Source organism: Marinomonas algarum (assembly GCF_020532605.1).
Lineage (GTDB): Bacteria > Pseudomonadota > Gammaproteobacteria > Pseudomonadales > Marinomonadaceae > Marinomonas > Marinomonas algarum.
This window is the reverse complement of sequence record NZ_JAJATW010000016.1, coordinates 1-57,671: the sequence shown is the minus strand read 5'-3', so window position 1 is coordinate 57,671 and position 57,671 is coordinate 1. Positions and strand designations below refer to the sequence as shown.

The window sequence follows — 57,671 nt, the reverse complement described above, 5'->3', positions numbered from 1 at the left end:
TTAGTTCGGGGGCAATAGGCAAATTTTGACTGAAGCCTTTTATATGTAACTCGTATAGGGCGCGACTGGTGGGGGAAACCTTGGCACGCTCAGGTCGAGGATTGGGCGCGGTGATTGTTCGCACGATGGATTTGGGCACGTAGGGGGCAGAGTCAACCAAGTTAGCGTGACCGTCTTGGGTAACCGCCGCTTGGTCTGGGTGCCAGACTAACTTTTCGCTGAGCGCTCGGGCATAGGGGTCGATAAGCAATTTTTTTACATTAAAAACCTGCTGATGTTGAGGTTGAAACGGCCCATCAGCGCGCAGGCCATACTGTTGCCCTTCGCTGACACCAAGCACTTCCATGTGCCAGATGCCTCGGTGTTTATGAGGAAAAGCAATGCGAGCGTGTTCGTGTCCGTTGTCATCAAACAAACACAGAAACAACTGACTGGCGTCCTCTGATACTACGGCAAAATTGACACCTTGTTGGGTGACCGTGGCACCCAGTGGAAAGGGAGTACCGACCGCAATGGTGTCTTCTTGAATAGCCATTAAATGGCGTCTCCTATCCAACGCAACAGAAGTCCGGCCAGTGGCGGCACCTGCAGCTCAATACTGTGCGTACGACCGTGACTGCCTATTGCTTGTGTTTCATAGGTTGTCTGTGTCGCAAAACCACTGCCAGTGTATTGGCTGGCGTCTGTGTCCATGACAACTTGGTAACGACCCGCGTTCGGCACGCCAATGCGATATTGCCCGTGGGGCATAGGGGTAAAGTTAATCACCGCAAGACTGTGTGCATCGCGACTTTTGCTGTAGCGAGCAAAGGCTAAAATGCTGTTGGCGCTGTCATCATGGCTAATCCATTCGAAGCTCTGTGGGGCGTGATCCAGATGCAGACTGGCCTCATTTTGGTAAAGATGGTTAAGGTCTTTAGACAGGGCATGTTGCGCTTTATGAAAATCTATTTCTAACAGGTGCCAGTCGAGAGAGCGTTCATGGCTCCACTCTTGGCCTTGGGCGAATTCATTGCCCATAAAGTTGAGTTTTTTCCCGGGATGAAAATACATATACGCTGAGAAAGCCCGCAAATTCGCAAATTTTTGCCAAGTATCCCCCGGCATTTTGGTGATCATTGAGCCTTTACCGTGTACTACTTCGTCGTGGGAAATGGGCAGTACAAATTGCTCGTCAAACGCGTAAACCATGCTAAAGCTTAGGTCGCCTTGGTGGTGTTGACGATACAAGGGGTCTTTTTGCATATAAGCCAATGAATCGTTCATCCAGCCCATGTTCCATTTAAAACCAAAACCTAAACCATTCATGTAAGTAGGCTTTGAGACACCTGGAAAAGCAGTGGATTCCTCGGCGACGGTGAAGCAGCGCGGGTGGTTGAGGTATACGGTTTCGTTAAGACGACGGAGAAAATCGATGGCTTCGTAGTTGTGATTGCCACCGTCTTTATTGGGAATCCATTCGCCATCTTCGCGGGAATAATCCAGATACAACATGGAGGCGACAGCGTCGACACGCAAGCCATCAATGTGAAACTCTTCGAGCCAGTAGACGGCATTGCTGATCAAATAGTTGACCACATGCTCTTTGCCAAAATCGTAAATTAACGAATTCCATTCAGGGTGCCAGCCTTTTTTAGGGTCTGGGTATTCGTATTGTTTGGAGCCATCAAAATTGGCAAGACCATGACTGTCCGCTGGAAAGTGCGCTGGCACCCAATCCATTATAACGCCGATGTTAGCGCGGTGGAGTGCATCGACCAGTGCTTTAAAATCTTCCGGTGTGCCAAAGCGCGAGGTCACGGCGTACAGTCCGACGGGTTGATATCCCCAAGAACCATCAAATGGGTATTCTGTGATGGGCAGCAGTTCGACGTGTGTGTAGCCCATTTCTTTGACATAGGGCACCAGCTCATCAATCAGTTCAAGGTAGCTTAAAGGCTGATTGTCTTCTTTACGTCGCCACGACCCGAGGTGTAACTCGTAAATACTCATAGGGTGTTCGTACAGGTCAACGATAGGGCGCGTTACCCAGTCATTGTCTTGCCATTGGTGTTTATGGTCAAAACAGGTCACGCTGGCAAACGATGGGTATTGTTCAATACGTTGAGCATAAGGGTCGGTACGATGAGGCAAAACGTCCCCAGAACGGGCACGAATTTCAAATTTATAACGGGTGCCGTGTTGAACGTCAGGCACAAACAGACGCCAAATGCCGTCACCATTGCTCGACATGGGGTGAGTTCGTCCATCCCAACCATTAAAGTCACCGACCACCGAGACAGAGCGAGCAGCGGGGGCATAGACAGCAAAGCGAGTCCCTTGAATAGATAAGGTTTCATTGACGACCGCGTCCGTTTTAATCGCCCCTTGACTTTTATAAAGACTGGCTTGATGGTGTTCAGGGTCCGTAAAGGTGGCGTCTGAAAACTGATAAGGGTCGACCAAGGTGTGAGTGTTGCCATCGGAGTAGGTGATGGCTAAGCGATAATGAAAAGGGGTGTGGCAATCTGGCCATTCCGCGGTAAAAAGTCCCTTATTTGGGGAGGCGGTCATGGTCGCCAGAACCTTATCAGACGCTATGGCCAAGACAGTAATGGATGCAGCAGCAGGCTGCCAAACGCTGAGTTGCAACCCCTTTTTATCCGCGGACACTTGCAGTCCTAAGCAGCCAAAAGGGTCGGAACAATGTGTATGGATAACATCGTTAATGAGAGCATTTTTTATTGTGGGCATTCACTTCTCCAGCAAGCGTGAGCTTGTTAACTCGATATGTGTTGGTGCTGACGACTGTGAAACTTGCTCACGGCCCAACGCAAATATTGATTGACCTTGTTCGGTGTAATCTGAGCGAATTCATCCAGTACCGCTTCCACCGGTGTGTCCTTGTCATGTTCTGTTTGGTATTGATTGGCATGATCCAGTGCGGCTTGAGAGACCAGTACGGGCAAATTAATGGCTTGGGTAAACTTGCAATGTTTATGCTGTTGGCAAAATTGTATGAACGCATACAGGCCTTCAAAAATCAGGCTTTTGTACCAACTTGGATGAATGTCCGAGGTTAATGATTCAATCAGTAAGGCAAAGGTATCTTCCCCCGGTGTCATTGAGCTAAGGGCGCGTTTGCAATCGAGTGACGTATTGCTTTGTGCATCGCCAAACACAATATGAGTGCCATGGCTTAAGCTGTCCCAGAGTTGCAGCAACATGGACTCAGGCAACTTGGTGATCATGCCTTGCTCTGCTCGCCAGTCAAACCAATCCACGTCTTTGATGGTACTTTGCGCTTCTGTGGTGTGATGGTAGCGCAGGTTACTGGCGACATGGGCGTATTCACTGTGCTTTTGTTGCAGGACTGTTTTCAGCATTTCATACAGTGTGTTCGGTGCTACTTTGGCTAAGGTTTCAAAGACGCTTTCGGTGCTGTCCGGATCGAGTTGTCGCGCGCACAGTACCGCCAAGTTATGAATACGTATGGTACGAACCCCTGCAAAAAAGTCTGAATTGACTTTAATCAGCGTGCCTGCAATGGCAATGAGTTCATGGCAAAGAACCAACGCCAAGGGGTAAGACGAGGCCTGACGCAGTACGTCAAGAATCACGTCTTGATGCAAAGGCGAACGTATATCGGTTTCTGTTTCAGGCGTTTCACCAATCACTAACAGGCGTTGACGTACGGTGATGTCAGCAATGTAGGTAGCCAGATCCGTCGACGGTTTTAATATCAACGAATACAGCAATCGAGCAGAGCGCCATTCTTCTTTGAGCAAGGCTTGTAAGTACACCTTATGCAACACCTTGGTCACCGTGGTGGTTGATGATGGTTCGGCGTTGGCCGCTAAGTTTGGCAGGGTATGGTTTAAAGCGCGACGGGCGCCCAGTTCCATTAAACATTCTACCGCTTCATTTAATTCTGGTTGTTGGCTTAAGCGAGCCAGTAACACCTCTGTGGCGTCTGTTTTGAGTGTGGCTGAATCGTAAGGCTTAGGCTTATCAGATAAAGGCCAAGGAGTATGTTGAGAAAGCAAAGTGTGGCTTAAAGGTTGCTGTTGGAATGTGTTGATATCAATCGAACGTCGGTTGCCAGACTTAAAGGCATTCTTCGCCGATTGAGGGATGACACGAAACGCCTCATGCTCGCGTTTTTGCAGCAAACGGATGAATTCAAACAGCGCCTCGCTCCCTTTCATCTCACTCATGGCATCGTCGATGAGTAGGGTAAACACTGCATTGGCTTGATAATACCAATGGTCTGCAATGATTTTGAGTTCATTGCGAATATGCGCTTGAAACAAGGTGGGATCTATTTTTCGATAATCTTTGCCGCCATTTTGAATCCAAGACAAACACAAATAGCTTTCGTCATTGATGCTGAACGCTTGTGACGTCGCCAAGCTATTAAGAGCACGGTTGGGACGACCCGACAGCCCCAGTGTTTCTGACGCGCCAAGATGACGGTAGGTGTCGACGAGTTGATCCGCACTGATGGCTTTTATTGGGGCGATTTCATCGAGCGTCTGACAAAGGCAACCAGCATGGATGAGTTTCTGTTTGACCTTATCGTTTTGCGCCAAGATCACCATAGAGGTGGTGACTTTGTTTGGGCGATATTGGATACGATGCAAGCCAAGAGGGTCAAGGTCCGTCGTGGTGATCAATTCTTCATCCAGCATTTTGCCGACAAGAAACAGACTTTGTGCCCACACTAGGGGGAGGTTGTCGTTTGGAAGCCGTTTTTGTGAGCCAGGGTTTTCTTTTTCCGCCAGAATGTTTTCTTGGGGAACGTAATACAGCTCGGGTAATAGCATTTGTCCGTCTTTTTCAACCATCAGAGATTCGAGCTTATGACGATAAAAGTTGGCGCTTTCCCAATCTCGGGCAAAAAGACGATCAATGTATAAGTAGGTAAAGAATAATGGCCATTCAGACTCGATGTGTTCAAAATTAATCAGTTCGCTGTACTCGTAATAAATACGGCTTTGGTCTTCTAATTCGGATTGATGGCCATCCAGTAAAAAGCGTTTACAGCCGTATTCGCCGCCCAGTTTGCTGAGAATTTCTTTGCGGGTACGGCGTGCAAGGTGCTCATCGTTCACAGCAAAAGCGGGAAAACCAATGATGCTCAAGATAGCGCTGTCGACTTCTTTGGAGCGGGATTCTTTGGGCAGCAAGGATTGCAGTACCGAGCCTGCGCGGGCAACGGCGTCAGCAAAGGAATGTACCACGGCCCATTCTGGCCCGTTGTTGCCGAATAGGTTTAGTCCATCCATGGCTTCCATGGCGGCTTTTGCCATGCCAACGGAACTGGCGTTGATCTCAGCCTTACCATTATTCACCTTGTTGCCACGCTCCCAAATTCCATAATCAGGAGTTCGGTAGGTGCGTGATATGTAGTAGATTAGGTTTTGCACAAAATTAAACTCTTCCCGTGAGAAGATGATTTTGCTCCCGGCCTTGGTCATTTGTGCCAGCATCAGTAAATAAAAGCTGGTGGCGTCAATTTGTAAGTGCCCCCAGGCATCATCGGCGACGGCTTCTAGCCCAGTCTTCGTATCGTATTTGGCATGTAACGCGTCTTTGGGGTCTAGGCTATGTTTGAATTTTTCGACTTTATGAGACTGACGCATCATGGCGAACAGCAAACCGCGCATCATTTTCACACAGGCAAATTCAAGTTCATGGGCGCGCTTTTGTGGATTAGAGGCGCGTTTGTAGGCGAGGTAAAGTGCCCAAACGGCTTGAATGCTGTAGACGTTATCGCGTACCCAAGCATCGGTGTAGTTGCCGTGATTATTGATGCTGGTGCTGGCTGGGAAAAGCCCTGTGACCGGATGTTGGCGTGATAAAATCACCGCTTGGATATGTTGATAAAGAGAATCTAGCTTATCTTGGGTATCAGACGCCATGTTCGATCCTTTATAAAACGCTACTGTGTGGGCCGTGATGTTTCACTGCACGGTAAATGAAGTTACAAGTCACTATACCCAAACAGGGGTGCGGTCTCCAAGCAGTTCAGGAGAAAAGATGGCTTTTCTTGTTATCCACTCTAAAAGAGGTTTTATTGTGCCCGATGCTTGTGCGTTAAGTGCTGAATGAGTGCACTAATTGGCGTAACTGGCTGGCGCAAGTCTGTAAATTATCCACCGATGTTTTTATGTCAGTAGAGTTGTGGTTGTTTTCTTCGCAAATTCTTGCGATGTCTGCCAGCGTGTTATTAACGGTTTTAGAAGACGTAAATTGATGCTCAGCGGCTCCACGAATGTCGCCGTTGAGGTGAGAGATCGATTGCACCCCACTGGCTATCTCGGAAAAAGCGTGTCCGGCTTGCTTGGTTTGCTCAGCGCCTTGTTGAGCGGTATGGCGAGCAGACTCCATGACATTCACCGTCGTGAGTGTTTGCTGAGTCAGTTGATCGATTAATCCGCCAATTTCTGTGGCAGCCAGTTGTGAACGTTGTGCCAACTGTCTCACTTCATCGGCCACGACGGCAAAGCCACGGCCTTGCTCACCGGCTCTTGCGGCTTCTATAGCAGCGTTTAGGGCGAGCAGATTCGTTTGATCTGCCACTTCACTGATGATGCCTAAGCGTTCGTTGATATGACTGACATCGTGACGCAACGCTTGAATTTGTTGTTCAGCATGGACAACGTCAACGGAGAGCTGATGGCTTTCTTGGTTGGCTTGATTCATCATATCCAAACCGTCTTTAGAGTATTGCGCCAGTCCTAACGTCGTAGAGTTAGCTTGATCTGCTACAGATAACGTATTCTCCACAGAGTCCATGACTTGTTGCATTAAAGCGGTCGCTTGGGTGGCGTTGGTCAGTTGTTCTTCAACACCCACCACGGTTTTGTGAGTGGATTGATTAGTCTGATGAACAATGTGATCGAGTTGCTCACTGGTTTCGCCAACCTTGCTTACAATAGTACGAAAGTCGTCCATCATGCCGTTAAAAGCCTGCGCCATTTCGCCCATTTCATCATGACCTCTGAAATCAACCCGCTGAGTGAGGTCACCCGAGTCTTTTACTGAGGTCATGGTTTGGCAAAGGGAAGTGACGCGGCTGGTGACAAGGTGAATAATGAAAAGCGCCGTTCCCCCCACGAATAGAGTCAATAGACCGACCAACACTGCGTAATCCACTAAAGCGCTCAAAAAGAACTGCATGACCGCATCCATGGAGGCCGTAGCGACAATAGTAACTTGCCAGGGTGCAAACGTAGACACACTGGCAATCATGCGACGAGATGGGTTGGCTTCTTCTTGAGGATTGCTGCTCACGTACTCAAAAGTAATGGCGGTGTAAGAGGAGGTTGTGGCGGTTTTATTTGCATGTAAAGCGTCGCTAAGAGACGAAGGAGGGCGTTGTCCAGAGTATGAGTCAGGGGCGCTGAGTAGCGTACTGTTTTGCTGATCTATTAGCCAAAGGCTTTGGCGGTTGCCATAATCAAAAGAAGACAGCAGAGAGATTGCCTGTTGTTTTGCTTGCGCCTTACTGAGTACACCGGATTGTTGTTGTTCGTAAATGGGGGCAATAACCGATTGTGCGATGTTTAAGATGTCTTGAGTGCGATCTTTTCGTGCCTCAATATGACTGAAGAAGAGAGAGCTTAACGACACCAAGATAAGGGCGGCTGTGCCCATGGACATGAGACCAATGATCGCCCATAGTTTGTAGCGAATTTTTATGTTGTTGATGCGGTTAAGCATACCTGCTCCGTATAATGGTATTTGGCGGTACTGACATCTTGTCTCGACAAATTGGTTAAAATGAGGAGGGGCGATATTTTACGATTTTTTGGACAATTTTTTAGGATAGGTGTTTTTTGCCAGTCTGCCTAGTCAACATCTTTGCGTTAGGTCATGGTTTTGCTGGTTAGTTGTATGGATTATTTTTTTGTTTTTGTTGTGTCCTTTCTGTCAGCGACCATTTTGCCTTTCGGCTCTGAAGGGCTGTTGTTGTATTACGCCCACAACGAGGCCGCTTCACTTATTTGGCTATGGGGTCTGGCGAGCGTTGGCAATACCCTTGGTGGTATGACAAATTGGTTGTTAGGCGGGTATTTGCTGCATTATCAGGACAAGAAGTGGTTTCCTGTCACCCCCGTCATGCGAGAGAAAATAGCGGTGTATTTTAATCGCTACGGCGTGTGGAGCCTGCTATTTACTTGGCTTCCGGTGGTAGGAGATGGTATTGCTCTGGTGTCTGGCGTGCTGCGAAGCCCAATGTGGCAAGTTTTGCCGTTGATTTTTATTGGTAAAGCGGCGCGTTATGCCTTAGTTTTATGGGGGCAACATTGGTTGTTGGCATCCTGATCTTATTTAAGGTGCGGTAAATGAAATGAATACAATTTGATGAAATGCTTGGGGAATACAAAATGAAAGTGTCAAAAAGCCTAGTTGTGATGATGGCGGGGTTGTCTTTGGGAGCTTGTTCATTGACGGACGAAAAAAACACCTTTATGACCTACGGGGATTTACAAGATAAGGTACGCGCCCATGATCAGCAGTGGGAAACGGTTCAGTCCCAGCTTGAGCGTATTGATGAGTTAGAAGCGGAAGTGGCTGCTCTGAAACAAAATCAGCCTTTGAGTGCGCCACGTGATGTTGCAGACGACAGTGTTACCCCTTTGGCAGTGGCACCTGCCGTGATGGCGGCGCCTGAAGCCCCTGTGGCTACCACGCCTCCTGTCTATGAAGCGCCTCCAGTGATTGCGACGCCATCGCCCGAGTATGGTCAAGAGGCATCGCAACCCTCCACGCCAGCGCGGCAATACGGTGTTCAGTTAGCTTCTTATATTAATCGAGATGAAGCGGCTCGTGGCTGGCGTATTGTGCAATCGGACTATCCAACTTCTTTTGATGGCTTGCAGCCACGAGTGAATCAGAAGCAGGTGAACGGTCGAACCATGTATCAACTTAAAGTGGGTCCTTTTGTCAGTAAATCTTACGGTAATGATTTCTGTCAAATGCTAAAAAACAAAGGCAAAGATTGTTTAGTGACAAATTACAATGGCGATGATCTGTAATGTCCGTGGTACATTCCTATAGTTACTTGTTACAAACGACGATGTTTTAAACCAACATTTAGATACATGCTTGGTTAAAGTGATTCGATAATGCTTGCCATTGCGCTTCAGATTGCGCGGCGAGCATTTCGCCATCTAGCTTGTATGGCGCGTATTCACTGCCATCCAATAAACGACAGATGCCGCCAGCTTCAGTGTGAACCAAGACGCCAGCCGCATGATCCCAAGGGAGCATTTTGTAGGTTAGGCTGAAGTGAAAATGGCCTTGAGCAATTTGACGATAAGCAGGGCAAGACGGCAAATTGTTAACTCGTACAAACGAGGTGGCTTTTAATGCAAAATCTTGTTTTCTTTGTCCTTTGTAAGAGCTTACCGACATAATTGCCATCAGCTTGGTCAGATCGCATTCAGCGTTGTCTGGCATTTTTAGCGGTAATGGAGCATGGCGAGGTGCTTGCATTTTACCTTTTTCGTCCATGGCTGTGCGTTGGAAAAAACTCCCTTCGCCCTTGTTGGCATAAACCCAATCGTCGTTGACCGGATCATATAATAGCCCAAAACAGGTAACGCCTTTTTTGACAACAGCCAGAATAATGCCGAATTCAGACAAACCGTGGGCATAATTCCAAGTGCCGTCGATGGGATCAATAATCACACAGGTATCGGCGGTGGCTATGCTGTCGGTGGTACTTGGGTCATCCGCAACGGCTTCTTCCCCCACCACGTCCCAGTCCGGAAACGCCGCTAAGATAGCTTGGGTAATATAAGCCTCGCTGGCTTTATCGGCCACAGTGACTAAATCGGTTAAGCTGCTTTTCGTTTCCACATCACAAGCACTCAACTGGCGAAACTGTGGCATGACAATGGTTTGACCCGCAGTACGAACGATATGGATTAAGGTGTCTTGTGAGGGTTTATCGAGAGTGAAAATATCTGTTGTAGAGTCGAGATTAACGCTATCAAAATTCATGATCGGCTCCAAATGGCTAATAAAGATGGGGCTATCATACCGTAGTTACATGACAAATTGTGGAGTGTGACCAGATGTCGTCATAGCAGAGGTACTCCTAATTTACATCAAGCCAATCGTCTCGATTGGCTTTCTTTAGTACGATAATGCAGTAAGTTATCTACGGTGGTTGCCGCGATGTGGCTCAGTGCTTCGTGGGTAAAATAGCCTTGGTGACCCGTGACAACCACGTTGGGGAAGGTCAGCATCAATTGAAACACGCTGTCTTGGATGATATGAGACGACATGTCTTCAAAGAATATTTCGTTTTCTTGTTCATAGACATCCAGCCCTAGAAAGCCAATTTTACCTGTGTACAAGGCATCTATAGCTTCTTGCGCGTGAACCAACGCACCACGACTGGTGTTGATGATCATCACGCCGTCTTTCATTTTGGCGAGAGTCTGTTGGTTAATAAGGTGATGGGTAGATTGGTTCAATGGACAATGCAGGCTGATAATGTCGCTTTTCTCATACAGGTCTTCCAGGGAAACGTACTCACAGCCTAGCTCTATTAAGGCTTCCGACGGGTAGAGGTCGTAACAATAAACATGGCAACCAAAGCCTTTCATGATGCGACAAAATGCGGCACCAATGCGTCCTGTACCAACACAGCCAACCGTTTTTCCTTCTAAATTAAAGCCCATTAAACCTTCTAACGCAAAGTTGCCTTCTTTGACTCTGTGGTAGGCTCGATGGGTTTTGCGATTTAACGTCATGATCAACGCCACGGCGTGCTCTGCCACTGATGTTGGACTGTAGTCAGGCACATGAAACACCTGAACGTCTTGATCCTTTGCGGCTTGTAAATCGACGTTGTTAAACCCGGTGCAACGTAAGGCGATGACATGCACGCCCTGTTGCTTCAGGGAAGCGATCACATCGGCATTGATGTCATCGTTCACAAAGCAAGAGACGGCATCAAAATCTTGTACTAGTTTGACCGTCTCCATACTGAGGCGACTTTCAAAAAACGACAGGCTAAGAGAGGTCCCGTGTGCGCAGTCTGACAGTGTTCTTTTGTCGTAAGGTTTGCAAGAAAATACGGCAACTCTCATAAAAATACATCCTATTTTTGTAACATGATGCCCTAGTTATAAACCATAAAGACAGACTTTGCTCGTCTCATGGCAATAATTTTGATGTGGTTTAACAGAAACTGTTGAGAGATAAAAAAGTCTCGTACTTTATTTGTTCACAGCACACTTTTTTACATTCAAGTAAATAGAATCCGTGTATTCTAGAGCACTATTTTAGTGCCAGGAGGCAAGATTGGACGGGAAACACACTCAATATATCGTAACGCCTTGGGTGATATGTACCCTAATCGTTGGGATAGCCTTATCGTTATATGTGTCTTATCGAGTTCAATCTGACAATGCCTTAAGAATTGAACAATCGGTGAAGGCCGCATCCGATCGCATTATGGATGATGTGGTGTCGCGAATTCGTTTATACCAATATGGCCTGCGAGGTGCGCGAGGTGCTGTTATCACCGCAGGGCAAGCCGAGGTGAGTCGTGACGCTTTTAGACGGTACAGTCTAACGCGAGACATTGATGAAGAGTTTCCTGGCGCCCGGGGTTTTGGTTTTATTCGTCGTGTGCCGTTCGATCAAGAGACGCGCTTTACGGCCGTAGCCCGACAAGAAGGGCGGACTAATTTTGAAGTCAAAACGCTCTTTTCCGATTTTAGCGAGCGCTATATTATTCAATATATAGAGCCAGAATTAACGAACCAAGAAGCGATTGGATTTGATATCGCCACGGAGAAAAACCGTCGCGAAGCGGCAACGGCCTCCTTGTACAGCGGAGAAGTGCGGTTAACGGGTCCTATCACGTTGGTTCAAGCATCGGGCAAACCACAACAGTCTTTTCTAATACTGATGCCCATTTATTCAGGCGGAAGCACACCCACCTCCCAAGCAGAACGTATTAAGACGGGGTTCGGCTGGAGTTTTGCCCCTTTACTAATGGAAGATGTGTTAAAGGGATTAGCCATTGACCCAGAAAAAGTGCGTTTTTCTCTGCTGGATATTACCAATCGAAACGAGCAGGTTTTATTTTATGACAGTGGCACTTTCATTGAATCTCAGTACGATTATAAGCAATCGACTTGGATTTTCGGCCGTCAATGGCAGAGTACATTCAGCGTTTCTCCCACTTTTATTACAGAACTGCACCTTCCAGACCCCATTCTCTTTCTTGTTCAAGGGTTGATTCTCAGTATGATGGCGACGTTACTGGTCGTCGCTGTGCACATTGGCATGGCAAGAAAGCGTGAAGTTGTTGCTTATCAATCTAAAATTGCCGCCATTGTGGAAGGTTCAGCAGACGGTATTTTCAGTAAAAACCTGAAGGGGGAAATTACCAGTTGGAACAAGGGGGCTGAAACAATCTTTGGCTATACGGAACAAGAAGTAATTGGCAAAACGGTACTGGACCTGCTGGTGCCAGACAGTTTGAAGACAGAAAACGAGTCCTCCATTGCACAAGTAAAACAAAGCAAGCAGGCGTTGTCTTTAGAAACTCGCCGTACAACAAAGTTTGGTACTCAAGTTCCTGTTTCTGTGATGTTTTCGCCAATTTTTGGTGCCAACAATAAAGTGACCGGTATTTCGCAAAGTGTGCGCGATATTTCGCAACAGAAAAAAACAGAAGCGCAAATCCAGCAGTTGAATACTAATTTGGAAAACCAAGTTAAAGAACGAACCGTTGAGTTAGAAGAATTAAATTTACTGTTAAACGAAGTGCTTTATGCCTCATCAGAAGTATCCATTATTGCGACGGACACTAAGGGTAATATCAAGCTGTTTAATCGTGGTGCAGAAAAAATGCTGCAATACTCTGCGAAAGACGTGATTGGTAAAGTGAGTCCAGCGTCTTTTCATTGTGAGGCTGAAATAGAACAGCACCGAAAACGTATCTACGAAGAAACGGGCAAGGTGATTTCCTCTTCTATTAATGTGTTGGCATTCAACGCATTACGCCATGATTACGATTGCCAAGAGTGGCGCTATGTTGATAAACACGGCCACTCACGTCCTGTTTCCTTGGTTATTACGCCAATGAAAAATGCAGATCAAGACGTGATCGGTTTTTTAGGCATTGCCATGGACATTAGTGAACAGAAAAACAACCAACATGCACTGACTTATGCGCGCGATCAGCTGCTCATGGCCGCTGATGTGGCGCGTCTGGGCATCTGGAGCTATGACATAGAAACCCGTTGTCTGGAATGGAACGATTTAATGTTCGATCTTTACCAGTATCCCAAAGAAAAGAGGGAAACGGGGCTGGTATACGATGACTGGATTGATCGAGTGCATCCAGAAGATAAAGAGATTGCCGCCGCCGCATTGAAAAACGCCCTAGCGGGTGAAGCCTGCTTTGATATTGTATTCCGTCTTGTTTTGCCAGACGGTGGCGTTCGGTTTATTTTGGCAAGTGCGTTTTTACGCAAGAGCATAGAGGGTAAGCTCACTAAGGTCATGGGGATCAACCGTGACATTACTCAAGAGCGTGAGCTAGAAAGCTGGTTGCGCAAAGCAAAAGAGGAAGCGGATGCCGCCAGTGCGGCTAAGTCGAGCTTCTTAGCCAACATGAGCCATGAGATTCGTACGCCAATGAACGCGATTTTGGGCATGCTTCATCTAGTGAACCGAACTCCTTTAACGCCTCAGCAAAGCGACTATATTTCAAAAGCACACATCTCTGCTCAGTCACTACTGGGTTTGATAAACGACGTTTTAGACTTTTCCAAAGTGGATGCAGGAAAGTTAGAGTTAGAAAATGCGCCCTTTGATGTATCTTCTTTGTTATCAGAGTTGTCCACCGTGTTGTCTGCAGGCCTCACGGAAAAAGACGTTGAGCTTATTTTTGATATCGACCAAGCGTTACCGGCATGTTTATTGGGTGACAGATTAAGGTTGCTTCAGGTGCTGATGAATTTGTTGAGTAACGCGATCAAGTTTACCTCAAAGGGCAATGTCGTCTTACAGATCAAACAAACGCATTTACAGAATAACGTCGCCAGTCTGCGGGTGTCGGTTAAGGACACGGGGATAGGCATTGCTGCCGAACAGCTGGAGTCAATTTTTGATGTCTTTTCCCAGGCGGAATCCTCAACCACGCGTCGGTTTGGTGGGTCTGGATTGGGGCTAGTGATCTGTCGACGCTTTGTTGCCTTGATGGGGGGGACATTAGAAGTTGAAAGCACCCTTGGTGTTGGCAGTCATTTTTACTTTCATATTGATTTACCCGTGGCGGCGTTCCAATCCGAAGAAGAATCGACATTGGGCCTAAGAAAATCCATTAAGGTGCTGGTGGTTGACAGTCATTTAGCGACGCAAGCGATGTTAGTTCGAATGGCGAAGCGCTTAGGTTGGAAATGTGATCGATCAGAAAGCATCGCGCAAGCCATTGTTCTGCTTCGCCAAGCGGCAAAAAATGAACAGTGGTACGATGTGGTTTTGTTGGATGATAAATTGATTGACTTTGATGGACAGCAAAGCATTGACCAGCTCCGTGGTACATTCCATTCTCATGACAAAGCGAATCTTGTCGTTCTGTCTAATCGACGTAACAGTGCGTCTCTTCAGTCGAATCCAACGTCTTGGCATGGCATTTCGGATCATCTGTTTAAGCCAATTACATTGAGTCGCCTGTCGGAATCCGTCTATCAATCACTGTCTACGGTATCAGCACGAACCGCATCATCCCATGGCGTATTAGAGCGTCCAGAGAAAGACGTCGGTCGCTTGCGTGATGTGTCTATTTTGTTGGTAGAAGACAACGAATTTAACCAACAAATTGCGTCTGAGCTGCTTATCGCTGAGGGTGCGCAAGTCACACTAGCCAAAAGCGGCCTTGAAGGGGTTTCAACCGTGTTTGCACAGGGCGAAAAGGCGTTCGATGTGGTGTTGATGGACGTGCAAATGCCGGGTATGGACGGTCTAGAGGCAACAAGACAGATTCGTCAAGCCAAACAATTTGATGTCTTACCGATTCTTGCCATGACAGCGAATGTGTCACCGGCTGACCGCGCCATGTGTCTAGACGCGGGAATGAATGATCATATTGGTAAGCCGCTTGATATTGAGCAAATGAATCAGTGTATTTTGAATGCGTTACGTTTCTCCAAAGAGCGACCTCTAAAAGAGGCCCTTGATCATAAGGAACCCCAGTCTACCGGGAGCCAAAACCGAACTGAAGATGCGTTTAACACGCTAAGATGTGAAGCCCCTGACTCGATGCTAGAGCGTCTTGGTAACAGTGTCGAATTGTTCGATGCGGTGATAGAAGCTTTTACAGAAGAATCTCGCAGTTTGGTGGAAGCACTGAATCAAAGTATCACAGCCGAAGACTTTTCTAATGTCAAAGAACATTTGCACAGTTTAAAAGGGGCTTCTTTAACGGCTGGTCTAGTGGGCGTATCGGAGCAGTTGGCGCAATGGGGAAGCAAATTAAAAACAGCGCAAACTGACAATGAGAAAAAACAGGGTGTGGCAGAAGTGTCGGTTGAGTTGTTTGATTATGATTTGCAAACACAGATCGACAACGACCTTGCTTTTATAACAGAACAAGTGAGGAAAGCGCTTTAAAAGCATCAAGCGCTTTTAAGTGCAATGAAGAGTGTGAATTAAGCACAAAAATCGAACAGCCTTATGTTGTTTGCATATCGCTGCTCGATTTTTTGTTGGTTAAGCTTTTACATTAAACGGCGTTTAAATGAATCGTACTGTCTTCAAACGCTTCCATCTCGATCGCAATACTTTTAGATGTGGGAGTATCGCTAAACTCACCACGGCTGTCCAAGGGCACCAAAGGGTTGGTTTCTGGGTAGTAGGCCGCGATATTGCCGGCAGGAATGCTGTATGGCACCAGCTTAAAGCCGCTGACTTTACGTTCTACTTCGTCATCCCAGAGTGAGCGTAAGGTAACGGTTTGACCTTCAGTAAAGCCTAAACGCTGTAAGTCGGCTGGGTTGATAAACACCACCTTACGTTCCCCTTTAATGCCACGGTAACGATCATTCATGCCGTAAATGGTGGTGTTGTATTGATCGTGTGAGCGTAGAGTCTGCATGATCAACGTTTTATTGGTGAGCAAGCCTCTAGCGCGTTTTGGTAAAATCGACTCAGGTAAAACGTGCGTGTGGCAAATCGCTTTGCCCGCAGGGGTTGTCCATTTACGCTCCCTTGCGCTGTTGCCTAAGTAGAAGCCACCGTCTTGCAAAATGCGTTGGTTAAAGTTCTCAAAACCTGGCACCACATCCGCAATGTAATCACGAATAATATTGTAATCAGCCACCGCGGCATGCCAGTCGATAGGAAAGTTGCCTAATGTGGCCGCGGCCATGCCAGCGATAATAGCAGGTTCAGATTTTTGCTCTTTACTAAGAGGTTCTAATACCCCGCCAGAGGCGTGAATCATGCTAAAAGAGTCTTCGACCGTGACTTTTTGCTGACCTTTTTCTTGATGATCTATGTCTGTGCGGCCAAGACACGGCAGAATCAGAGCGTCCTTTCCTGTTATGAGGTGAGAGCGATTCAATTTCGTACTGATTTGTACGGTCAGTTTACAATTTCTTAAAGCATCGGCTGTGGCGTGAGAATCCGGAGTGGCTGCAGCGAAGTTGCCACCTAGGGCAATGAAGACATCGATATCACCATCACGCATCGCATGTATGGTGTCGACAACGGCTAAACCGTGCTCTTGAGGCGGTGTAAAGTCAAAGCGTTTGCCCAAGGCGTCAAGAAAGGCCTGCGAGGGGTGTTCATTGATGCCCATGGTTCGGTCACCTTGGACATTACTGTGGCCTCGAACAGGGCAGGCGCCAGCGCCAGGTTTACCTAAATTGCCACGCAACGCCAATAGGTTCACCATTTCATGAATGGTGGGTACAGAGTGGTGATGTTGAGTGATGCCCATGGCCCAAGTCACAATAGCACTGTCTGCTTTGGCATAGACGGTGGCGGCATCGATGATTTCGTCTTTTGTTAGGCCAGACTGTTCAATGATGGCATCCCATGAGGTGTTTTTAACCTGCTCAAGATAGGTTTCTAACCCTTGGGTGTGTTGCTCAATAAAGGCATGATCAAAAATCGCAGTGCCTTGTTGTTGAGCTTTTTCCTCAAGATCAATTAATACCTTGACCATACCACGCACAACAGCCATATCGCCGCCAATTTTAGGGCAGAAATACCCAGTATTGGTTGGTTTAGAGCCATTTGTAAGCATTTCAATGGGGTTTTGTGGATTTTGAAAACGTTCCAAGCCGCGCTCTTTTAGCGTGTTGAAAGTCAATATTTGCCCGCCACGTTGTACCACCTCTTTGAGTGTTTCCAGCATTCTCGGATGATTCGTGCCTGGGTTTTGTCCAAAAACAAACACGGCATCTGTACGCTCAAAGTCTTCTATTTCAACGGTGCCTTTACCGATACCGATACTGCTTATTAAGGCGTAACCACTTGCTTCATGGCACATGTTAGAGCAGTCTGGGAAGTTGTTTGTCCCATAAGCGCGAGCAAACAGTTGGTATAAAAAGGCGGCTTCATTACTGGCGCGGCCAGAGGTGTAAAAAGCGACCTTGTCTGGGTTTGCTTGGCTTTTTAGGGTGTCGGCAATGTGGTTAAATGCTTGTTCCCAAGAAATGGCTTCATAGTGATCGGTGGCTTGGTTGTAGCGCATCGGTTCGGTAAGACGGCCTTGATACTCTAAGAAGTAATCACTTTGTGTGTTTAACCATGACACGCTGTGTTCCGCCATAAAAGCCGCGTCCACTTTTCTTGACGTCGCTTCCCAATTGACCGCCTTTGCACCGTTTTCACAAAAACGAATTTTAGATGGATCATGCTTTTCTCCCCAGGCACAACCGGGGCAATCAAACCCATGGGGCTGGTTCGTTTTCAACAGCGTATTGATGTTCCGTACCGCATTGTCACTTTTTAACCAGTGAGACGTGGTGCTTTGTAAAGCGCCCCAGCCACCAGCAGGGCCTTTGTATGGTGTGTAAAAATCCGTCTTTTTACTCATTTTCTGTGCCTTTTGATTGCAGCGACGATGCAAAAATACGCGGTGCATCACGCTTAGGTAAGTGAATTAATGTTAGCCCATAATGCAGAGCCAATGTCACCGCCAGTGTACTGGGTGAGGCGAGGTGTATCAGTCTGGAAAGTCCAACACGTACAGCTTTTTGTACTAATTCTGTGCTGCAACGACTCGACATTAAAACGCTGTGGTTGTGTAAGTTTATGCCCTGTTGCAATGCATAGCCAAGTACCTTATCGAGTGCATTATGTCGACCAATGTCTTCCATACAAATAATGGGGGTATGCGTTGGCGAAAGCAATAAGGCAGCGTGTACGGCACCGGTTTTGTTTCCCAATGTTTGATATTTGAATAAATCGTGCCTCAGTGTGCTGAGCGAGGCTTCCGTTAAGGGCGCGCTGTCGGGCAAGGTCGATAAAGAGGGAATGGCTTGAGATAAAGAGTCCATACCACATAGACCACAGCCAGTGGCCCCAAGGTGAATGGTTTTTTTCTGTTTGTATTGCGCGAAGCGGCGAGGGCTAATAATGAGGTCAATGGCGAGGCTATGAATATCGGCTGTAGACACGACGGTTTGCATTGTCATGTCCCGTACGTCGTCAAGGTGTTCAATAATGCCTTCACTTCTTGCCAAGCCCAGTGTAAAAGCATCGAGATCAATAGGGGTCACCATCATGACCGCGTGGGCGAGGCCGTTGATGCTAATAGCAAGCGGTACCTCTTCTACCAGTTCGGCATATTCTTCAGTAACTTTGCCTTCTTTTAGAAAGGTGCCTTGTGACGGATAAGACTCACACCTGTAAAAGGCGTTGCGTTGGTGACTTTTGAGTGACAGTGGCGAAAACAGCATAATAGGCCAGTTATTTCATACAATAATGCCATTTATAGTACGTACCCTGATCATAGGCGTCCAATGGTTTGTCTTTCTTTGAACGGCAAAATACCGTATTCTTTCCATTAAATATCGCTGCAACAATTCATCTGTCAGTCATCTGATAGAGGTGTTGTCAAGCTGTTGGTTAAAAGAATATGGACTGCGATTCGTTGCATGTCAGCAGTGGCAAGGGAAAAGCACATAGTACAAAGTGTGGTTCTGTTTTTGTCATGTTCTGAAATCCTTTATGTAGGCGCTCAGAGCGTCTGACTGGATTTCTTTGAGCCGTTCTTGTTGATGAGTTTTTAATTTATGCCATTTATTGTTCGTTTTTTACGTTGGGGGTTATCCGGTTCCCGACGCCTTATTTTGTTGATTCTTTTGGTTTTTATGGTGTTATGGCTGGTTTATCAGTCCCTAGTCACCCCCGAAAACACGCTTGAGAATTATCAGTTGCCTACGGAAACTACCTTACTTGCCCCAATAAAGTTGTCAGATTTAAAAGAGCAATACGCGGACCCAAGCCGTATTGTCTTTGAGGGTTTGGATAAAAATATCAGCTCGGCAGCGCCAGAGAGTAACGACAACCAGCAAGAAGAAGCCGAAGCGAATGTCTCTTCTCTAGTGACAACAGACCCCCTTAATGAGATTGAAAAAGCGCCAGCAACAAAGACCGGCATCGATTATGTGGTAAAATCAGGCGATACCTTGGCGCGAATTTTTGCAAACTTGGGCTTGTCGGTTGATGCCATGTATTCGGTATTGGAAGCAGACCAAGAGTATTTGGTATTGGAGCCTCTGATGCCGAATGACAGCTACCATTTCACCTTGGATGAAGAGGGCGCATTGGTTGAATTGACTCGCCAGCTTAACGCCAGTAAAAGTGTCTCTTATGTACGCCATGAAAATGGTGGTTTTACCTATCAAGAATCGAATAAACCCATTAACTACACCTACCAAGCCATGCAAAATACCATAGAGGGTAACTTTTATGTGTCAGCAAAGAGAATAGGTTTGTCTGATGCCAATATCTTGTTGATCAACGACATCTTAAAAGGTCGCGTTAATTTTCGTAAGGATCTAAGGGCGGGCGATGTTTTTCACGTCGTGGTGAAAAAAGGGGATGTTGAAGGAGAAGTGGTCGGCAAAGACCAGCTAGAAGCGCTGAGTATGCGTGTTAGAGGGCAGGATTACAGTGCTTTCTTGCACTCAGATGGTCGTTTTTACGATGCTGAAGGAAAGAGCCTTACCCCAGCCTTACTGCGCTGGCCCACTCGCAAACGCTATCGAATCAGTTCACCTTTTAACGCCAATCGCCTTCACCCCATTACGGGTCGTCGTTCACCGCATAACGGGGTAGATCTCGCGACGCCTGTGGGAACGGAATTGCTGGCAACAGGGGATGGTGTGGTAACGCGAGTGACCTCTCATAAATACGCTGGGAAATACATTGTCATTGACTACACGGGACCCTACGGTTCTCGTTACTTGCACCTGAGTAAGCCGCTAGTGAAAAAAGGGCAACGGGTGAAAAGGGGGCAAGTGGTTGCTTTGTCTGGTAATACGGGTCGCTCCACAGGGGCACACCTGCATTATGAGCTTCATATTAATGGTCGTCCTGTTAACCCAATGACGGCGGAAATTCCAACGACCCAATCTATTCCAAGTGGCGATCGTCAAGAATACAGTGACAGAGTAACTACTTTTCTCGATATGATGGCATTAAAAGCAGAGTGATTCTGAGAATTAAATAATTAAGATGGATGGCCGCACTAAGCGGCCATTTTTTTGCAGTATTTTTTATAAATTTAGTTCGTTGGTACTGTTAAGGTTGTCGTAAGTCAAACTGTTGCCTGTTTCTGGCTGAACGGCTTTTGTTGCCACTCGTTCAATGGCTGCGTCTAACTCAAGTGGTTCAAAGTACAGCAAGGTGGCAATGGTAGGGTGGTCCAAGTAATTGACTTTTTTGCTGGCGGTTTTGTTTGTTTGGTGCAGGTTAAGCACCAAAGCAGGTTCAAACTCTTTGAAGGTAGGTAAGTTATCAGCTTCAGATGTCTGCGCATTATTTGCTAGAGAGTGATCAAGAAACTCTTGTTGGGTATCCTGTTGAACAGGGGAAGGCTGAGAAAAGCTATCAAACAAATAATGCTGATAGTGAATGTCTGATTCTAAATAACGACCTAAAGTAATGGCGATGTCTCCAGTCAGTTCTGGGTAGCCGTCTTTTTTTTGTTCGCTGTGAAAGCTTTTTCGAATCGTATCGCCTGGTGCTTTAAAGATCAGCGTCCACTGTTGCTTAGAAAGCACGGTAACGTGGCGTGCCAGTTTTTGCTCAGCGTTATCCAGTGGCGTTGAGAGCAACTCATTGATCTCTGATGAGTTATTCTTATCTTTCTGTAGTGCTTCACCGGGTTTTATTGTGTCATCCGCGAACCTAGGTAAATGATCTGTGCTGTACAGGTTGTCGTAATCGACTTGTTCTTTTGTCTGCCCATCTGGCCACATAAAGGTAACCAAGTATCCCTCGTAGGCTCTGGCGGTATCTGGGTTAATCGTTGTGGTCTCACCAATCGCCGGAATACTGCAACAGGCTGCTAGTAAGGTAAGTGCTTGAAACGCTCTCAATGTAATAACTCCAAAGTATGAGTCGTATGTTGGAAGCGGTCTTCGGCTGTGTTCATCGCCGCAAGAAACTTCAGAGTGTCTGACCCAATTAATTTGTAGCTGTCGGGTTTTGTTTGAATAAGCTTGATGAGTTTCATTGGGTCAACAGGGGTTTTGCTGTCAAAGTAGATTTTACCCTCTTTGGCATTCGCTTCAATCTTATTAATACCTAAAACTTCGGCCTTGAGTTTTAACTCGGTTTGGCGAAAGAGATTTTTCGTCGCATCGGGTAACAAGCCAAAGCGGTCAATCATTTCCACTTGTAAGTCTTTCAATTCATGGCTGTCTTTGGCGTTGGCAATGCGTTTGTATAAAATCAACCGAGAATGGACATCGCCAAGGTACTCTTCAGGTATCAAGGCAGGAACACGCAAATTCACATCTGTTTGAGCGGGGGAAGTGATATCGACATTAGGAGATTCACCATTTTTCAGTGTTTTAACCGCCCGATCTAACATGTCCATAAAGAGTGAGAACCCTACGTGCTCAATGTGGCCACTTTGACCATCACCCAATAACTCACCCGTACCACGAATTTCTAAATCGTGCGTTGCCAGAGTGAAACCAGCCCCCAGCGTATCGGCAAGCGTGATGGCTTCTAGGCGCTTTTCGGCATCTGTGGTGACTTTTCTGTCGTTAGGGGTGAGTAAATAAGCATAAGCTTGATGATGGGAGCGACCGACACGACCCCGTAATTGGTGTAATTGTGCCAAGCCAAATTTGTCTGCACGTTCAATAATAATGGTATTAGCGTTGGGGATATCGATACCGGTTTCAATGATGGTCGAACATACCAGAACGTTGGCGCGTTTATGGTAGAAGTCAGACATGACCTGTTCCAGTTCTCTTTCACGCATTTGACCGTGGCCAACAATGACGCGCGCTTCTGGAATCAGTTCTTCAAGTTCTTCGGCGGTCTTTTGAATGGTCTGTACTTCGTTGTGCAGGAAATACACCTGGCCGCCACGGTGTAACTCACGCAGAACGGCTTCTTTTATCTGATGGTCATCCCTTTGTTTAACAAAGGTTTTGACAGATAAGCGTTTGGCGGGAGGGGTGGCAATAATGGATAAATCACGAATACCGGATAACGACATATTGAGCGTTCTAGGAATAGGAGTAGCCGTGAGGGTTAAAATGTCTACTTCAGCGCGTAGCGCTTTAAATTGCTCTTTTTGTTTAACGCCAAAGCGATGCTCTTCATCGATAATAACCAGTCCAAGACTGGCAAATTTTATATCGCTTTGAATCAGTTTGTGCGTACCAACCACGATATCCGCTTTGCCTGATTCAAGACGATCAACGGCGGCATTGGATTGCTTGCCTGAGCGGAAGCGAGACAACAGTTCTACTTCAACTGGCCAGTCGGCAAAGCGGTCGCAAAAGTTTTCATAGTGTTGTTGTGCGAGCAGGGTGGTGGGCACTAAAACCGCAACCTGTTTGCCATCTTGTACCGCTAAAAAAGCAGCACGCATTGCGACTTCCGTTTTACCAAAACCAACATCACCGCAGACCAAACGATCCATGGGCTTTTTGGCGGACATGTCTTTCATTACGGCATCGATGGCCATTTGCTGATCGGGTGTCTCCTCAAACGGGAAACCTGCTGCAAAAAGCTCGTATTGGTCATCCGGTTTGGCGAACGCATAACCAACACGAGCTTCACGCTGAGCGTAAATTTCAAGTAACTCAGCCGCCGTATCACGGGCTTTCTCAGCCGCTTTTTGCTTGGCGATACTCCACTTGTCTGTACCAAGTTTGTGCAAAGGGGCGGTATCTTCGTCTGCCCCTGTGTAACGTGAAATTAATTGCAAAGAAGAAACCGGCACGTAAAGCTTGGCGTCGTTGGCATAACCTAATGTCAGGAGTTCGGTTTCTTGACCATCAATTTGTAAGTTGGTTAAGCCTAAGTAACGACCTACGCCGTGATCAATATGCACCACGGGGGCATTCATTCTGAGTTCAGTCAGGTTGCGAATGATGGCGTCTTCGCTGACGTTGTTGTGTTTGTTGCGGCGACGATGTTGAGAAACACGCTCTCCCAAAATTTCGCTTTCAGGAATCAAGGTGAGCGAGTCTTCTACAGCAAAGCCTCGACTGATACTGCCCTCGGTGATGGCAAGTGTTTTTGTTGATTTACTAAAGGCTTTCCAGTCGTCGACTTGTTTTGGCTTGATCTTGTGTTTTTTTAACAATTCCAACAAAGCTTCACGACGTCCCGCTGACTCTGCCACGATTAAGACACGGCTTTCGGTGTTAGCGAGAAAGTTTTGCAGTTTTCCTAGAGGCTGAGCGGCTTTCGAATCAATTTTCACGTCAACCAAAGGTTGGTATCTTGAATGTTCACCTTCGGCAGAGAAAATAATACTGGTGTATTGATTGATTCGACCAAACAGCTCTTCTTCTTTTAGATTAATTTCATCAGGTTTTAAGATGGGTCGTTCAATATTGTAATTGAGTGACTCATGACGACTGCGAAAGTCCAGTTGAATGCTGGCAACTTGTTCATTGAAGGTGTTTGAGCGAACAATCAAGGTGTTGTCGGGTAGGTAGTCAAATACGCTGGCTGTCTCTTCAAAAAACAGCGGCAGATAATATTCAATCCCCGCAGGGATAATGCCGCTGGAGATATCCTGGTAAATAGGACTGGACAGCGGGTTGGTTTCAAAACGCTCTCTGAATCGCTGACGGAAGTTTTGGATGCCCTGGGAGGTGGTAGGGAACTCTTTGGCTGGCAGCATTTTTATTTCTGATACTTTATCAATACTGCGTTGTGTTTCAGGGTCAAACCAGCGAATAGTGTCTATGTCGTTATCAAACCAATCAATACGAATGGGGTTGTCGGCCCCCATTGGGAACACATCCATGAGTGCCCCACGTATTGCGTATTCCCCATGAGCATGAACGTTTTCAACATTTAAGTAGCCTGCATTCGTCAATTTTCTAGATAAATCTTCCAGTGGAAGTTCTTCACCTTCTTTTAAGTGGAAGCGTTGCGCATCTAAATGTTGTTTTGGACAAAGACGTGTCAAACAAGAAGCTACCGTTGTTAAGACGATAGGGTGTTTGCTCTCTGTTAAACGGGCTAATGTTTCGAGGCGTTGGGAAACAATGTCTTGATGCGGTGAAAACGCATCATAAGGCAAGGTTTCCCAGTCGCTGAATCTTAATACTTCTTTTTTCTGATGGTTCAGAAACTGTATTTCATCTTCTAATTCGTTTAACTCAGCAACGGTGTCGACCATAAACAAGATGGGATGTTTGTATTGTGAGGCAATGGCAAGCAATTGCAGAGCTTTTCTGCTGCCTGCAAGGCCGTTGATGGTGTTTTTGAAGCCGGGTTTTAAGGTGAGCGATACAGTGTCTGACATGTTGTTTTTTAAGAATCTCTAGTGGCCGATAAAGTAAGGGAGACGGAGTCGGCAAAACGCAGGGCGTGAGGTTTAGCGACTTCTATTTTGGCAAAAGTAACATGGGTTGACGTCATGCATAACTCAAGCAAGTCCGCGGTCATTTTCTCCAGCAGTAGAAAACGATTGTTTTCTGTGTGCGCGATCATCTCTTTACAAATGGTGCGATAGTTCACCGCGTTATCAACATCATCGGTATCAAATGCCTGCTCAGCTGGGTAGTGGATCCAAGCGTTAATAACCACATCTTGTTTGTTTTGTTTTTCAGATTCGTTGAATCCGATATAAGTCCGTAAGCGTAAGTTTTTTATATGAATTTGAGCTTCTGGTTTGATCATAGCTTGGTTTCCATGTTTAGGCCTACTGGATATAGAAGGCGATATTGTGTCGTTTTCAGTCTTGTATGGCAACTCAGAGAATACGCATGGGCACTTTGTTTTGGATTGATTGCCAGTATTTTAATTCATTTTACTGAGTGCACCTTCTTTACATGGCTTTTATTGCGTCATAAATGAGCGGGCGTGCACATAAATGACTCATTTGTCTTGGCTGACCAAATCACGAGCCTAATTGTTATTTGCATTGCAGGGGGGGAATTAAATAAAAGTTGGTCATGAAAGACGTCTTAGTATGCTGGTCAATGGGAGGAATGACCTTTATAATGCTACGGTTTTTTTGGTGAAGTGAGTTTGTGATTTACAACAAATTTAAAGTTTGTTGTTTGCTTGTACATGTTTTCCCGGAGGGGGGTGTGAGCAGGTCGCATTGCGCTTTTTGTGTTCAATTTATTGTTGGGCAGACATATGTTTAAAGTTACAAAAGGCCTAGATCTACCGATCTCAGGTGCTCCCAATCAAGTGATCGAAAAAGTAGCGGCGGCAAAAACTGTTGCCGTTATTGGTCCCGACTATCATGGAATGAAACCCACCATGCTAGTTCAAGAGGGAGATAAAGTTAAAAAAGGGCAGGTTATCTTTACAGATAAGAAAACCGAAGGGGTGAAATACACCGCACCTGCCTCTGGCACTGTTGAAGCGATCCATCGTGGTGAAAGACGTGTCTTTCAATCCCTTGTGATCAAGGTTGAAGGTAAAGAGTCTGAAACCTTCGCCGCTTATTCAGGGTCAGATCTAAAATCACTCGAACGCAGTAAAGTGGTTGAGAACTTGGTTGATTCTGGCTTGTGGACAGCGTTTCGTACACGTCCTTTCTCTAAAGTGCCTGAAATTGACTCTGTTCCCCATTCAATTTTCGTTACAGCCATTGACACGAATCCACTGGCGGCCTCACCTGAAGTGGTTCTAGCGGATCAAGCCGAGGCCTTCGCGGATGGTTTGACAGTGTTGACACGCTTAACCGAAGGGAAAGTGTTCTTGTGTAAAGCGCCTGGCGCGAAAATACCAACGACTTCTGATGTGACTGTTGAAGAATTTGATGGTGTTCATCCTGCTGGTTTGGCTGGCACGCATATTCACTTTCTTGACCCAGTAAGCGACAAGAAAACTGTTTGGTCGATCAATTACCAAGACGTGATTGCGTTTGGTAAATTGTTTGTTACCGGTCAGTTGTACACAGATCGTGTTGTGTCGTTGGCAGGTCCTAAGGTTAAAAAACCACGCTTAGTACGAACTTGTGTGGGGGCGAGCTTAGAAGGTTTGTTAAAAAATGAACTTGCACAAGGTGATAATCGTGTGATTTCGGGTTCTGTTTTATCTGGCCGTCAAGCACATGGTCCGTTTGCCTACCTTGGGCGTTACCATAACCAGGTGTCGGTATTAGAAGAAGGTCGTGAGCGTCAAATGATGCACTATCTTCGTGCGGGCGTTGAGAAGCATTCGATTATGAATGTGTTCTTGTCAAAATTAACGGGTAAGAAGTCCTTTAATATGACAACAACGACCAATGGGAGTGATCGTACAATGTTGCCTTTGGGTAACTTTGAGCGTCTTGTGCCAATGGATATTTTGCCAACTCAGCTTTTGCGTGCGTTGGTAGTGAATGATACAGAGCAAGCTCAAAAGCTTGGTGCGCTTGAGTTGGACGATGAAGATTTGGCTTTGTGTACTTACAGCTGCTCAGGTAAGTTCGAATATGGCCCGATCCTTCGGGATTGCCTAACTCTAATAGAGAAAGAGGGTTAATTCATGGGACTTAGAAAAGTACTTGATAAAATGGAGCCTGAGTTTCACTCGGGTGGTAAATACGAAAAGTGGTACGCACTTTTTGAGGCAGTAGATACGATTTTCTATCGTCCAAGTTCTGTCACTAAAAATGGTTCACACGTTCGTGATGCGGTTGATATGAAGCGTATTATGATTCTTGTGTGGATGTGTACCTTTCCTGCCATGTTTTTTGGTATGTACAACATTGGTTTGCAAGCAAACACGGCTATGGACGCCATGGGTGTGGCGGCGGCAGACACTTGGCGTCATTCCATTATTGGCGGTTTAACCAATTACGATGCCAACAGTGTTTGGGATAATATGATTTACGGCGCAATGCACTTTTTGCCTGTTTATCTGACGACCTTCATTGTCGGTGGTTTCTGGGAAGTTCTGTTCTCTTCCGTTCGTAAGCATGAAATTAACGAAGGTTTCTTTGTTACTTCCATTCTTTTCTCTTTGTCTTTACCGGCTACGGTTCCTTTATGGCAAGTTGCCCTAGGCATCAGTTTTGGTGTGGTCTTGGCGAAAGAAGTCTTTGGTGGTACGGGTAAAAACTTCCTTAACCCTGCGCTAGCGGGTCGTGCGTTCTTGTTCTTCGCTTACCCTGCGTCTATGTCAGGTGATGCGGTATGGACAGCTGTCGACGGTTATTCTGGTGCAACAGCATTGAGCCAATTGGCTGCTGATGGTGTGGCTGGTTTAAGTGTTGCTTGGTCTGACGCCTTCTTTGGCTTCATTCAAGGCTCGATGGGTGAAACATCCACGCTGGCTATTTTGTTGGGTGGCTCAGTACTGCTGATCATGCGAATTGCTGCATGGCGAATTGTCGCCGGTGTGATGTTGGGTATGGTATTGACCTCTTTGTTATTCAATACAATTGGTTCAGATACTAATCCAATGTTCTCAACGCCATGGTACTGGCATCTTGTTTTGGGTGGCTTTGCATTTGGTATGATGTACATGGCAACAGACCCTGTTTCAGCGTCTATGACGAACCGCGGTAAGTGGTTCTACGGTGCGTTGATTGGTTTGATGGTTGTACTGATTCGTGTAGTAAACCCAGCGTACCCAGAAGGTATGATGTTGGCTATCCTATTTGCTAACTTATTCTCGCCATTTATTGACCACTTCGTAGTTCAGGCAAATATAAAGCGGAGGGTTGCACGCAATGTCTAGCAGTAACGATAGTATTAAAAAGACCATCATAGTTGCCTTTGCGTTGTGCTTAGTGTGTTCTATTTTTGTTGCGGCCGCAGCCGTTGGTCTTAAGCCTATTCAAAACACGAACAAGGATTTGGACCGTAAGCGTAATATCTTGTCAGCAGCAGGCATGTTAGAGCCTGGTAAATCTGTAGACGAAATATTCGACACGGTTGAGACGCGTATTGTTAATCTGCAAACCGGTGCTTTTGCATCGGATGCAGAGATCGAAGAGGCGGGTATTAACCCAGCAACTTATGATCAAACAGCGGCCTCTAAAGATCCTCAGTTATCTGTTGCGTTAAGCGGTGAGAATGATCCTGCGAGCATTAAGCGTCGTGTGAATTATTCTTCTGTCTATTTGGTTAAATCGCCAGAAGGTGAGATTGATCGTATCATTCTTCCTGTTCACGGCTATGGCCTTTGGTCAACCATGTACGGCTTTATGGCATTGAAAAATGACTACAACACTGTAATTGGTTTTGGCTTCTATGCTCAAGGTGAAACCCCTGGACTAGGTGGTGAAGTAGACAATCCAAATTGGAAAGCGCTGTGGAATGGTAAAGAGGTCTATAACGACAATGGTCAGGCGGTACTTCGCCTTGCTAAAGGTGGTGTAGACAGCTCTGATCCAGAAGCTATTCATAAAGTGGATGGTTTGTCAGGCGCAACGCTTACCAGTCGTGGTGTAACCAACCTGGTTCAATACTGGTTAGGCAAAGAAGGCTTTTCGCCTTTCTTAGCACAACTTCGTAGTGAAGGAGCTCAATAATGTCTAATGTGAAAAACGTTCTTTTTGGGCCAATTCTTGCGAATAACCCAATAGCTTTGCAGATTCTGGGTATTTGTTCTGCGTTAGCCGTAACCAGTAGTCTAAAAGTGAGTTTGGTTATGGCGATTGCCTTAACATTAGTCACCGCTTTTTCAGGCTTCTTTATTGCGATTATCCGTAACCATATTCCAAACAGCATTCGTATCATTGTACAGATGATCATTATTGCGTCATTGGTTATTGTGGTTGATCAAATATTGAAAGCGTTTGCGTTTGAAATCAGTAAACAGCTTTCGGTGTTTGTTGGCTTGATCATCACGAACTGTATCGTAATGGGTCGTGCTGAAGCATTTGCTATGAAAAATGGTCCTGTGATGAGCTTTATCGATGGTATCGGTAATGGCTTAGGCTACAGTGCTATGTTGCTGATTGTCGCTTTTTTCCGTGAATTGCTCGGTGCTGGTAAGTTATTTGGTGTTGAAATTTTCGCAACCATTCAAAACGGTGGCTGGTATCAGCCAAACGGTTTGATGTTGCTGCCACCAAGTGCTTTCTTTGTAATCGGTTTGGTTATTTGGGCGTTACGTTCTTACAAGAAAGAGCAAGTTGAAGCACCTGAATTCAAGATTGCAGCAAATTCTCGTTCTCAGGAGGCGCTATAAATGGAACATTTAATAAGTCTGTTTGTTAAGGCTGTTTTTGTTGAAAACATGGCGTTGGCATTCTTCCTTGGTATGTGTACTTTCTTGGCATTGTCTAAGAAAGTAGAAACAGCCATTGGTTTGGGTATTGCGGTTGTGGTGGTACTGGCTATAACGGTGCCACTCAACAATCTACTGTACAAAAACTTGCTAGCAGATGGCGCGCTTGAATGGGCGGGTCTACCTGGCGTTGATCTGAGTTTCCTCGGTCTATTGAGCTACATCGGTGTTATTGCTGCTGTGGTGCAGATACTGGAAATGACGTTAGATAAATATATGCCCGCGTTGTATAACGCTCTGGGTGTGTTTTTGCCGCTGATCACTGTGAACTGTGCCATCATGGGTGCGTCTTTGTTCATGGTTGAACGTGACTACAACTTCAGTGAAAGTCTTGTTTACGGTGTAGGCGCTGGTGTTGGTTGGGCGTTAGCGATTGCTGCGCTTGCTGGTATTCGGGAAAAGCTAAAATACTCAGATGTTCCTGCTGGTCTTCGTGGTTTAGGTATCACGTTTATCACAGTTGGTCTGATGAGTTTAGGTTTTATGTCATTCTCTGGTGTGCAGCTTTAATACGCTGCGCAGTCAGACAACCAAGAATAAGGTGTAACTAACATGGTCAACTTAGAAATTATTCTAGGTGTGGTGATGTTCACAGCTATCGTGCTTGCGTTAGTGGCAATTATCCTTGCTGCTCGTGCACGCTTGGTAAGCACTGGGGACGTTACAATTCGCATCAATGGTGAAAAAGAAGTCACGGCACCTGCTGGTGGTAAGCTGCTTCAAACTTTGGCGGACAGTGGCATTTTTCTATCTTCTGCCTGTGGCGGTGGTGGTACGTGTGCACAGTGTAAGTGTAAGGTGACAAGTGGCGGCGGTTCTATGCTGTCAACTGAGCAATCTCACTTTACGCGTCGTGATGAAAAAGAAGGTTACCGTTTGTCTTGTCAGGTTTCAGTGAAACAGGACATGGATGTAGAGGTGCCAGAAGAAGTGTTTGGTGTTAAAGCGTGGGATTGTACTGTTGAGTCGAATCCGAACGTAGCAACCTTTATCAAAGAGTTGACGTTGAAATTGCCTGAAGGTGAAAACGTTGATTTCCGTGCTGGTGGTTATGTTCAGCTAGAAGCGCCAGCTCACACGGTTAATTATAAAGACTTTGATATCGAAGAAGAGTACCGCGGTGATTGGGATAAATTTAACCTTTGGAAATTCGTTTCTAAGGTAGATGAAACCGTTATTCGTGCATACTCAATGGCAAACTACCCTGAAGAAAAAGGGTTGGTGAAGTTTAATATTCGTATTGCTTCTCCGCCTCCAGGTAAAGATGATTTGCCACCAGGGCAAATGTCTTCGTATGTCTTTAACCTGAAACCAGGTGATAAGATCAAAGTATACGGTCCTTTCGGTGAGTTCTTCGCGAAAGATACTGACGCTGAAATGGTGTTCGTTGGTGGTGGTGCTGGTATGGCGCCAATGCGTTCGCATATTTTTGATCAGCTTAAGCGTCTGCATTCAAAACGTAAGATTTCTTTCTGGTACGGTGCACGTAGTGTGCGCGAAGCATTTTATACTGAAGAGTATGACAAGCTTCAGGAAGAAAATGATAACTTTGAATGGCATTTAGCCTTGTCAGATCCTCAGCCTGAGGATAACTGGGAAGGAAAAACTGGGTTTATCCATAATGTGCTTTATGATAGCTACTTAAAAGATCACCCAGCGCCTGAAGATTGTGAGTTCTACATGTGTGGACCTCCGATGATGAACGCGTCTGTTATCAAAATGCTAGAAGACCTTGGTGTAGAAAAAGAAAATATCCTACTGGATGATTTCGGCGGCTAACACCCTAATAAAGACCCACCACACGGTGGGTCTTTATGTTATTGATCATTAAAAAGATGTTGTATGCGTAAAAAAGTATTGTTGCCTGTTTTTCTACTCGTTGTTGCAGCGGTGGTTTATCGCTTAGCCGCATTCACGCCAGAACTAATAAGTTTTTCTGGTCCAACAATGGGCACCACTTACACGGTTAAGTTTTTTACTACAGAAGATGTGGCAAGTGCTCGTGACTTAAAGAGTGACGTTGACGCCGTTTTAATCAAGGTCAATGCCTTGATGTCTACGTATGACCCAAACTCAGAACTTTCATTATTTAACAAGCTACCGGCTGGAGAGTCAGCCAATGTGAGTGAGGAGCTTGCTTACGTTATTGATAAAGCTTTGTTGATCAGTGAAATGAGTGATGGCGAATATGATGTGACGGTTGGCCCCCTCGTTAATCTTTGGGGGTTTGGACCAGGTAACCGCAATGATGTTGTGCCAAGTCAGAATCAAATAGACGAAGCAAAAGAGCGAGTGGGGTATCAGTACCTAACTCTTGACGACCGTCTTTTATCAAAACAAAAAAGCATTTATGTTGACCTGTCGTCCATTGCAAAAGGCTATGGTGTCGATGCGGTTGCTCAAGTTTTAGAGCGAAAAGGTATTACCAGTTATCTCGTTGAAGTGGGTGGTGAGATTGTGTCTAAGGGCACGAAACTTGACGATGTACCTTGGCGGATTGCGGTTGAGAGTCCAGCCGGTGGGCATGATATCGCTGAAAGAATTATTGATGTGACGGATGTGGCAATGGCGACATCCGGTGATTATAGAAATTATTTTGAAAAAAACGGCATACGCTATTCACACACGATCAATCCAGTAACTGGTCGACCTATCACACACCGTCTTGTGTCTGTTACTGTGATTGATAAGACAGCGACTATGGCAGACGGGTTAGCTACCGCTATTACGGTGCTTGGACCGAAAAAAGGGTTTGAGTTTGCCCAAGAACATGGTGTGGCGGCGTATTTGCTTGTGAAAACAGATTTTGGCTTTGAAGAGCGGCCATCGGACGCGTTTAAGCCTTATCTACAGTGATGAATTTTAATCTTAGGAGAGTCTTATGTTAACGGTTGTTTTGGCATTTGCCTTAATGTTGCTGTTGGTAACAGCGATGGCAGTGGGCGTTTTAATGGGCAGAAAGCCTATTTCAGGTTCTTGCGGTGGTATGAGCGCTTTAGGTATGGAAGTTGCGTGTGATATTTGTGGTGGTGACAAAGGTAAGTGCGACGACGAGAAAAAGAAAGGTACAGCAGAAAAGGTCTCAGAAGACACATATTACGACGCAACTAAATAATTGGACGATGAAGAGGATATTATGACAACAAGACATTATGATGTGGTGGTTTTAGGTACGGGCCCTGCCGGTGAAGGCGCAGCCATGAATGCTGTGAAAGCTGGCAAAAGAGTTGCTGTTGTTGAAGCAAGCTCTCAGGTAGGCGGTAGCTGTACACATCTTGGTACTATCCCATCAAAAGCGTTGCGTCACGCTGTAAAAGAAATCATCGTATTTAATACTAATCCAATGTTCCGAGACATCGGTGAGCCGCGTTGGTTCTCATTCCCAAAAGTGCTAGATCGTGCGAACCGAGTGATTGATAAGCAGGTATTGGGTCGTACAGAGTATTACGCTCGTAATCGTATCGATATTTATTTTGGTCGTGGCAAGTTCAAAGATGCGAATACCATCGAAGTGAACACGTACGACAAAGGTCCAGAGTTATTGGTTGGTAAAAAAGTGGTTATTGCGACAGGTTCACGCCCTTACCGTCCTACAAATATTGATTTCACGCACCCTCGTATTTATTGCTCTGACAGTATTTTGAGCCTAAGTCATACACCGCGTTCTTTGATTATTTACGGGGCTGGTGTTATTGGTTGTGAGTATGCGTCTATTTTCTGTGGTCTGGGTGTTAGAGTTGAACTGATTAACCCAGCGAAGAAATTGTTGAGCTTCTTGGACGATGAAATTACGGATGGTCTGAGTTATCACCTACGTGATAGCGGCGTTTTGATTCGACATAATGAGACTTATGATTCGGTCGAGACAACCGATCGCGAAGTTATTATGCACACTGCATCGGGTAAGAAGTTAAGAGCAGATGCCTTATTATTCTGTAACGGCCGCTCAGGCAACACAGATAACCTTGGGCTGGATGTCATTAATTTGGAGGCAAACAGTCGCGGTCAGCTTGCGGTAAATGATACTTATCAAACGCAAGTTGAAAATATCTACGCCGTGGGTGACGTGATTGGTTGGCCAAGCCTTGCGAGTGCCGCGTTTGACCAAGGTCGAGCGGCTGCGGCTAACATGTTTGACCTAGAAAATGGTGAGTTTATTAGTGAGGTTCCAACAGGCATCTACACTATTCCTGAAATCAGTTCTGTTGGTAAAACCGAGTCAGAGTTGACTGCTGAGAAAGTGCCCTACGAAGTGGGTCGTGCCTTTTTCAAGCACACAGCGCGTGCGCAAATTACCGGTGAGGCGGTGGGGATGTTAAAGATTCTTTTCCACCGTGAAACACTTGAAATACTGGGCATTCATTGTTTCGGTGACCAAGCTTCTGAGATTGTTCATATCGGTCAAGCGATCATGAAACAACCAGGAGAGCAGAATTCACTTAAATATTTCCTAAACACAACGTTTAACTACCCAACCATGGCGGAAGCCTACCGTGTTGCTGCATTAAACGGGATTAACCGGGTGTTTTAAATTCAGCTAGACTGAATAAGTCCAATGAAAAAGCCGTTACTCTTGTAACGGCTTTTTTGTGTCAGGATGAGATAGATTCACATCTAGTTAGCTGCCTTTGACTGCATAGATACCTTTAAGGTTTCTAAAGTAACCTTTGTAATCCATGCCGTAACCAAACAGGAAGCGATCCGCAACGTCTGTTCCGATGTAATCGGGCTGCATGTCAGTTTTCCGATCGTGTAGTTTATTGATAACAGTAGCTGTACTCACACTGCTTGTGCCTTGTTGCTCTAACCACTCAATGATTGCTTGCAGAGTGTGGCCTTGGTCAAAGATATCGTCAATGACCAAAATGTGGCGATCTTTTAGACTGGTTTGTGGATAGCTCAACCAATTAAGAGCCGCTCCCTCAGTCTCCATGCCATATCGAGTAGCGTGTATGTAATCGACTTCAAGTGGGAAAGAAAGGCGCTCTATCAAAGCGGCGGTTGGAATCAGTCCGCCATTCATTACACACAAGACCAGAGGCAACTTATCTGAAAGGTCAGCTGTGATCTGAGAGGCTATTTTGTCGAGTGCTTCATTAATGCTTGCTTCGTCGACTAAGCAATCTGCTTCCTCTAAAATTTTGTTTAGTTCGTCGATCTTGTCTGTCATGGTGGGCCCTATGAATAAAATTTTTGCGATTTTACATTAATCTTGACCGTATGCTAAGTATTTATATTGTGCAGTGTGGCACAGAAGCAAATTGAGGTAAGCACAATCAACCAGGAGCTTTGTAACCAAACAAGAAAAATAGGGATGGCCGCAAAGGCACCATAGACAACTTGGTAGCTGGTAAAAAACTGAGCAAAAGAACCGAATATGGTATTCAAAATATACAACCCTAAGCTGCCTACGAGTGCAGCTAATGATGCCCATTTTAGAGAGACATCTGCGTTAGGCGTTAAGAAGTTTAATGTTAACAGCATAAGGAAATACAGCAGGATGCTCCCAAGTTCTAGGAGGCTGTTTAACAGTGTGTTGACCTGTGTATCGTAAATTTGTAAAGAGATAAGCGTGCCATATAAGCTTAACGTGGCGGCAAAAAGAATGGGGCCCAACGTTAATATGGCCCAATAGGTTAAAAGTCGCTCACGAATTTTCCTAAGTTGCTTAATGCCCCATATAGACTGCACGCTGCTTTCAAAACTGTTTAGTAACAGAAGTGCTGTGACAAAAAGTGCTACCAAGCCGGCAACCGGTAGATTTTTTGTTTGCGATGAGAAGGTAATCAAATAAGGCATAATAATGTCACTTGAGCCAGGTGCAAGGTGTTGTTCAATCAATTGAAAAAGCTGACTCTGCATCGCTTCTAATGCTGGAGTGAAGCTTAATATACCGACAATAATGGTAATAATAGGCACCGCAGCCAGCAGGCTGGATAGGGTTAGCTGCGCGGCTTTTTGTGACAAGCTACTGTTTTGAAATCGTGATGCGGTTAAAAGGGTGTAACGTTTTATCGTAAGAAAGTAGGCAATTGTTCTTTGAGACATTGTTTTACCGATAAGTATGGAATAGGTTCACGCTATCATAGCGAGTAAGAGAAGATAAAGCCTCTTTAGAGAGATTAAAATTATGATTGTCATGCACATTGCACAAGAATAGTGCATATTAAAGATAGTTGTGTCATTTTGGCGCATTTAGGTTGTGTCTATATAGGGTTGGCTATATAATTCGTCTTGTTCCTTTTGTGATATTTGTGCTGCGGCATAGTGAATATTAACTATTCTCGGTTCCTTAGTTACAAATAGTCATTTTAGCCCAGTTTTACTGGGCTTTTTTATGTCTATTGGTTGACGATTGTTATTCCGTCTCTATAATAGCCTCCCACATGAAATGTAATGAGATTAGTTCCGTTAGCTCAGTTGGATAGAGCAACCGCCTTCTAAGCGGTAGGTCACTGGTTCGAATCCAGTACGGAGCACCATTTCAGTCCGTTACTTTATTTAATTTTATTTAGGTTTTGTTGGTCACCGTCGCTCTAGTTTGTCGTTAACAACGATAGGTCCAGCAAATTAAAGCAAGTTCCCGAGAGGAAGTTTTATGCAAGTTTCTGTAGAGACAACGTCTCCAATCGAGCGCGTTCTTACCATCACTGTTCCCGCTGCTCGCGTTGACGAAAAAGTAAATGCTGAAGTGGTTAAAACAGCTAAGAAAGCTCAAATCGACGGCTTTCGTAAAGGTAAAGTTCCAGTTAGTGTGATCAAAAAACGTTACGGTCAAGGCATTCGTTTAGATGCTGTTGAGCAAATCATGCGTGATGTTTATGTTGAAGCCATTCAACAAGAGTCTATTCAGCCTGCTGGCATGCCTTCAATTGAACCAAAGAGCATCGCCGAAGGTGCCGATCTTGAGTTCGTTGTTAAAGTAGAAGTTTACCCAGAAGTTGTTCTTGCAGATAACGCCACAATTGCTGTTGAGCGCGTTTTATCTGAAGTAACTGACGCAGATGTTGATACAATGCTTGAAACCTTGCGTAAACAAAATGCAGACTGGTCTGCTGTTGAGCGCGAAGCAATTGATGGCGATCAGGTAACAATTGATTTTGTTGGTTACCTTGGTGAAGAAGCATTCGAAGGCGGTGCTGCAGAAGGACACAAGCTTGTTCTTGGTTCTAACACTATGATTCCTGGATTTGAAACAGGTATCGTTGGTGCTAAAGCAGGCGAAGAGCGCACAATTACAGTGACGTTCCCTGAAGACTACCAAGCTGAAAACTTGAAAGGCAAAGAAGCAACTTTCAAAATTACGGTTTCTGAAGTAGCAGAGCAAATTCTTCCAGAGTTAAACGATGCTTTTGTTGAAAAATTCGGTCTTGAAGAAGCAACAATCGATGCTCTTCGCGCTGAAGTTCGTAAAAACATGGACCGTGAGTTGAATCAAGCGGTTAAGTCTAAACTTAAGAATGCTTTGTTTGAAGGTTTGTCTTCTATCAATGAAGTTGAAGTTCCTTCAGCACTTATTGATCAAGAAGTGGATGCTTTACGTAAGCAAGCTGCACAGCAATTTGGTGGGGAAGGTTTTGATGCTTCTCAATTACCTGCTGAGCTTTTCCAAGAAGAAGCGAAGAAACGCGCTAAACTTGGTCTGCTGATTTCTGAAGTGATTAAGCAAAATGATATGAAAGTTGATGACGATCGTGTTCGTACTTTCTTGGAAGATATGGCTCAAGCCTACCAAGAACCGCAACAAGTTGTTGATTTTTACTTGAAGAACAAAGAACAACTCGCTCAAGTGCAATCTGCTGTACTTGAAGAGCAAGTTGTTGATAAACTGCTAGAATCTGCTCAAGTTACTGAAGTAACATTGGGCTACGAAGACGCTATCAAGCCAAATGCCCAAGCTGAAGAGGCTGGGGAAGAAGCATAAGACGAGTCTTATCTCTTTAATAAGGTCGACATAGCTTTGCTATGTCGACCTTTTTGTTTTAAGGAATGTGATATGAATTTGATGAACCCAACTACCGGTCCTGTCGCTATTACTAGTAATGGTCTTGTTCCTATGGTTATTGAGCAAACTGCTCGTGGAGAAAGGTCATTTGATATTTACTCACGCTTGCTCAAGGAGCGAGTGATTTTCTTGGTTGGTCAAGTTGAAGATCACATGGCCAATCTTGTTGTTGCACAGCTTTTGTTTTTAGAATCTGAAAACCCAGATAAAGACATTCACTTGTATATCAATTCTCCAGGCGGTTCGGTAACCGCCGGTATGTCTATTTACGACACTATGCAGTTTATCAAGCCTGATGTAAGCACTATGTGTATAGGTCAAGCGGCAAGCATGGGTGCGTTACTGTTGACAGCGGGTGCTGAAGGTAAGCGTTACTGTCTGCCAAATTCTCGTGTCATGATTCACCAGCCATTAGGCGGATACCAGGGACAAGCTTCTGATATTGAAATCCACACGCGTGAGATTTTAAGTATTAAGCATAAGCTGAATGAAATTATTTCTTTCCATACTGGTAAGCCAATCGAGCAAGTGGCTATTGATACGGATCGTGATAATTTCATGAATCCCCAGACTGCAAAAGATTACGGTCTCATTGATGAGATTTTGCAGAAACGAACTGTTTAAGGAAGGGTGGGAGAATACATGTCAGATGATAACTTTAGCCGTGGCGACCACTCGGATCGGCTATTATATTGCTCTTTTTGTGGAAAGAGTCAGGACGAAGTAAAAAAGCTGATTGCTGGGCCATCGGTTTACATTTGTAATGAGTGTGTGGATCTATGCAATAACATCATTACGCAAGAGCTTTCTCAGTTAAATGAAGAAGGTGAATCGTCAGATGAATTACCGACGCCTGAAAAGCTGAGTGCTGCACTTGATGACTATGTTATTGGACAAGACAGAGCTAAGAGAGTGTTGGCTGTGGCTGTCTACAATCACTATAAGCGCTTGCGTCATCAAGGTAAAACGGACAACACCATTGAGCTTGGCAAAAGTAACATCTTGCTGATTGGCCCTACAGGCAGTGGTAAAACTTTGCTGGCTCAAACGTTAGCTCGTGTATTAGATGTTCCTTTTACAATTGCAGACGCTACAACGCTGACGGAAGCCGGTTATGTCGGTGAAGATGTAGAAAACATCATTCAGAAACTGCTGCAGAACTGTGATTACGACGTAGAAAAAGCACAGCGTGGTATTGTTTATATTGATGAGATCGATAAGATTTCAAGAAAATCAGACAATCCATCCATCACCCGTGATGTTTCTGGTGAAGGCGTTCAGCAAGCGTTGCTTAAGTTGATTGAAGGAACGGTTGCCTCTGTGCCGCCTCAAGGTGGTCGAAAGCATCCTCAGCAAGAATTTTTGCAAGTTGATACGTCAAATATATTGTTTATTTGTGGTGGTGCTTTCGCTGGATTAGAGCGTGTAATCAGCGACAGAACAGAAAAAAGCAGTATTGGTTTTTCTGCAATGGTGAAAAGCAAAGACGAAGGTAAATCTTTCTCCGAAGCTGTGCATCGTGTTGAGACAGAAGATTTGGTTAAATTCGGCTTGATTCCTGAGTTTGTGGGCCGTTTGCCTGTAGTGGCAACGCTTTCTGAACTTGATGAAGAAGCTTTAATGACCATTCTTAGCCAACCTAAGAATGCGTTGGTGAAACAATACCAGCATTTGTTCGAACTTGAAGGCGTTGAGCTAGAGTTTACCCCAGAATCTTTGAGTGAGGCCGCTAAACTGGCCTTGGAGCGTAAAACCGGTGCACGGGGATTGCGTAGTATCTTAGAGTCTTCTTTGCTTGATTGTATGTATGAACTGCCAACACGTAATGATGTGGTTAAAGTTGTGATGGATGGCTCCGCTATCCGTGGTGACTCTCAACCTCTGCTCGTACTGGAAAAAGAAGAAGCATCAAAGAACGCCTAATGCTTTCTTACCCATAACTTGTTCTGGGTATGCCCTTCAAAGGCCGGATTTAAGTCTCATCACTTAAATCCGGCCTTTTTCGTTGTGAAGCTTGTAATTTGAACCTTTGACCCTATCTCTTTCGTATTAATCATTTAAATATCAAAGTGCGCTTATGTTGATGCGCCCAGACAGGAAGAAAATATGACAGATTCTTTATCGCTGCCAATGCTGCCACTTCGAGATGTGGTTGTGTACCCACATATGGTGCTGCCCCTGTTTGTTGGTCGAGCTAAGTCTATTGCGGCTCTCGAATCAGCCATGGAAAATGACAAGTTTGTGTTTTTGGTTGCTCAGCAAGATGCCTCCAAAGATGATCCGACTTTTGATGACTTATACACCATTGGTACCACGGCCAAAGTCATGCAATTACTGCGTTTACCCGATGGCACAGTAAAAGTGCTTGTCGAGGGAAGCAGTCGCGCACGACTTGAAAAGATAGAAGAGGTGGAAGGTTTTTCTTTAGGTCACATTACTGAAATTGAGAATAAGGTAGAAGATCAATCTGAGCATGGAGTTATTCGTCATGCTTTATTGAAGCAGTTAGACGAATACGTCGCTGGAAGTAAACGGATTCCCGCTGAAGTCGTTGCGTCGCTTAAGTCCATTGATGACCTTTCTAAGTTGATCGATAACATTACCGGTCACATGAGCCTTAAGCTTGAAGATAAGCAAAAAGTGCTAGAAATTGACTCGTTGACGGGGCGTGGTGAATATCTTATCGGTTTGATGGATGGTGAGCTTGATATTGCTCATTTAGAAAAAAGCATTCGCAGCCGTGTTAAAAAGCAGATGGAAAAAAGCCAACGCGAGTATTATTTGAATGAGCAAATGAAAGCCATTCAAAAAGAGCTGGGTGATATGGAGGACGGCAGCAACGAGCTTGATCAATTGCAGGAAAAAATTGATTCAGTAGGCATGTCCGACGAAGCCAAAGAGAAAGCCGAAGGTGAGCTGAAAAAGCTCCGTATGATGTCGCCTATGTCGGCTGAAGCGGCCGTGGTTCGTGGATACATTGATTGGTTAACTTGTCTGCCTTGGAAAAAACGCAGTAAAGTGCGTAATGACCTGGCCTACGCTGAAAAAGTCTTAAACCAAGACCATTATGGCCTACAAGACGTAAAAGAACGTATTCTTGAGTTCCTTGCTGTCCAGCAGCGTGTGAAAAAAGTCAAAGGGCCTGTGTTGTGTTTGGTTGGGCCACCAGGGGTGGGTAAGACATCGTTAGGCCAATCCATTGCGAAAGCGGTTAACCGCCAGTACGTTCGCATGGCCTTAGGTGGGGTTCGTGATGAAGCTGAGATCCGTGGTCACCGTCGAACGTATATTGGTTCATTGCCAGGGAAACTTTTGCAAAAACTGGCAAAAGTGAAGGTGAAAAATCCACTCTTCTTGTTAGATGAAATTGACAAAATGGGTATGGATCAGCGTGGTGATCCGGCTTCTGCGTTGTTAGAAGTGCTTGATCCTGAACAAAATCATACGTTTAACGACCATTATCTTGAAGTAGATTTTGACCTATCAGATGTGATGTTTATTTGTACTTCAAACAGCATGAATATCCCTGGCCCCTTGTTAGATCGTATGGAAGTGATTCGTATTCCTGGTTACACCGAAGATGAAAAACTGAACATTGCTAAGCGTTACCTCTTACCCAAGCAAGTGAAGTTATCTGGCCTAAAAGAGGCTGAGATCAGCATCACAGACGATGCCTTAATGGATGTTATTCGCTTTTATACAAAAGAAGCGGGTGTACGTGGTTTAGAGCGCGAACTCAGTAAGATTTGTCGTCGTGTTGTTAAAAAGCAGGCTTTGGGTGCGAAAAAAGGGGCGAAATGTGTGGCGGTAACGGCCGAAAATCTTGAAGATTTTTCGGGCGTTCATAAATTCAGCTATGGCAAAGCAGAAGAAAAGAACCAAATAGGTCAAGTGACAGGATTGGCTTGGACATCGGTAGGGGGTGAGTTACTAACCATCGAGGCTGCGGGTGTGGTCGGTAAAGGTCGCCACGTGAAAACCGGCTCTTTGGGTGATGTAATGCAAGAATCGATACAGGCGGCATTGACCGTTGTAAGAAGTCGTGCTGTCGGCTTGGGTATCGATGAAGATTTCCACGAAAAGACCGATTTGCATTTACACGTACCGGAAGGAGCGACGCCAAAAGATGGGCCTAGTGCCGGCGTGGCTATGTGTACAGCGATTGTTTCAGTCTTGACTAAGATCCCCGTAAAAGCGTCTGTGGCCATGACAGGTGAGATTACATTGCGCGGTGAAGTGCTTCCTATAGGAGGACTAAAAGAGAAGTTACTGGCGGCACACAGAGGTGGTATTAAAACCGTGATTATTCCTCAAGAAAACGCCCGTGATTTGAAAGAAATACCCGATAATATTAAGGCAGATATCGACGTTGTTCCGGTTAAATGGATCGATGAAGTGCTGGATATTGCTTTAGAGTACATTCCTTCACCAAAAAAGGTAGAAACCTTACCTTCAGGTGAAAAAACTGTTGATGAACAAGAAACTGTCAGTCATCATTAGGCACATAGTGTGTGTTGACAGGGAGTAGGTTGGGCTTGTATAACTCTCGCTCGACCTTGTTGGTAGGCATTGACACTGTGCCGAAAATAGTAAGGAATCAAGAAAATACTGAAGGGGTACAACGTGAACAAATCTGAATTGATTGATGCTATTGCAGCGTCTGCTGACTTATCTAAAGCGTCTGCTAGCAATGCTCTTGATGCGACTTTAAAAGCCATTGAAGCGGCTTTAGCAAAAGGTGACCAGGTTACATTAGTTGGTTTTGGTACCTTTGCAGTCAAAGAGCGTGCAGCTCGTACAGGTCGTAATCCTCAAACTGGTGAGGAAATCCAAATTAAAGCAGCGAAAGTTCCTGGGTTTAAGGCCGGTAAAGGTCTTAAAGACGCTGTAAATTAATGTTTTTGGAGCAGTAGTTCAGTTGGTTAGAATACCTGCCTGTCACGCAGGGGGTCGCGGGTTCGAGTCCCGTCTGTTCCGCCATTAGACACAAAAGGTGTATTCCATGCGGAATACACCTTTTTTATTGGTAAATTCATTCATTCATGTGGAGGCAGTAATGCTCCAAGATATCAGAGATAAGTCACAAGGCATTGTGGTAAAAATCATTGTCGGTTTTATCGTCGTGACTTTTGCTCTATTTGGCGTTGAAGCCTTGGTTCAAAGTTTTACGTCATCCGATAAAGTGGCGGAAGTGGACGGTGTTGAAATTAGCCGTACACAAATGCTTCAAGGAGCTGAAACACAGCGTCGCCAGTTAATTTCTATGATGGGTGGTCAGGTGAATCCCGCTTTATTAGAAGATAACCTGTTGCAACGTCGTGCACTAGACGAGCTTGTTCAGCGCATCGTATTAGCCAACCAATCTGAACGTTTAGGGTTAGGTGTTTCCGATGCACAGGTTGATGGGTATTTGCTGCAAGCGGAGCAATTTCAAACAGATGGTCAGTTTGATCAAAATAAATATTTAAATTTCATTAACTCTTTAGGCTTTACGCCATTGGCTTTTAAAGAGCGAATCAAGCAGGATGTGTTAATTCAGCAACCTCGAAATGCCATTGCTGGATCTGAGTTTGTTTTACCGTTTCAGGTCAATGACGTCGCTAAATTACAATCTCAACAACGGTCTTATGACTATGTTTCTTTTTCACTGGCGGATGAGTCTGAAAATACCAGTGTCTCTGACGATGAGTTAAAAGCGTATTACGAAGAAAATACGTCTTCATTCAAGTCACAAGAGCAGGTGAAACTTGATTATGTTGTTGTGTCTTCTGAAGACTTCTATAGCAAGGTCAATGTCACTGACGCCGAGCTACAACAAGCGTATCAAGCTTCTATTGCGAGCCTAACACAAGAGGAAAGAGCCGCTTCTCACATTCTGATTGAGACTTCAGAGCGTTCTGATGAAGAAGCGCAAAGTCGACTCGCAGAAGTACAAGCAAAATTAGACGCTGGTGTTTCTTTTGCTGACTTAGCCGCTGAGTATTCTGATGACATTGGATCAAAAGATGACGGCGGTCGCCTTGGTTATATTGAAAAAGGCATGATTGATGAGGCATTTGATAACGCTTTGTTCTCGATGGAGAAAGAAGAAGTTCGTTCTGTGAAAACGCAATTTGGCTATCACCTAGTGCAGCTTGATGACGTTAGTACATCCGATGTGCCCAGCTTTGAATCGCAAAAAGCCACGTTGACCGAAGCCATTCAGCAAGAGAAAGCTCGAGATGCGCTTTTATCGGCTCATGAAGATATTACAGACTTAGCGTATGCCAGTGATAATCTTGATTTTATTGCAAAAGAATATGATGTTGATGTATTGCAAAGTGCTTACTTTGGCCGCGATGGGGGCTCAGACGAGGTGACCAGTAATCCTAGTGTGATTGCTGCAGCGTTTGATGTTGCTGTATTGGAAGATGGCCAAAACAGTGACTTGATTGAACTAAGCGACGATCAAGTAGCGGTTATCCACCTTAATGATCACAAACAAGAAGTCATACAGCCTTTTGAAGACGTGGTTGAAGAAGTGACTTCGATTGTTGTTCAGGATAAAGCGCTGGAGTCTCTACGACAAAAAGCATTGGACGCACAAAACAGTGGCAATATTGCTTGGACATCGGTGACTGATGCACAGCGTGGTCAAGATGAAGTGACGTCTCTTGCTTTTACTATGCCGCATCCTGAAGCCGATAAGGCGGTTGTTGAGGTTAAAGATATGTCAAATGGTGACCTTACTTTGATTCGTTTAACCCGAGTAGACAGCCGTGATGAGGCTGTTCCAGAGGATCAGAAAGCCGCGTATGAGCGTTACTTGAGTCAAACTCAAGCAAGTTTAAGCACACAAGGTCAGCAAGATTATTTAACCAATAATGCAGAGATAGAGCGCTAATTTAAGCGGTATTGTCCTTAGGCGTTCTATTTTTTGTTTTATTCAAAAACCACTTCACGTTAATGTGAAGTGGTTTTTTTGTTTTTAATGGCGATCAAGAAACCAATTATTTGACGGAATGAAAAAAGCTTGGCCTGAAGTAGCACGTGTGTACTTCATAAGATGGTCGGTGTTGCCCTGTTTATCACCTTTCACCATGCTTTCCAGCATCTGGTTAAATATCGCCGGTGTTTTACTGTAGCTGGCAAACATAAGGCCTTTTTCCTTCAGTGAGGCGAACGGCATGCTATGACGCAATATCTCCATCGATTTCCCATTTTCATCCTTTAACGATGTTCGCTTGGTGTGAGCATGCACAGACTTTTGTTCTGACGGGTATTCTTCGTTTGTGTATTTTGTACGACCGTATGTGTCTTCTTGCGTTTTAAGGTCTTGTTGTTGCCATTTATCTAAATCGTGCACAAAGCGCATTAAATTAAAGTAGCTACCTTGTTCAAAGCTAGGGTCTTCTTCACTGACGAGAGCAACCGCTTTGCGCTGTTCGCCTTCAGGGTTCTCTGTACCATCAACAAACCCGGTTAAATCGCGGTTATCTAGGTATTTAAATCCACTTATCTCCTCTACCAAGGAAACGCTTGCCCCCAGAGCATCGAAGAGTGCATTGGCCAACTGGTAAGTGACATCCCGACGCAGTGACCGAAGGTGCATCACCATATCGACATCGGTCGATGGAATGTGAATTTCGTCGCCTTTTATCTCTGGGAAGCGGGCTAGGTGAAGGGGGCGTTGAGTGTCTAGCTCATCCCAAACGAGGTCACTAAAGCCAATGGCGGCGTGCAGCTCGGCTGTTGGGTAAGTGGCTTGAAGATCACGGACTAAGGTAGGAATCTTATTTAACGTTGTCTTAAAAAGGGAGAGGTGATCACGATTGATATTGAATGTGATAAAAAGCGCGTCACTGGACGCTTCAGCAATGATACCAGACTGAAAAGATGTCATTTGAATGATCCTTTTGACTGTGTTGTTTGTTGTTGATGAAGAACCTGTCTATTAAAAGTTAGGGTACAAGTTCTTAAGTTGACTTTCTTGGGAAGGCTTTGCAAAGCCGCTATAGAACTCCTCTAATGCGTCAGCAAGCGGTGCACCGTACCATTCGTGGGCAGGGTTGCTAGAATACATCATCAGCTCGGCTTCCATTAACAGCTGTGTCACTTTGACTGTAGTGAGTCGTTTGATGTCTTCTACACCACGGATTTCACTGTCTCCCCAGCGATGGCGTGCCCATTCGAGTAAACTTGGGCGCAATTGTGCGAGATTATTCGCTCGGCAACAGTTGACAAGTTCTTCGAATGCACTCTGTTCATCTAGCGTATTCAGTGCCGCAAATTCTTCCAGCGTGGGGACTTTTAGATCCGCTTCTGGGCGAGCTTTGCGTTGTGTCCAAGCATTGAACACCCACATCGCCAAAGAGCCCAATGCTAATAAGCCAAAGCCGATGATGGCGTATTCTTTAACAGAGAGTGAGTGACTGACAATTTTAGTGTCATCTGTCACGTGAGAGAGATCATTGGAGCTTGGGCTGTTGTTCTTGTTGGTTGTCGTATTGTCTGTATCGGTTTTTTTTGCCAGAGAAATAGGAGCAACTGAGCGCGTTTGAGCAGGCAGCGGATTGGCCATGCTGGGTGACGATTCGTTTGCACTTGTGGACGAGTTAGTTTCTGAGTCATCGGCAAAAGGGAGGGGCGCTATTTCAATCGGTGCGGTTTTTGATACTGCGGTCTGTAATGCTCTGATTTCTGTGTCCCAATAATCAATGCGTACATCGGGAAGTGTTAATAGGCCCGGCGTGGTAGGTACGACTTCGATAGAGATCGACTGCTGCCCTACAACCCCATCCGAACTTTTTTGCGTGCTGAAGTCTGGGGTCGAAGGGTAAAGCTTGTAATCTCGTGTACTGGCAAAATCAACCGGAAGAATCTGCTCGGGCAGTGCGCCTTTTGCCTTGATATCAATGGTCCAAATAAGGGTATCGCCTACTCTGGGAGATTCGGTTGTTTTCCGGAGACGAGTGTCTATCTTGATGCCTTGACTTGGTAGCCAAGCATTGCCTGTGTAACTGGCTGGAATGGGCAGTACTTGCAATCCTAATGGCTCGCTTTGTACCTTGATCATTCTTCTTCCTGTTGAGGTGCTGACCATGGCTTGAATGCTTTGTGGAGGAAGCATCAATAAACCGCTACGTTGGGGAAACGCCAAGTACTCTCGTGTAATGACTTGGTATTCAGTGCCATTAACATTTTGATAGGTCATTTGATCATCGCTTAAGCGCTCAACCACTAGGTCAGGGTGTGAAGGAACAGAGCGATTGACATTTGTCAGGCTGACGGAAGTCAATAATTCAACGCGAATAATAACTTCTTGCTGCAAATACGGTTCGATATCAGACGTTTCAGCTTTAATGATCACGGGCGGATTGCCATTGCTATCGAGTAATTGAGGTGAGTTTTTGATGACTAATCGAATCGGTTGTGAGCTGTGATCACCGATTTTGATGGGGGGGATTTCGAAGGTGCCTACAGACTTTGGCATTAGGTTAACCACCCAGAAATTTAATGCCGTACTGGTGCCTAAATTAAAACTGAATTGACTGTTTTGACTTTTACCTAAAATAGTAAAGTCTCGCTCTAATGGCGTTAAATCGGGGCCATTCCCTGTATCCGAGAAGTCAGCGCGCAGGGTGAGTTGCACTATTTCATTTTCAATCGAAACGGTTTTATTGAGTGAGGCCGTAACGCTGTCCGCAAACAGCGGTGATGAAAGTAAGGCAGAAAAAGCCAGCAGCATCATGGGTAAAAACACGCGAATGATCGCCTTCTTAGAGTGTTGTGACAGAAAGCATCGCTGTATTACCATGGTTTTTGCTCTTCCTCTTGTGCAGACCGATTGTTGTTACGTCTTTCTTGATGCAGATACCAGAGTTTGCGTTGCAATAGTGACCCTGGATCGTCTTGAATTTGTCTTAGCCACTGATCAAGTGCCTGTTGCTGTTCTTTGTTGAGCGGCGTTTTTTGTGTTGCGTTTTGAGGCGCTTCGTTTGTTTTGCTTTGCCCATTATCCTCAGCTGACGTGTTGTTGTCTTGTTTTTCGTCCTGTTCCGACGCATTTTTTTTGTCAGACTCTGTGTCGGAGTCTGATTGATCCTGAGAAGTAGGAGGACTTTGCTCTTGTTTAGAATCGGAGTTAGACGAATCAGAGGTGTCTTTTGAGTCTTGTTTGTCCTGCTGTTGCTTTTGCTTTTGTTCTTGTTGTTTTACGTAATCCAGATTCTCTTGCGCAGCGTCCAATTTTGGATCGAGCGCTAATGCTTTTTCATAGGCTTGGATGGCGCCTTGAATATCACCCGACAGCGCAAGCGCGTTGCCTAAATTGTATTCTTCTGCTGCGTTTTTATTGGGCAGCGCGCTGAGCGTTTGTATGGTTGACTCGTATTTTTCTAATGCATAGGAAGACGCCGCCTTCCACTTTGGTTGTGTAAAATATTGGTCGGCAGTTTGCCAGTCGTCTTGATTGGCGGCCTGTTGTCCTTTTTGGTCAGAGGTCATAAACCAGTCGAGTGGTGAGGCGGACAGATTCTCCGTTGGCAACATAACGGCAGTGAGCAATAAGCTGTATAACATGCCGCGTCGAAAGTGTAGGGCCAGCCAAAGTAAAAAAGGCAAAGCAAACCAGTGGCCTTGCTCGATCCAATTGATACTTTTGTTTTCTGCTTGCTGAGTTTGTTGGCTATTTAAGGAAGTTTGAGCGACCTGTGAAATCTCATTAGGGCTTAGACGACCTTGAAAAAAGCGTCCCTCTATTTGGCGAGTGAGCGTCTTTAAGGCCTCTATAGGCGTGCTGGGGACAACGTTTTTGCCATTTTGTTTGAGTGTCTGACCATCTGGCAGACGAATAACCGCACCCTCTTTACTGCCTACCGCAATCATATCCACTTTTACATTGTGTGAGGCCAGCAACGAAGGAATTTGAGCTTGATCTTGTTGAGTCAGGTCATCCGTTAAGAGGATCAGGTGCAGAGGCTGTGCCTTGTCTGGGTTTAACGATAGAGCTGTTTTGATGCCATCAGTAAGGTTACTGCCGTAGGTCGGCATAATAATGGGGTCTAACGCCAATAAGAAATGGGTGATGGTTTCTCTGTCTTGGCTAAAAGGGCTGATCACAAAACCTTCACCAGCAAAGGCAACAAGCGCCAAATCACCTTCTTTGCTTTGTGCCAGGATATCGCGAAGCGTCTGTTTGAGTTGGGTTTGTCTGTTGGGTTTGATGTCCGTGGCGTACATAGACAAAGATTGATCGACAACAAAGACCGTTTTCTGCGTATTTTCAAATAGGGTCGTCGGTGCTTGAGTCCAGCTGATGCCCGCTAAACCTACCCAGCATAGGCATGTGGCCAATAAACCAAACCATCTAGTGTGTGTTGATGAGGTGTTTTTGTGTACTAAATGAGCCAATAAATGCGGGTCAACAAACGCGTTGAGACTTTGCTGCGCGGCATTTTTTCTCACAACAAAAACGCTGAGCAATAAGGTTAGAGGTAGACCGATCAACCACCAAGGCCGTGAAAAATGCACGATATCGAATATCGTCATGCTTTATCTCCCTTTTGCCAAGGGCGTGTGCGCCATTGAAAGGTGTTGCGTAGAAAGAGTGATAGAGTTGCACTCAGTAGCGAGGCTAAAGCAAGCCAATGAAATAAACTGGTTAAAGGGCGTTGCCAGATGTCTTCAGAGGGGGTGGGTTCTAGCTGATCCAATGTTTGGTAAATATTCTGCAGTTCTTCTGTACTTCGCGCGCGAAAATATTCACCACCGGTTTGTGCGGCAATGTTTCTTAGTAAGGTTTCATCAAGATCACTGGATGGATTCACGGTTTTGGGGCCAAAAAAGCTTTGCACGACCATACTATCAGCGCCTATCCCAATAGTATGAATACGCACCTTTTGAGCGTAGGCAAATTCGGCGGCTTGTTCGGGTTGAACACGGCCTGCGGTATTGGCGCCATCTGTCATCAGGATCAAGACTTTTTTATCAGACGGTTTGTCTTCTAATTGTTTTATACCCAATCCAATGGCGTCACCAATGGCAGTTTGTTCACCGGCAAAGCCAATCTGTGCTTCTTGAACCAGCTGATTAATGGTGGTGACATCAAAACTTAGCGGAGCTTGCAAGTAAGCTTTACTACCAAAAACAATGATACCGATGCGATCCCCTCGGCGCGCTTGGATAAAGTCGGCCAACACAGATTTTGCGGCTTCCAAACGGTTGGCTGTCTGGTCATTAAGAAGCATATCTGAGACCTGCATGCTGCCCGACAAATCAAGAGCAATCAGCAGGTCACGACCAGATGGCGTGACTTTAGTGGGCTCGCCTAACCAAACGGGCTTGGTCATGGCAAACACCATTAATCCCCATGCACCGATCAGGCAAAACGTGGAGGCTGATAGTCGCTTTAAAGGATGGTTATTTTGTTGGTAGTGTTCTAGCTGACGCGCGTTTTGCCACCAAATAGCATCCCCCTGTGGCGGTGCTTTAGGCAAAAAACGAATCAGTAGAGGCAAGGGTAAAAGCAGCAACAACCATGGCCAAGTGAGTTCAAGCATGATGTTTCCTAATCCAATAGCGAGTGACTTGCACGATGCGTTCACGTTGCGTTTGGTCTAGATCAACGGTTTTACGGTAGGGGCCTTCGATAAATACAGTGCCAAGACCTGAAAACTGCCATTTATCCGGTAATGTTTCGTCCAGTTGTAAAAATAAGGTCACACTAGGTAGGGCGGCTAGGGTGGTTTTGCCTTCGCTTATCAGACAACGGCGCACCAGCTCATGGCACAATAAAATGCATTCTTTGTCGGTTTTTTCAACGGTGGTCTTAGGCAAAAATTGTAAGGCTTCTCGACGATAAGTACGTTTTTTATGGCGACCATAAAACGCCATAAAACCTGTTGCGATGATGAATAATACCAAGGCGAGCACCAGCCAGCTCCACCAGACAGGCGGCCACATAGGAATACTCTCTGGTAACAAGTAGGCCTTGTTGGGTAAATCGATCGTGCTGGCTTCCATTAGCGTAACGCTCCTTGAGACAGCAAATAGCGAGCAATTCGCTCTGGCGGTTCTGACAAATCAAACGGATGATGCTGAATGTCCATGGACAAAAGAGCCTGTTTAAATTGAGTGTTACGGGTTAAAAAGTCTTCTTTGGCGTTTTTCAGACTGGCATCAGACACCGAAAGACGACGGACATTGGTTCCATCTGTCATTTGATAGTGACCGGCAGGAAGCTGAAAAGCCTTGTTGTCAATGACTTGCACCCAATGCACTCTGTTGTGTTTGGCCAGCTTCAGTAAGGCACTTTCTTCATGGGAGTCCCAATACTGTTTGTCCGTTAAAATAATCACGTCTTTGTTGTGCGTACGACTGATAAAGGCGTTGTCGACCCAAATGCTGCTATTTTGATGAGGCGGCGTTGTTGTTCGGTGTTGAAGGCAAGACGCTTCTCGAAGCGAATTGAGCAGTCTCGGCAATTCCGTTTTTTGGCTTTGATGTTCTTGCTCGCCATAACGTATGCGGTACGCCAAAGCGTCACCTTGTTGAATTGAACGCCAAGCGATTAGCCCTGCGAGCTGAAGAAGTCGGGTGGAAATAAAGGTGTGTTGCGTACCAAAGTAGGCATTGGGTGAAAGATCTAACAATAAAAGGCGCTGGTGGTCATTTTCTTGTGCATACAATCGAGTATGAGCCTGTCCGGTACGAGCTGTAACACGCCAATCTATGTGTCGCAAATCATCACTGGCTTGATAGGCACGCAATTCCAGCATTTCCATGCCATGGCCTTTTTGTCGAGACCGACGCTCCCCCACGTTGGTGGCAAAGCGTTTGGCTTTAGGGGCACGGCCAAGATGTTTTGCGTAATGGGCTAAAAGCGAAAAATGTGCGTCATCTAGCTCAGGCGATAGCGGGGCGAGTAGGGGGCTCATCGTACTGTCTACCCAACTTATAACGCAGGAACGTGACTGATTAACCGTTTTAACAAGTCATCGACTGATAATCCCGCTGCTTGTGCTTCGAAAGTGGTTAACACACGGTGACGCAGTACAGGCAAGGCCACCCGTCGGACATCGTCAGGGGTGACAAAATCACGACCACTGAGTAAGGCGTTTGCGCGCGCACAGCGATCTAATGCTAAGGTACCGCGAGGGCTGGCACCGAATTCAATCAAGCGTGTTTCTTTTCCTGTGTCTGCGAGGTAACGCTCTGGATAACGTGTTGCCATAATGAGTTGAACAATGTATTCCTCAACGCTTTCTGACATGTATAAAGACAGTGCTTGATGCTGTAATTGCAAAATATCTGCCGGAGTACAAATAGAAGTATTTGGCCCTGAGAGGGTTTTGTGTAAATCCTGTTGTCTCACTAGGCGCAGTACATCGAGCTCACTGCTGGCGCTTGGGTATCCTAAGTTGATTTTCATCATGAAGCGATCGAGTTGTGCTTCCGGTAAGGGGTAGGTACCTTCTTGCTCGATGGGGTTTTGTGTCGCAATCACAAAGAATAAATCCGCTAAGGGGTAACTGTGATTGCCAACGGTTACTTGACGTTCGCCCATGGCCTCTAAGAGAGCGGATTGGACTTTCGCCGGCGCTCGGTTGATTTCATCCGCCAGCACGATATCGTTCATAATTGGACCGGGAATAAAACTGAATTGGCCGGTTTCTTGTTGGTAAATGTCTGAGCCGGTAACATCACCTGGTAATAAATCTGGGGTGAATTGAATACGTTGAAAACGGCTATCGATGGCACCCGCTAGGGCTTTCGCCGCGGTTGTCTTAGCGATCCCCGGTGGACCTTCGAGCAGAACATGACCATTGGCGATCAAGGCGACGAGTAATTCGTGAGTTAAATCGGGTTGGCCCAGAACGGCATGATTTAAGTGGTCTTTTAATTGCTCAATTACAGCTACCATTGAACCTAGGTTCCTTATACTTCTGTCAAAAAAAGTGTCAACGCAATATAATAGCCTTCATATTATCGGATTCAATTCTTTACGCACAGGGTGTTCTCTGTAAGGGTACTGTAAGCACAGGACGAAAAAATGGCAAAAATTGTATTAAATGTGGCCTTGTCTGCATTGAAGTATGAGGCTATGTACGCAGGGGTCGCTAAAAACCTCGTTGCCAGCAGTGTCGATGGCCGAAAAGTTCAGCTGCCTTTGTCGGCCTTTCAACGTTTTGTCATACACCAAGGGATACACGGTTTTTTTGAAGTGGAATTTGATGACTCAAATAAATTAATCAACGTCACACGGGTTCAGTAAAGCATGTTAAAAAGTCATACGCTTTACCGTGAACTGGTCTGTCGAATGTTAACCGTCTAGGAGTTTTATTTATGTACCAACTTGCACGCTCATTGTTGTTTAAACTGGACGCTGAAGTGTCCCATGAGCTGTCATTGGATCTTCTTGCTGCCACTAGCCGATTGGGTGTGAATAAATTCCTAGGTGAAATGCCCGCTACGAAACCGGTTGAAGTTATGGGGTTACGTTTTCCCAACGCCGTTGGTCTGGCCGCAGGTCTGGATAAAAATGCTGACGCGTTTGAAGCCTTGGGCGCGTTAGGCTTTGGCTTTGTCGAAGTCGGCACCGTGACTCCGAAAGGCCAGTCAGGAAACCCTAAACCTCGTTTGTTCCGTTTGCCTGAGCATGAGGCCATTATTAATCGTATGGGCTTCAATAATAAAGGCGTGGAGCACATGGTGTCGCGCATTAAAAAGCACCGTTATCCGGGCATTCTTGGGGTTAATATTGGCAAAAACCTCACCACATCGGTTGATGATGCCGCCGCCGATTATTTGGCGTGTTTGACTGAAGTGATTCCTTATGCGGATTACATTACGGCGAATATTAGCTCTCCGAATACACCAGGCCTACGCAGTCTGCAATTTGGCGACAGCTTGGCGCAACTTATTTCTCCGTTGTGTGACGCCAGAGATCGCTATCAAGCCGAACATGGAAAACGCGTGCCTTTAGCGGTAAAAATCGCTCCAGACATGACTGACGATGAAATCAAATTGGTGGCAGATACCCTGGTAGACCAAGGGGTTGATGGCATTATTGCGACCAATACCACTCTGTCACGTGACGCGGTTGTGGGCCATGCGTTTGAGAAAGAAGCAGGGGGCCTAAGTGGTGCGCCTGTTCGTGATGCGTCAACTCATGTGGTTCGTGTGTTATCTGAGCACTTAAAAGACACCTTACCGATTATTGGTGTAGGCGGTATTTGCAGTGGTGCGGATGCGGTGGAAAAGTTGCAAGCGGGCGCGCGTTTAGTACAGGTTTATTCGGGCTTTATTTACCATGGGCCAGAATTGATCAAAGAAGCCATTGCAACGACTGACGCGTATTACCGAGAGCGTGATCTAGGCTTATAAGAAAATTGATCGATTTGACATACATTCACTGATATTTAAAAAGTACTTTAATAATGAGCACACAAACACAGACTAACGAGCCAACTCAGCCGCTATATGCTTTGGAAATCACTTGTCCACTTGGCTTGGAAAATGTCTTAGAAAAAGAGCTACACAGCGAAGGGTTAACACAAACCCGTTTCGGTGAAGGTCAGGTTAAGTTAACCACGGATCTGGAGGGGATGTACAAAGCCTGTCTTTGGTCCCGTGTTGCCACACGAGTGATGCTGCCGATTGCGCAATTTAAGATAGAGTCAGCAGACGATTTGTACGATGCTGTGAAGGCAATCCGTTGGTCCGATCATATGTCGGCAACCGATACCATTGCGATCGACTGTCACGGCACAAACCACCATATTCGTAATACACAATTCGGTGCGGTACGTACCAAAGATGCGATCGCTGATTATTTTGTTGAATTATCGGGTGAACGTCCTAGCGTACAAAAGGAGCAACCGGATGTGCGCATTGCTTTGCGAATCAAACGTGAAGTGGTGACGGTAAGTATCGATTTGTCTGGTGAAAGTATGCATCGCCGTGGTTATCGTCAACAAGGCAGCATGGCGCCACTGAAAGAAAACCTCGCTGCCGGTCTGTTGTTGCGTGCTGGTTGGCATAAAGATTGTGGTCTAACGCAATTAATAGACCCTATGTGTGGTTCAGGGACGTTTTTGGTCGAAGCGGCCATGATGTCGTTAGACATGGCGCCAGGTTTAGGTCGTCAATATTGGGGATTCAAAGGTTGGAAGCAACACGATCACCGTTTGTTTCAACAATTGAGCGACTTTGCGAAAAACCGTAAGCGCAATGCCGATGAGTTGGGTCTGCGTTTTCAAGGAACAGACCGAGATCAGAGAGCCATTGCGGCGTCTCGTGAAAGCATTAAACGCGCTGGTTTGGTGGGTATTGTCGACGTGACCATGACGTCATTCCAAGAGCATGAATTTGATATTGATCAGACTAAGCCAGGTCTTGTCATGTGTAACCCTCCTTACGGGGAGCGTATTGGTGATGAGATGGCGCTTATCGCCTTGTATCGTCAGTTAGGTGAATGGGTGGTGGCTCACGCACGTGGTTGGCAGTTTATGATGCTGACCAGTAATGACCACCTTGCTCGTCAGATACCGGTTCGACCAGAGAAGAGCACCCGTGTTATTAATGGTGGGATTGAGTGTCGCGCGTATTTATTCCCATTGCTCGAAGGTAAAATCAAAGAAGATGTAGTGGCGCAAGCAGCGATGACGCCGGGCGCACAGATGTTCGCCAATCGACTACAAAAAAATGCCAAAAAGCTGAAAAAGTGGGTCGAGAAAAACAAAATCCAATGCTATCGCGTTTACGACGCGGACATGCCGGAATACGCTGTTGCCATTGATGTTTATCAAGATTGGGCGCACGTGCAAGAATACCAAGCCCCAAAAAGTGTTGACCCTGAAAAAGCCAAGCAGCGTCTGTTTGAAGTCATGTCAGCCATCCCAACCGCGCTGAATATTGCTGAATCTCAAGTAATATTGAAGCAGCGTCAGCGTCAGTCAGGCAAAGAGCAATATGAAAAACTGGATCAATCGAAACATGAAATGATTGTCGAAGAGTATGGCTGTGATTTCATTGTGAATCTAAAAGATTACCTTGATACCGGCTTGTTCTTGGATCATCGTCCTGTCCGTAAGCTGATACAGGACAAAGCAAACGGCAAACGCTTCCTGAATTTATTCTGTTATACCGCAACCGCGTCGGTTCATGCGGGTCAGGGCGGTGCACGCAATTCTTTGAGTGTGGATATGTCCAACACTTACACAGAATGGGCGCGTCGCAATATTGAGTTAAACGAGTTTTCTGAGCTTCACCATCAGGTAGAGCGTGCAGATTGCATTGAGTGGCTGAAACAAAGTCGTGACACGTTTGACTTGATTTTTATGGACCCACCGACTTTTTCTAACTCCAAGAAAATGGCGGATGTGCTTGATATCCAACGAGATCATGGTGAGTTGGTCCGTTTGGCGATGGCGAGACTGTCGCAAGAGGGAGAGTTGATCTTTTCTAATAACTACCGTCGTTTTGTTCTTGATACAGATCTGGAACAAGAGTTTACGGTGGAGAACATCACGCGTCAGACACTGGACCCTGACTTTGACCGCAATGGCAAAATCCATCAATGCTATGTTATTAAGCATAAACACTAGAGCTGCTTCCTGTCTATAGAATGCCACCCTGTTTGGGGTGGTGTTTTATGGGCTGTTGTTTGTTTTTAACAAATCAAGAATAATTCTCATTTTCTTTTACTGTCGTCGTTTCATTTGCTAGTATGTTTTTAAGCTAACTAGTTGGAATGATTATGAATCGCATCTATTCTGTACCTCTTACTTTACTCTTATCTTTCTTGTTTTCCGCTCAGGCTATTGCTGCTGACAATGATAAATTTAAGGTGATTACAACCTTTACTGTCATCGCTGATATGGCGCGTAATGTTGCTGGAAATGCCGCCGAGGTTGACTCAATTACTAAGCCGAATGCTGAAATCCATAACTATCAGCCCACCCCAAAAGATATCGTACGAGCACAAGATGCTGACTTAATTATTTATAACGGTTTGAACTTGGAGCTCTGGTTTAATAAGTTTTTCAAAAACCTTGATGATATCCCTAGTGTGGTAGTGACCGATGGGATTGCGCCAATGAATATTACTCAAGGGCCTTATTCTGGTAAACCAAATCCACATGCTTGGATGTCTGCGAGCGATGCTCTGGTGTATGTCGACAATATTCGATCTGCGTTTGTTAAGTATGATCCTGAAAATGCCGCTACTTATAATGCTAATGCGAAAGTTTATTCAGAAGAAATTGATGCGGCTGTAAAACCCTACAGATCTATTTTAGCGTCAATTCCTGAAGATAAGCGTTGGTTGGTGACGAGTGAGGGAGCATTTAGCTATTTAACTCGAGACTTTGGGCTAAAAGAACTTTATTTATGGCCTATTAATGCTGATTCACAAGGTACTCCTCAGCAAGTGCGTACTGTGATTGATCAAGTAAGAAAATATAATATCACGGATGTGTTCAGCGAAAGTACGATTTCGTCTGCACCTGCAAAGCAAGTGGCAAGGGAAACCGATGCAACCTATTCAGGTGTTTTATATGTTGACTCTTTGAGCTCTGCTGATGGCCCTGTTCCAACTTACATTGATCTTTTAAAAGTGACTTTAAGCCTGATTCCGTGACTTAAAACCCCTCTCACACCCCTGCAGAGCTGTAATCATACGGCCTGAAGCAGTAAAATGACCACTGCTTTTCGTTCACCCAGACAGTGACTTTTTTCCATGCGCACCTTCAAA

Annotated in this window: 43 protein-coding genes and 2 tRNA genes (1 of these 45 running past the window's edge); 25 read left to right on the top strand and 20 right to left on the bottom strand. The window is 45.5% G+C overall.

Features of this window, described 5'->3' with window-relative positions; all coding sequences use genetic code 11:
• From glgX to LG368_RS11090, 4 genes are all read right to left on the bottom strand, one after another.
• Positions 1-535, bottom strand: the start of a protein-coding gene (gene glgX / locus LG368_RS11105) for a glycogen debranching protein GlgX (protein WP_226754791.1). The gene continues 1,496 nt to the left of window position 1, outside the view; the window shows 535 of its 2,031 coding nt (coding positions 1-535); the start codon lies at positions 533-535; its stop codon lies off the left edge, out of view.
• Positions 535-2,733 (bottom strand): 1,4-alpha-glucan branching protein GlgB, encoded by a 2,199-nt coding sequence (gene glgB / locus LG368_RS11100; RefSeq protein WP_226754790.1) that lies wholly within the window; start codon positions 2,731-2,733, stop codon positions 535-537. Before glgB ends, glgX begins: the two co-directional genes overlap by 1 nt.
• A gap of 26 nt (positions 2,734-2,759) precedes the next feature.
• A complete protein-coding gene (locus tag LG368_RS11095) occupies positions 2,760-5,903 on the bottom strand; it encodes a phosphorylase b kinase regulatory subunit alpha/beta (RefSeq protein WP_226754789.1) in 3,144 nt (1,047 codons plus the stop codon).
• 175 nt (positions 5,904-6,078) lie between these two features.
• A complete protein-coding gene (locus tag LG368_RS11090; RefSeq protein ID WP_226754788.1) occupies positions 6,079-7,707 on the bottom strand; it encodes a methyl-accepting chemotaxis protein in 1,629 nt (542 codons plus the stop codon).
• A 174-nt stretch (positions 7,708-7,881) separates the two neighbouring features.
• On the opposite strand from LG368_RS11090, the gene LG368_RS11085 reads away from it, so the two are divergent.
• Both LG368_RS11085 and LG368_RS11080 read left to right on the top strand, forming a co-directional pair.
• Positions 7,882-8,313: a YqaA family protein gene (locus LG368_RS11085; protein WP_226754787.1), complete on the top strand. Its 432-nt coding sequence runs from the start codon at positions 7,882-7,884 to the stop codon at positions 8,311-8,313.
• Between the two features lie 62 nt (positions 8,314-8,375).
• A complete protein-coding gene (locus tag LG368_RS11080) occupies positions 8,376-9,026 on the top strand; it encodes an SPOR domain-containing protein (RefSeq protein WP_226754786.1) in 651 nt (216 codons plus the stop codon).
• Positions 9,027-9,084: 58 nt separating this feature from the next.
• On the opposite strand, the gene LG368_RS11075 is transcribed toward LG368_RS11080, so the two are convergent.
• Positions 9,085-9,996, bottom strand: a complete 912-nt coding sequence (locus LG368_RS11075) for an inositol monophosphatase family protein (RefSeq protein ID WP_226754785.1) — start codon at positions 9,994-9,996, stop codon at positions 9,085-9,087.
• Between the two features lie 107 nt (positions 9,997-10,103).
• Positions 10,104-11,093, bottom strand: coding sequence for a 2-hydroxyacid dehydrogenase (locus tag LG368_RS11070; RefSeq protein WP_226754784.1), 990 nt, complete (start codon positions 11,091-11,093; stop codon positions 10,104-10,106).
• A 214-nt stretch (positions 11,094-11,307) separates the two neighbouring features.
• Between LG368_RS11070 and LG368_RS11065 the strand changes: the two genes are divergently transcribed.
• Positions 11,308-15,636: a PAS domain-containing hybrid sensor histidine kinase/response regulator gene (locus tag LG368_RS11065; protein WP_226754783.1), complete on the top strand. Its 4,329-nt coding sequence runs from the start codon at positions 11,308-11,310 to the stop codon at positions 15,634-15,636.
• 112 nt (positions 15,637-15,748) lie between these two features.
• On the opposite strand, the gene LG368_RS11060 is transcribed toward LG368_RS11065, so the two are convergent.
• Positions 15,749-18,070, bottom strand: a complete 2,322-nt coding sequence (locus LG368_RS11060) for an FdhF/YdeP family oxidoreductase (protein ID WP_226754782.1) — start codon at positions 18,068-18,070, stop codon at positions 15,749-15,751.
• Entirely contained in the window at positions 18,063-18,935 is an 873-nt protein-coding gene (fdhD, locus tag LG368_RS11055) for a formate dehydrogenase accessory sulfurtransferase FdhD (RefSeq protein WP_226754781.1), read from the bottom strand. Before fdhD ends, LG368_RS11060 begins: the two co-directional genes overlap by 8 nt.
• A 336-nt stretch (positions 18,936-19,271) precedes the next feature.
• Here fdhD and LG368_RS11050 point away from each other — a divergent pair, with 336 nt between their 5' ends.
• Complete coding sequence (locus tag LG368_RS11050) at positions 19,272-20,696, top strand: peptidoglycan DD-metalloendopeptidase family protein (RefSeq protein WP_226754780.1); 1,425 nt, start codon at positions 19,272-19,274, stop codon at positions 20,694-20,696.
• Between the two features lie 63 nt (positions 20,697-20,759).
• Here LG368_RS11050 and LG368_RS11045 read toward each other — a convergent pair whose 3' ends face one another.
• From LG368_RS11045 to folX, 3 genes are read right to left on the bottom strand one after another with little or no spacing between them, the layout of a single operon-like run.
• On the bottom strand, positions 20,760-21,584 hold the full coding sequence (locus LG368_RS11045; RefSeq protein WP_226754779.1) for a hypothetical protein: 825 nt from the start codon (positions 21,582-21,584) through the stop codon (positions 20,760-20,762).
• The gene (mfd, locus tag LG368_RS11040; RefSeq protein WP_226754778.1) at positions 21,581-24,994 is read right to left on the bottom strand and encodes a transcription-repair coupling factor; all 3,414 of its coding nucleotides are present in this window, start codon (positions 24,992-24,994) and stop codon (positions 21,581-21,583) included. The genes LG368_RS11045 and mfd overlap by 4 nt, the downstream gene beginning before the upstream one ends.
• An 8-nt stretch (positions 24,995-25,002) precedes the next feature.
• Positions 25,003-25,371 (bottom strand): dihydroneopterin triphosphate 2'-epimerase, encoded by a 369-nt coding sequence (gene folX / locus LG368_RS11035; protein WP_226754777.1) that lies wholly within the window; start codon positions 25,369-25,371, stop codon positions 25,003-25,005.
• 465 nt (positions 25,372-25,836) lie between these two features.
• Here folX and LG368_RS11030 point away from each other — a divergent pair, with 465 nt between their 5' ends.
• From LG368_RS11030 to sthA, 9 genes are all read left to right on the top strand, one after another.
• On the top strand, positions 25,837-27,174 hold the full coding sequence (locus LG368_RS11030) for a Na(+)-translocating NADH-quinone reductase subunit A (protein WP_226754776.1): 1,338 nt from the start codon (positions 25,837-25,839) through the stop codon (positions 27,172-27,174).
• 3 nt (positions 27,175-27,177) lie between these two features.
• Positions 27,178-28,374 carry an NADH:ubiquinone reductase (Na(+)-transporting) subunit B gene (locus tag LG368_RS11025; protein ID WP_226754775.1) on the top strand — a complete coding sequence of 399 codons (1,197 nt, stop codon included), beginning with the start codon at positions 27,178-27,180 and terminating at the stop codon, positions 28,372-28,374.
• Positions 28,367-29,170, top strand: coding sequence for a Na(+)-translocating NADH-quinone reductase subunit C (locus tag LG368_RS11020; protein ID WP_226754774.1), 804 nt, complete (start codon positions 28,367-28,369; stop codon positions 29,168-29,170). The genes LG368_RS11025 and LG368_RS11020 overlap by 8 nt, the downstream gene beginning before the upstream one ends.
• The gene (locus LG368_RS11015) at positions 29,170-29,832 is read left to right on the top strand and encodes an NADH:ubiquinone reductase (Na(+)-transporting) subunit D (RefSeq protein WP_226754773.1); all 663 of its coding nucleotides are present in this window, start codon (positions 29,170-29,172) and stop codon (positions 29,830-29,832) included. The genes LG368_RS11020 and LG368_RS11015 overlap by 1 nt, the downstream gene beginning before the upstream one ends.
• Positions 29,833-30,441: an NADH:ubiquinone reductase (Na(+)-transporting) subunit E gene (gene nqrE, locus LG368_RS11010; RefSeq protein ID WP_211536527.1), complete on the top strand. Its 609-nt coding sequence runs from the start codon at positions 29,833-29,835 to the stop codon at positions 30,439-30,441. It begins immediately after the preceding gene.
• Positions 30,442-30,483: 42 nt separating this feature from the next.
• Complete coding sequence (nqrF, locus tag LG368_RS11005; RefSeq protein WP_226754772.1) at positions 30,484-31,710, top strand: NADH:ubiquinone reductase (Na(+)-transporting) subunit F; 1,227 nt, start codon at positions 30,484-30,486, stop codon at positions 31,708-31,710.
• 63 nt (positions 31,711-31,773) lie between these two features.
• A complete protein-coding gene (locus LG368_RS11000) occupies positions 31,774-32,787 on the top strand; it encodes an FAD:protein FMN transferase (RefSeq protein WP_226754771.1) in 1,014 nt (337 codons plus the stop codon).
• 25 nt (positions 32,788-32,812) lie between these two features.
• Positions 32,813-33,046, top strand: a complete 234-nt coding sequence (gene nqrM / locus LG368_RS10995) for a (Na+)-NQR maturation NqrM (protein WP_226754770.1) — start codon at positions 32,813-32,815, stop codon at positions 33,044-33,046.
• A 21-nt stretch (positions 33,047-33,067) separates the two neighbouring features.
• Positions 33,068-34,462, top strand: coding sequence for a Si-specific NAD(P)(+) transhydrogenase (gene sthA, locus LG368_RS10990; RefSeq protein WP_226754769.1), 1,395 nt, complete (start codon positions 33,068-33,070; stop codon positions 34,460-34,462).
• Between the two features lie 87 nt (positions 34,463-34,549).
• Here the strand turns inward: sthA and LG368_RS10985 are convergent, their stop codons facing one another.
• Positions 34,550-35,101 (bottom strand): hypoxanthine-guanine phosphoribosyltransferase, encoded by a 552-nt coding sequence (locus LG368_RS10985; RefSeq protein WP_226754768.1) that lies wholly within the window; start codon positions 35,099-35,101, stop codon positions 34,550-34,552.
• 53 nt (positions 35,102-35,154) lie between these two features.
• A complete protein-coding gene (locus tag LG368_RS10980; protein ID WP_226754767.1) occupies positions 35,155-35,979 on the bottom strand; it encodes a YihY family inner membrane protein in 825 nt (274 codons plus the stop codon).
• A 357-nt stretch (positions 35,980-36,336) separates the two neighbouring features.
• Here LG368_RS10980 and LG368_RS10975 point away from each other — a divergent pair.
• The 8 genes from LG368_RS10975 (at position 36,337) to LG368_RS10940 (ending at position 44,819) form a co-directional block, all read left to right on the top strand.
• Positions 36,337-36,413 (top strand) — tRNA-Arg (locus LG368_RS10975).
• Between the two features lie 116 nt (positions 36,414-36,529).
• Positions 36,530-37,855 (top strand): trigger factor, encoded by a 1,326-nt coding sequence (tig, locus tag LG368_RS10970; RefSeq protein WP_226754766.1) that lies wholly within the window; start codon positions 36,530-36,532, stop codon positions 37,853-37,855.
• Between the two features lie 72 nt (positions 37,856-37,927).
• Positions 37,928-38,560, top strand: a complete 633-nt coding sequence (gene clpP / locus LG368_RS10965) for an ATP-dependent Clp endopeptidase proteolytic subunit ClpP (protein ID WP_226754765.1) — start codon at positions 37,928-37,930, stop codon at positions 38,558-38,560.
• Between the two features lie 18 nt (positions 38,561-38,578).
• Positions 38,579-39,859: an ATP-dependent protease ATP-binding subunit ClpX gene (gene clpX / locus LG368_RS10960; RefSeq protein WP_226754764.1), complete on the top strand. Its 1,281-nt coding sequence runs from the start codon at positions 38,579-38,581 to the stop codon at positions 39,857-39,859.
• A 183-nt stretch (positions 39,860-40,042) separates the two neighbouring features.
• Positions 40,043-42,436 carry an endopeptidase La gene (lon, locus tag LG368_RS10955; protein ID WP_226754763.1) on the top strand — a complete coding sequence of 798 codons (2,394 nt, stop codon included), beginning with the start codon at positions 40,043-40,045 and terminating at the stop codon, positions 42,434-42,436.
• Between the two features lie 123 nt (positions 42,437-42,559).
• Positions 42,560-42,832 carry an HU family DNA-binding protein gene (locus LG368_RS10950; protein ID WP_012069435.1) on the top strand — a complete coding sequence of 91 codons (273 nt, stop codon included), beginning with the start codon at positions 42,560-42,562 and terminating at the stop codon, positions 42,830-42,832.
• A gap of 7 nt (positions 42,833-42,839) precedes the next feature.
• Positions 42,840-42,916: transfer RNA gene (locus LG368_RS10945), tRNA-Asp, on the top strand.
• A 76-nt stretch (positions 42,917-42,992) separates the two neighbouring features.
• On the top strand, positions 42,993-44,819 hold the full coding sequence (locus tag LG368_RS10940) for a SurA N-terminal domain-containing protein (protein ID WP_226754762.1): 1,827 nt from the start codon (positions 42,993-42,995) through the stop codon (positions 44,817-44,819).
• 84 nt (positions 44,820-44,903) lie between these two features.
• Here LG368_RS10940 and LG368_RS10935 read toward each other — a convergent pair whose 3' ends face one another.
• The 7 genes from LG368_RS10935 to LG368_RS10905 are packed head-to-tail and all read right to left on the bottom strand — an operon-like array spanning position 44,904 to position 52,838.
• Positions 44,904-45,818 carry a Dyp-type peroxidase gene (locus LG368_RS10935; protein ID WP_226754761.1) on the bottom strand — a complete coding sequence of 305 codons (915 nt, stop codon included), beginning with the start codon at positions 45,816-45,818 and terminating at the stop codon, positions 44,904-44,906.
• A 51-nt stretch (positions 45,819-45,869) separates the two neighbouring features.
• A complete protein-coding gene (locus tag LG368_RS10930; protein WP_226754760.1) occupies positions 45,870-47,732 on the bottom strand; it encodes a BatD family protein in 1,863 nt (620 codons plus the stop codon).
• Positions 47,726-49,465: a vWA domain-containing protein gene (locus LG368_RS10925; protein ID WP_226754759.1), complete on the bottom strand. Its 1,740-nt coding sequence runs from the start codon at positions 49,463-49,465 to the stop codon at positions 47,726-47,728. Before LG368_RS10925 ends, LG368_RS10930 begins: the two co-directional genes overlap by 7 nt.
• Positions 49,462-50,475, bottom strand: a complete 1,014-nt coding sequence (locus LG368_RS10920; protein WP_226754758.1) for a vWA domain-containing protein — start codon at positions 50,473-50,475, stop codon at positions 49,462-49,464. The genes LG368_RS10925 and LG368_RS10920 overlap by 4 nt, the downstream gene beginning before the upstream one ends.
• The gene (locus LG368_RS10915) at positions 50,468-50,938 is read right to left on the bottom strand and encodes a DUF4381 domain-containing protein (RefSeq protein ID WP_226754757.1); all 471 of its coding nucleotides are present in this window, start codon (positions 50,936-50,938) and stop codon (positions 50,468-50,470) included. The genes LG368_RS10920 and LG368_RS10915 overlap by 8 nt, the downstream gene beginning before the upstream one ends.
• Positions 50,938-51,852: a DUF58 domain-containing protein gene (locus LG368_RS10910; protein WP_226754756.1), complete on the bottom strand. Its 915-nt coding sequence runs from the start codon at positions 51,850-51,852 to the stop codon at positions 50,938-50,940. Before LG368_RS10910 ends, LG368_RS10915 begins: the two co-directional genes overlap by 1 nt.
• Positions 51,853-51,869: 17 nt before the next feature.
• The gene (locus LG368_RS10905) at positions 51,870-52,838 is read right to left on the bottom strand and encodes an AAA family ATPase (RefSeq protein ID WP_226754755.1); all 969 of its coding nucleotides are present in this window, start codon (positions 52,836-52,838) and stop codon (positions 51,870-51,872) included.
• Between the two features lie 129 nt (positions 52,839-52,967).
• Here LG368_RS10905 and LG368_RS10900 point away from each other — a divergent pair, with 129 nt between their 5' ends.
• From LG368_RS10900 to LG368_RS10885, 4 genes are all read left to right on the top strand, one after another.
• Positions 52,968-53,189 carry a DUF2835 family protein gene (locus LG368_RS10900; protein WP_226754754.1) on the top strand — a complete coding sequence of 74 codons (222 nt, stop codon included), beginning with the start codon at positions 52,968-52,970 and terminating at the stop codon, positions 53,187-53,189.
• A gap of 71 nt (positions 53,190-53,260) precedes the next feature.
• Positions 53,261-54,301 (top strand): quinone-dependent dihydroorotate dehydrogenase, encoded by a 1,041-nt coding sequence (locus tag LG368_RS10895; protein ID WP_226754753.1) that lies wholly within the window; start codon positions 53,261-53,263, stop codon positions 54,299-54,301.
• Positions 54,302-54,354: 53 nt separating this feature from the next.
• A complete protein-coding gene (gene rlmKL / locus LG368_RS10890) occupies positions 54,355-56,523 on the top strand; it encodes a bifunctional 23S rRNA (guanine(2069)-N(7))-methyltransferase RlmK/23S rRNA (guanine(2445)-N(2))-methyltransferase RlmL (protein WP_226754752.1) in 2,169 nt (722 codons plus the stop codon).
• Positions 56,524-56,675: 152 nt separating this feature from the next.
• Positions 56,676-57,557, top strand: coding sequence for a metal ABC transporter substrate-binding protein (locus tag LG368_RS10885; protein ID WP_226754751.1), 882 nt, complete (start codon positions 56,676-56,678; stop codon positions 57,555-57,557).
• Positions 57,558-57,671 lie beyond the last annotated feature (114 nt).

Excerpts from the sequence above, each read along its gene's own strand:
- glgB (WP_226754790.1), bottom strand. The coding sequence starts at position 2,733 with ATGCCCACAATAAAAAATGCTCTCATTAACGATGTTATCCATACACAT.
- LG368_RS11095 (WP_226754789.1), bottom strand. The coding sequence starts at position 5,903 with ATGGCGTCTGATACCCAAGATAAGCTAGATTCTCTTTATCAACATATC.
- LG368_RS11090 (WP_226754788.1), bottom strand. The coding sequence starts at position 7,707 with ATGCTTAACCGCATCAACAACATAAAAATTCGCTACAAACTATGGGCG.
- LG368_RS11085 (WP_226754787.1), top strand. The coding sequence starts at position 7,882 with ATGGATTATTTTTTTGTTTTTGTTGTGTCCTTTCTGTCAGCGACCATT.
- LG368_RS11080 (WP_226754786.1), top strand. The coding sequence starts at position 8,376 with ATGAAAGTGTCAAAAAGCCTAGTTGTGATGATGGCGGGGTTGTCTTTG.
- LG368_RS11075 (WP_226754785.1), bottom strand. The coding sequence starts at position 9,996 with ATGAATTTTGATAGCGTTAATCTCGACTCTACAACAGATATTTTCACT.
- LG368_RS11070 (WP_226754784.1), bottom strand. The coding sequence starts at position 11,093 with ATGAGAGTTGCCGTATTTTCTTGCAAACCTTACGACAAAAGAACACTG.
- LG368_RS11060 (WP_226754782.1), bottom strand. The coding sequence starts at position 18,070 with ATGAGTAAAAAGACGGATTTTTACACACCATACAAAGGCCCTGCTGGT.
- fdhD (WP_226754781.1), bottom strand. The coding sequence starts at position 18,935 with ATGCTGTTTTCGCCACTGTCACTCAAAAGTCACCAACGCAACGCCTTT.
- LG368_RS11050 (WP_226754780.1), top strand. The coding sequence starts at position 19,272 with ATGCCATTTATTGTTCGTTTTTTACGTTGGGGGTTATCCGGTTCCCGA.
- mfd (WP_226754778.1), bottom strand. The coding sequence starts at position 24,994 with ATGTCAGACACTGTATCGCTCACCTTAAAACCCGGCTTCAAAAACACC.
- folX (WP_226754777.1), bottom strand. The coding sequence starts at position 25,371 with ATGATCAAACCAGAAGCTCAAATTCATATAAAAAACTTACGCTTACGG.
- LG368_RS11030 (WP_226754776.1), top strand. The coding sequence starts at position 25,837 with ATGTTTAAAGTTACAAAAGGCCTAGATCTACCGATCTCAGGTGCTCCC.
- LG368_RS11025 (WP_226754775.1), top strand. The coding sequence starts at position 27,178 with ATGGGACTTAGAAAAGTACTTGATAAAATGGAGCCTGAGTTTCACTCG.
- LG368_RS11020 (WP_226754774.1), top strand. The coding sequence starts at position 28,367 with ATGTCTAGCAGTAACGATAGTATTAAAAAGACCATCATAGTTGCCTTT.
- LG368_RS11015 (WP_226754773.1), top strand. The coding sequence starts at position 29,170 with ATGTCTAATGTGAAAAACGTTCTTTTTGGGCCAATTCTTGCGAATAAC.
- nqrE (WP_211536527.1), top strand. The coding sequence starts at position 29,833 with ATGGAACATTTAATAAGTCTGTTTGTTAAGGCTGTTTTTGTTGAAAAC.
- nqrF (WP_226754772.1), top strand. The coding sequence starts at position 30,484 with ATGGTCAACTTAGAAATTATTCTAGGTGTGGTGATGTTCACAGCTATC.
- LG368_RS11000 (WP_226754771.1), top strand. The coding sequence starts at position 31,774 with ATGCGTAAAAAAGTATTGTTGCCTGTTTTTCTACTCGTTGTTGCAGCG.
- nqrM (WP_226754770.1), top strand. The coding sequence starts at position 32,813 with ATGTTAACGGTTGTTTTGGCATTTGCCTTAATGTTGCTGTTGGTAACA.
- sthA (WP_226754769.1), top strand. The coding sequence starts at position 33,068 with ATGACAACAAGACATTATGATGTGGTGGTTTTAGGTACGGGCCCTGCC.
- LG368_RS10985 (WP_226754768.1), bottom strand. The coding sequence starts at position 35,101 with ATGACAGACAAGATCGACGAACTAAACAAAATTTTAGAGGAAGCAGAT.
- LG368_RS10980 (WP_226754767.1), bottom strand. The coding sequence starts at position 35,979 with ATGTCTCAAAGAACAATTGCCTACTTTCTTACGATAAAACGTTACACC.
- tig (WP_226754766.1), top strand. The coding sequence starts at position 36,530 with ATGCAAGTTTCTGTAGAGACAACGTCTCCAATCGAGCGCGTTCTTACC.
- clpP (WP_226754765.1), top strand. The coding sequence starts at position 37,928 with ATGAATTTGATGAACCCAACTACCGGTCCTGTCGCTATTACTAGTAAT.
- clpX (WP_226754764.1), top strand. The coding sequence starts at position 38,579 with ATGTCAGATGATAACTTTAGCCGTGGCGACCACTCGGATCGGCTATTA.
- lon (WP_226754763.1), top strand. The coding sequence starts at position 40,043 with ATGACAGATTCTTTATCGCTGCCAATGCTGCCACTTCGAGATGTGGTT.
- LG368_RS10940 (WP_226754762.1), top strand. The coding sequence starts at position 42,993 with ATGCTCCAAGATATCAGAGATAAGTCACAAGGCATTGTGGTAAAAATC.
- LG368_RS10935 (WP_226754761.1), bottom strand. The coding sequence starts at position 45,818 with ATGACATCTTTTCAGTCTGGTATCATTGCTGAAGCGTCCAGTGACGCG.
- LG368_RS10930 (WP_226754760.1), bottom strand. The coding sequence starts at position 47,732 with ATGGTAATACAGCGATGCTTTCTGTCACAACACTCTAAGAAGGCGATC.
- LG368_RS10925 (WP_226754759.1), bottom strand. The coding sequence starts at position 49,465 with ATGACGATATTCGATATCGTGCATTTTTCACGGCCTTGGTGGTTGATC.
- LG368_RS10920 (WP_226754758.1), bottom strand. The coding sequence starts at position 50,475 with ATGCTTGAACTCACTTGGCCATGGTTGTTGCTGCTTTTACCCTTGCCT.
- LG368_RS10915 (WP_226754757.1), bottom strand. The coding sequence starts at position 50,938 with ATGGAAGCCAGCACGATCGATTTACCCAACAAGGCCTACTTGTTACCA.
- LG368_RS10910 (WP_226754756.1), bottom strand. The coding sequence starts at position 51,852 with ATGAGCCCCCTACTCGCCCCGCTATCGCCTGAGCTAGATGACGCACAT.
- LG368_RS10905 (WP_226754755.1), bottom strand. The coding sequence starts at position 52,838 with ATGGTAGCTGTAATTGAGCAATTAAAAGACCACTTAAATCATGCCGTT.
- LG368_RS10900 (WP_226754754.1), top strand. The coding sequence starts at position 52,968 with ATGGCAAAAATTGTATTAAATGTGGCCTTGTCTGCATTGAAGTATGAG.
- LG368_RS10895 (WP_226754753.1), top strand. The coding sequence starts at position 53,261 with ATGTACCAACTTGCACGCTCATTGTTGTTTAAACTGGACGCTGAAGTG.
- rlmKL (WP_226754752.1), top strand. The coding sequence starts at position 54,355 with ATGAGCACACAAACACAGACTAACGAGCCAACTCAGCCGCTATATGCT.
- LG368_RS10885 (WP_226754751.1), top strand. The coding sequence starts at position 56,676 with ATGAATCGCATCTATTCTGTACCTCTTACTTTACTCTTATCTTTCTTG.